This is a genomic window from Flagellimonas oceanensis (assembly GCF_003992595.1).
GTDB lineage: Bacteria > Bacteroidota > Bacteroidia > Flavobacteriales > Flavobacteriaceae > Flagellimonas > Flagellimonas oceanensis.
In genome coordinates, this window is sequence record NZ_RZNA01000019.1 from 1 (window position 1) to 57,671 (window position 57,671).

General features: G+C 45.4%; 50 protein-coding genes (1 of these 50 running past the window's edge). 20 read left to right on the top strand and 30 right to left on the bottom strand.

Going from position 1 to position 57,671, the window contains the following annotated elements:
* Positions 1–7 precede the first annotated feature (7 nt).
* From EO132_RS06090 to EO132_RS06105, 4 genes are all read right to left on the bottom strand, one after another.
* Complete coding sequence (locus EO132_RS06090; RefSeq protein ID WP_127137033.1) at positions 8–259, bottom strand: DUF6520 family protein; 252 nt, start codon at positions 257–259, stop codon at positions 8–10.
* A 52-nt stretch (positions 260–311) separates the two neighbouring features.
* Entirely contained in the window at positions 312–764 is a 453-nt protein-coding gene (locus EO132_RS06095) for a MauE/DoxX family redox-associated membrane protein (protein WP_127137034.1), read from the bottom strand.
* A 96-nt stretch (positions 765–860) separates the two neighbouring features.
* On the bottom strand, positions 861–1,787 hold the full coding sequence (locus tag EO132_RS06100; RefSeq protein WP_127137035.1) for a helix-turn-helix domain-containing protein: 927 nt from the start codon (positions 1,785–1,787) through the stop codon (positions 861–863).
* Positions 1,788–1,805: 18 nt separating this feature from the next.
* Positions 1,806–2,192 carry a DUF7793 family protein gene (locus EO132_RS06105; protein WP_127137036.1) on the bottom strand — a complete coding sequence of 129 codons (387 nt, stop codon included), beginning with the start codon at positions 2,190–2,192 and terminating at the stop codon, positions 1,806–1,808.
* Between the two features lie 197 nt (positions 2,193–2,389).
* Between EO132_RS06105 and EO132_RS06110 the strand changes: the two genes are divergently transcribed.
* The 16 genes from EO132_RS06110 to EO132_RS06185 all read left to right on the top strand — a co-directional run bounded on the left by EO132_RS06110 (position 2,390) and on the right by EO132_RS06185 (position 19,062).
* Positions 2,390–4,795 carry an aminotransferase class I/II-fold pyridoxal phosphate-dependent enzyme gene (locus EO132_RS06110; protein WP_127137037.1) on the top strand — a complete coding sequence of 802 codons (2,406 nt, stop codon included), beginning with the start codon at positions 2,390–2,392 and terminating at the stop codon, positions 4,793–4,795.
* Positions 4,796–4,807: 12 nt separating this feature from the next.
* On the top strand, positions 4,808–5,647 hold the full coding sequence (locus EO132_RS06115) for an RteC domain-containing protein (RefSeq protein ID WP_127137038.1): 840 nt from the start codon (positions 4,808–4,810) through the stop codon (positions 5,645–5,647).
* Positions 5,648–5,840: 193 nt separating this feature from the next.
* Entirely contained in the window at positions 5,841–6,839 is a 999-nt protein-coding gene (locus tag EO132_RS06120; RefSeq protein ID WP_127137039.1) for an SDR family NAD(P)-dependent oxidoreductase, read from the top strand.
* Positions 6,840–6,866: 27 nt separating this feature from the next.
* Complete coding sequence (locus EO132_RS06125; protein ID WP_127137040.1) at positions 6,867–7,685, top strand: AraC family transcriptional regulator; 819 nt, start codon at positions 6,867–6,869, stop codon at positions 7,683–7,685.
* A gap of 415 nt (positions 7,686–8,100) precedes the next feature.
* Positions 8,101–8,379, top strand: coding sequence for a helix-turn-helix domain-containing protein (locus EO132_RS06130; RefSeq protein ID WP_127137041.1), 279 nt, complete (start codon positions 8,101–8,103; stop codon positions 8,377–8,379).
* Positions 8,380–8,914: 535 nt separating this feature from the next.
* A complete protein-coding gene (locus EO132_RS06135; RefSeq protein ID WP_205780323.1) occupies positions 8,915–9,577 on the top strand; it encodes an ATPase in 663 nt (220 codons plus the stop codon).
* Between the two features lie 601 nt (positions 9,578–10,178).
* Positions 10,179–10,466: a hypothetical protein gene (locus tag EO132_RS06140; RefSeq protein WP_127137042.1), complete on the top strand. Its 288-nt coding sequence runs from the start codon at positions 10,179–10,181 to the stop codon at positions 10,464–10,466.
* Position 10,467: 1 nt separating this feature from the next.
* A complete protein-coding gene (locus EO132_RS06145) occupies positions 10,468–10,746 on the top strand; it encodes a hypothetical protein (RefSeq protein ID WP_127137043.1) in 279 nt (92 codons plus the stop codon).
* Positions 10,739–13,159, top strand: a complete 2,421-nt coding sequence (locus EO132_RS06150; protein WP_127137044.1) for a TraG family conjugative transposon ATPase — start codon at positions 10,739–10,741, stop codon at positions 13,157–13,159. Before EO132_RS06145 ends, EO132_RS06150 begins: the two co-directional genes overlap by 8 nt.
* Positions 13,146–13,751, top strand: a complete 606-nt coding sequence (locus EO132_RS06155; RefSeq protein WP_127137045.1) for a conjugal transfer protein — start codon at positions 13,146–13,148, stop codon at positions 13,749–13,751. The genes EO132_RS06150 and EO132_RS06155 overlap by 14 nt, the downstream gene beginning before the upstream one ends.
* Positions 13,751–14,590: a hypothetical protein gene (locus EO132_RS06160; RefSeq protein ID WP_127137046.1), complete on the top strand. Its 840-nt coding sequence runs from the start codon at positions 13,751–13,753 to the stop codon at positions 14,588–14,590. The genes EO132_RS06155 and EO132_RS06160 overlap by 1 nt, the downstream gene beginning before the upstream one ends.
* Before the next feature lie 12 nt (positions 14,591–14,602).
* A complete protein-coding gene (locus tag EO132_RS06165) occupies positions 14,603–15,229 on the top strand; it encodes a conjugal transfer protein TraK (RefSeq protein ID WP_127137047.1) in 627 nt (208 codons plus the stop codon).
* Positions 15,210–16,127 carry a conjugative transposon protein TraM gene (gene traM, locus EO132_RS06170; protein ID WP_127137048.1) on the top strand — a complete coding sequence of 306 codons (918 nt, stop codon included), beginning with the start codon at positions 15,210–15,212 and terminating at the stop codon, positions 16,125–16,127. The genes EO132_RS06165 and traM overlap by 20 nt, the downstream gene beginning before the upstream one ends.
* 16 nt (positions 16,128–16,143) lie before the next feature.
* Positions 16,144–16,944 (top strand): DUF4138 domain-containing protein, encoded by an 801-nt coding sequence (locus EO132_RS06175; protein WP_164732283.1) that lies wholly within the window; start codon positions 16,144–16,146, stop codon positions 16,942–16,944.
* 271 nt (positions 16,945–17,215) lie between these two features.
* Positions 17,216–17,785, top strand: coding sequence for an AAA family ATPase (locus EO132_RS06180; RefSeq protein ID WP_127137050.1), 570 nt, complete (start codon positions 17,216–17,218; stop codon positions 17,783–17,785).
* Between the two features lie 173 nt (positions 17,786–17,958).
* On the top strand, positions 17,959–19,062 hold the full coding sequence (locus EO132_RS06185) for a sensor histidine kinase (RefSeq protein ID WP_235856389.1): 1,104 nt from the start codon (positions 17,959–17,961) through the stop codon (positions 19,060–19,062).
* A 6-nt stretch (positions 19,063–19,068) separates the two neighbouring features.
* On the opposite strand, the gene EO132_RS06190 is transcribed toward EO132_RS06185, so the two are convergent.
* The 8 genes from EO132_RS06190 to dinB all read right to left on the bottom strand — a co-directional run bounded on the left by EO132_RS06190 (position 19,069) and on the right by dinB (position 27,623).
* A complete protein-coding gene (locus EO132_RS06190) occupies positions 19,069–20,655 on the bottom strand; it encodes a type IV secretory system conjugative DNA transfer family protein (RefSeq protein ID WP_127137051.1) in 1,587 nt (528 codons plus the stop codon).
* An 11-nt stretch (positions 20,656–20,666) separates the two neighbouring features.
* On the bottom strand, positions 20,667–21,686 hold the full coding sequence (gene mobB, locus EO132_RS06195) for a MobB family relaxase (protein ID WP_127137052.1): 1,020 nt from the start codon (positions 21,684–21,686) through the stop codon (positions 20,667–20,669).
* 64 nt (positions 21,687–21,750) lie between these two features.
* Entirely contained in the window at positions 21,751–21,882 is a 132-nt protein-coding gene (locus EO132_RS19665; protein ID WP_262707581.1) for a hypothetical protein, read from the bottom strand.
* A 424-nt stretch (positions 21,883–22,306) separates the two neighbouring features.
* On the bottom strand, positions 22,307–22,504 hold the full coding sequence (locus EO132_RS06200; RefSeq protein WP_235856390.1) for a JAB domain-containing protein: 198 nt from the start codon (positions 22,502–22,504) through the stop codon (positions 22,307–22,309).
* On the bottom strand, positions 22,489–22,662 hold the full coding sequence (locus EO132_RS19535; RefSeq protein ID WP_235856391.1) for a hypothetical protein: 174 nt from the start codon (positions 22,660–22,662) through the stop codon (positions 22,489–22,491). Before EO132_RS19535 ends, EO132_RS06200 begins: the two co-directional genes overlap by 16 nt.
* A 32-nt stretch (positions 22,663–22,694) precedes the next feature.
* Entirely contained in the window at positions 22,695–23,135 is a 441-nt protein-coding gene (locus EO132_RS06210; RefSeq protein ID WP_127137053.1) for a hypothetical protein, read from the bottom strand.
* Positions 23,136–23,430: 295 nt separating this feature from the next.
* Positions 23,431–26,409 (bottom strand): DNA polymerase III subunit alpha, encoded by a 2,979-nt coding sequence (locus tag EO132_RS06215; RefSeq protein ID WP_127137054.1) that lies wholly within the window; start codon positions 26,407–26,409, stop codon positions 23,431–23,433.
* The gene (gene dinB, locus EO132_RS06220; protein WP_127137055.1) at positions 26,409–27,623 is read right to left on the bottom strand and encodes a DNA polymerase IV; all 1,215 of its coding nucleotides are present in this window, start codon (positions 27,621–27,623) and stop codon (positions 26,409–26,411) included. The genes EO132_RS06215 and dinB overlap by 1 nt, the downstream gene beginning before the upstream one ends.
* Before the next feature lie 83 nt (positions 27,624–27,706).
* On the opposite strand from dinB, the gene EO132_RS06225 reads away from it, so the two are divergent.
* Positions 27,707–28,510 (top strand): SOS response-associated peptidase, encoded by an 804-nt coding sequence (locus EO132_RS06225; RefSeq protein ID WP_127137056.1) that lies wholly within the window; start codon positions 27,707–27,709, stop codon positions 28,508–28,510.
* Between the two features lie 192 nt (positions 28,511–28,702).
* On the opposite strand, the gene EO132_RS06230 is transcribed toward EO132_RS06225, so the two are convergent.
* The 11 genes from EO132_RS06230 to EO132_RS06280 form a co-directional block, all read right to left on the bottom strand.
* Positions 28,703–29,650 carry a metallophosphoesterase family protein gene (locus EO132_RS06230; RefSeq protein ID WP_164732285.1) on the bottom strand — a complete coding sequence of 316 codons (948 nt, stop codon included), beginning with the start codon at positions 29,648–29,650 and terminating at the stop codon, positions 28,703–28,705.
* A gap of 4 nt (positions 29,651–29,654) precedes the next feature.
* A complete protein-coding gene (locus EO132_RS06235; protein WP_127137058.1) occupies positions 29,655–31,010 on the bottom strand; it encodes a purple acid phosphatase family protein in 1,356 nt (451 codons plus the stop codon).
* Between the two features lie 53 nt (positions 31,011–31,063).
* Positions 31,064–32,725 (bottom strand): RagB/SusD family nutrient uptake outer membrane protein, encoded by a 1,662-nt coding sequence (locus tag EO132_RS06240; protein WP_127137059.1) that lies wholly within the window; start codon positions 32,723–32,725, stop codon positions 31,064–31,066.
* Positions 32,726–32,741: 16 nt separating this feature from the next.
* Complete coding sequence (locus tag EO132_RS06245) at positions 32,742–35,951, bottom strand: TonB-dependent receptor (protein ID WP_205780324.1); 3,210 nt, start codon at positions 35,949–35,951, stop codon at positions 32,742–32,744.
* 228 nt (positions 35,952–36,179) lie between these two features.
* Entirely contained in the window at positions 36,180–37,301 is a 1,122-nt protein-coding gene (locus tag EO132_RS06250) for a FecR family protein (RefSeq protein WP_164732286.1), read from the bottom strand.
* Between the two features lie 152 nt (positions 37,302–37,453).
* The gene (locus tag EO132_RS06255) at positions 37,454–38,038 is read right to left on the bottom strand and encodes an RNA polymerase sigma-70 factor (RefSeq protein ID WP_127137062.1); all 585 of its coding nucleotides are present in this window, start codon (positions 38,036–38,038) and stop codon (positions 37,454–37,456) included.
* A 261-nt stretch (positions 38,039–38,299) separates the two neighbouring features.
* Positions 38,300–39,145, bottom strand: coding sequence for an endonuclease/exonuclease/phosphatase family protein (locus EO132_RS06260; protein ID WP_127137063.1), 846 nt, complete (start codon positions 39,143–39,145; stop codon positions 38,300–38,302).
* 92 nt (positions 39,146–39,237) lie between these two features.
* On the bottom strand, positions 39,238–40,164 hold the full coding sequence (locus EO132_RS06265; protein WP_127137064.1) for a metallophosphoesterase family protein: 927 nt from the start codon (positions 40,162–40,164) through the stop codon (positions 39,238–39,240).
* A gap of 61 nt (positions 40,165–40,225) precedes the next feature.
* Entirely contained in the window at positions 40,226–42,031 is a 1,806-nt protein-coding gene (locus EO132_RS06270; protein ID WP_235856392.1) for a RagB/SusD family nutrient uptake outer membrane protein, read from the bottom strand.
* A gap of 11 nt (positions 42,032–42,042) precedes the next feature.
* On the bottom strand, positions 42,043–45,288 hold the full coding sequence (locus tag EO132_RS06275; RefSeq protein ID WP_127137065.1) for a SusC/RagA family TonB-linked outer membrane protein: 3,246 nt from the start codon (positions 45,286–45,288) through the stop codon (positions 42,043–42,045).
* 38 nt (positions 45,289–45,326) lie between these two features.
* A complete protein-coding gene (locus EO132_RS06280) occupies positions 45,327–46,574 on the bottom strand; it encodes an alkaline phosphatase family protein (RefSeq protein WP_127137066.1) in 1,248 nt (415 codons plus the stop codon).
* Between the two features lie 185 nt (positions 46,575–46,759).
* Between EO132_RS06280 and EO132_RS06285 the strand changes: the two genes are divergently transcribed.
* The 3 genes from EO132_RS06285 (at position 46,760) to EO132_RS06295 (ending at position 48,531) form a co-directional block, all read left to right on the top strand.
* Positions 46,760–47,362: a TetR family transcriptional regulator gene (locus tag EO132_RS06285; RefSeq protein ID WP_127137067.1), complete on the top strand. Its 603-nt coding sequence runs from the start codon at positions 46,760–46,762 to the stop codon at positions 47,360–47,362.
* The gene (locus EO132_RS06290; RefSeq protein WP_127137068.1) at positions 47,362–47,601 is read left to right on the top strand and encodes a CBU_0592 family membrane protein; all 240 of its coding nucleotides are present in this window, start codon (positions 47,362–47,364) and stop codon (positions 47,599–47,601) included. Before EO132_RS06285 ends, EO132_RS06290 begins: the two co-directional genes overlap by 1 nt.
* 162 nt (positions 47,602–47,763) lie before the next feature.
* Positions 47,764–48,531, top strand: a complete 768-nt coding sequence (locus tag EO132_RS06295) for a hypothetical protein (protein ID WP_127137069.1) — start codon at positions 47,764–47,766, stop codon at positions 48,529–48,531.
* A 44-nt stretch (positions 48,532–48,575) separates the two neighbouring features.
* On the opposite strand, the gene EO132_RS06300 is transcribed toward EO132_RS06295, so the two are convergent.
* The 7 genes from EO132_RS06300 to EO132_RS06330 all read right to left on the bottom strand — a co-directional run.
* Positions 48,576–51,779 carry a CHAT domain-containing protein gene (locus EO132_RS06300; protein ID WP_127137070.1) on the bottom strand — a complete coding sequence of 1,068 codons (3,204 nt, stop codon included), beginning with the start codon at positions 51,777–51,779 and terminating at the stop codon, positions 48,576–48,578.
* A gap of 6 nt (positions 51,780–51,785) precedes the next feature.
* Complete coding sequence (locus EO132_RS06305; protein ID WP_127137071.1) at positions 51,786–52,523, bottom strand: tetratricopeptide repeat protein; 738 nt, start codon at positions 52,521–52,523, stop codon at positions 51,786–51,788.
* The gene (locus tag EO132_RS06310) at positions 52,516–53,070 is read right to left on the bottom strand and encodes an RNA polymerase sigma factor (RefSeq protein ID WP_164732287.1); all 555 of its coding nucleotides are present in this window, start codon (positions 53,068–53,070) and stop codon (positions 52,516–52,518) included. Before EO132_RS06310 ends, EO132_RS06305 begins: the two co-directional genes overlap by 8 nt.
* 104 nt (positions 53,071–53,174) lie before the next feature.
* Complete coding sequence (locus EO132_RS06315; protein WP_127137073.1) at positions 53,175–55,424, bottom strand: hypothetical protein; 2,250 nt, start codon at positions 55,422–55,424, stop codon at positions 53,175–53,177.
* Positions 55,425–55,455: 31 nt separating this feature from the next.
* Positions 55,456–55,833 carry a hypothetical protein gene (locus EO132_RS06320; protein ID WP_127137074.1) on the bottom strand — a complete coding sequence of 126 codons (378 nt, stop codon included), beginning with the start codon at positions 55,831–55,833 and terminating at the stop codon, positions 55,456–55,458.
* A gap of 51 nt (positions 55,834–55,884) precedes the next feature.
* Positions 55,885–57,108, bottom strand: a complete 1,224-nt coding sequence (locus EO132_RS06325; protein WP_127137075.1) for a hypothetical protein — start codon at positions 57,106–57,108, stop codon at positions 55,885–55,887.
* A gap of 60 nt (positions 57,109–57,168) precedes the next feature.
* Positions 57,169–57,671, bottom strand: partial view of a serine hydrolase domain-containing protein gene (locus EO132_RS06330; protein ID WP_127137076.1) — the end only. 724 nt of this gene lie beyond the right edge of the window; only the last 503 of its 1,227 coding nucleotides appear in the window; the start codon falls outside the window, past its right edge — the gene reads right to left on this strand; its stop codon occupies positions 57,169–57,171.

Genomic DNA, 57,671 nt, shown 5'->3' on the forward strand with positions numbered 1-57,671 from the left:
TCAAGTTCTAAGGCTTGCTTAATTGCGTACTTGTGATATCATCAGATTCATACAACTGGTAACCCAAGTATTCACAATTTTCATTGCCCCCTTGAAAACAGGCTTCCTCAACCATGATAGTTTGCCAAGGCTCGTTGAGCGGTTTGTAATAGGCCACTCTATCAGCATCAGCTGATGGAGCCTCTGTGGCAAATGCCAAGCCGACCGCCAACAAAATGGCAAAGGCCGGTAAAACAAGTTTTAAAAAATTAGATTTCATAATACTAAGTATAAAAGTTAATGCCTACTCTTTTCTAGGTTTTCGGCATCCCCTACTGCACAGTATTTTGATGTGTTTGCATATTATATTGTTTCTTGGACCAAAGGATTCCCAATAAGGCAAGGAACATAAAAGAGATATTCAATAGGATATGGTCCTTCCATCCCAAGGCCGATATGACCCCGCCACAGGAACAGGGGATGGATTCGCTGTACCTAAGAACTATAATGATATAGATGGTGAATACCCCCAAAAGAATAAAACTGGCGTAAAATGCTATGATTTGATATCTACGAAACCACAATAGACCAGCAATGACCAATTCCAGAAAAGGCACGACCCATGAGATCAAAGAAGCATAGGGGGATATATAGGGCATCCGTTCCAACCGCATTTCAAAGATGTCCAAGTGCATCAGTTTGCTCACCGCTGTATAAACAAAAAGAATGGTCAGCAAAAGGCTGAACAGCGTAATAAGTTTAGGGTAGATTCCTTTGTACGACATATCTTTTGATTTGATATGACAAAGTTCGGGAGTCTGATTTATCTCTAAGGGAGCAATTGTTATCTGAAACGGATTAATTGCATGATTTTAAGGATTTTATGCCCTTAAATCAGAGGGAGACATTCCATATTTTTCCTTGAATGCCCTTGAAAAATGGGTCTTGCTCTTAAAACCGGTCATTTGGATGATTTGCTTTATCGTTAAGGTGCTGTGCTGGATCAGGGTCTTAGCCATTCTGAGACGTTCCCTGATCAGAAATCTAAAAATGGTCGTACCATAAATTTGTTTGAAGCCATATTTCAGTTTGTACTCATTGGTGCCTTTCTGACGTGCAAGATCCTTCAGAGTGGGGAGATCCTTGTCCAGATTGTTGGTAATCATATCATGGACATCCCGGATGATTTGGATATCATCAGGGGTCAAAGTGACCTTGTGCTCCTTAATGCCTTTGGTCACTTTGAGTTTCTTTTTGGGAAGGCTTGTTTCAAAAGGCTCCCCTTTGGAAAAGAAGACGGAGTTTAAATGAATTTTCTGACCGCTGCCGTCCAAGGCTTGGTAGACCGAGATTTGACAATCCTTGGCCAAAAGAAGACCATCATTCGTAACGAATTCCAGGAACAATACCGTTTCAGACCGCTCCCTTTTCAAATATTTGGTCATCTTCTTGGTCCATCTTTCCACGGACTTTTCAGTCATAAATGCAGTGATATGTTTTCCGATAAGGTCTTTGGGGAGATAGGACATTAAGGAGCAGGTTCCGTTGGTAAGCAATTCAATTTGACCGTTCCCATCTAGGATAAAGGACAGTTGGACGACACACTGTGGGGTATTATGCGCATTGGCAAAGCCCTGATGGATAAAGGCCGCCCCTATTTCCTCATTGACCATGTTCAGCATGACCACCAATGAAGCAATATTATCATTCTTATCCGATGGTTCAATGGTATAGAAGAAATTGCCCTTGGCCATCTCCAAGAGCATTTTTTGTATTCGTTTTACCCTAAAGTCATCACTGTTCGGCATTTGCTTTCATTTTATTGATCAGTTATTATCTTTTTCTTTCACACCCAAATAGTCCATGGCTTCCGGTTTATTGGTAAAGGATTGTGTAGGTACCTTTTGGGCATGGGTGTCCAGATAAATGGAGCTGATCATGTCCGTAACCGGCGGATCGATTAAAAAAGCCAGTTTCTCGACCCAAAGGGAACCATCCAAAGCCAAATAGTCCCTGGCGGCCTTGTCTATATTCCTTACCTCCCGTATATCGCAAAGCACGGGCATTGGCTTTCCTTCTTGTAGTTCCATCCGATCCTTGACAATTAGTTGTGCCGCCTTAAGATTGATACAAGGCACTTTCTTATAAATGATATGTAACAAATCATCGGTCAATAGATATATGGCATAGTTATTTTCATGTGATTTCTTCATTCTGTAAAACTGGTTAGCAAGATCAATTTACAAAATTAGTCCAATTGAATTGTCCACAGGGGAGTTATTGACCTTAATAAAAGGATTTCTGTTATCTGAAAGGGAGTATCTGTTATCTGAAAAGGATTTAATCATCTATATATAATTTATTAGCTGACAAAATCCGTTTCTTTTTATCACAAATTAAATCAAATAAAATGGCCAAGATCAAACACCACAATTTTTTGAACACCGTACATGAAGTATTCACCGATGCAAAACAGGCTGGGGTATTGCACCTTTACGCCGGGGGAAGCTCTTTCTCTGGAAGGACCATAGAAGTCGACGGCAGGGAACTGTACCATTTCGGCACCACAGGCTATTTGGGCTTGGAACAGGACTCCCGGTTAAAGGAGGCCGCGATAAATGCCATAGAAAAATACGGCACCCAATTTCCCCTCTCGAAGTCCTATATCTCCAATCCGCTTTACAAGGAACTTGAGGATTGCATTCAGGAGTTGTACGGTCAGCCGATAGTCATAACCAAGAACAGTACCCTGGGACATTTGGGCGTCATTCCCAGTGCCGTGGATGATAATGATGTGATCATTTTGGACCATCAGGTGCATTGGAGCGTACAGAATGCCGCAAAAATGCTCAAAACAAGAAGTGTTCCCATCGAAATGATACGCCACAATAATTTGGAGATGCTGGAGGACAAGATCAAGAAGTACCAACATTCCAAAAGGCGTATTTGGTATATGGCCGATGGCATCTATTCCATGTACGGGGACTACGCCCCTGTCAAGGAACTGATGGCACTATCCAAAAAATACCCACAACTCCATTTTTATTTTGATGATGTGCACGGGATGAGCTGGGTCGGGAAAAATGGTACGGGCTATGTGCTGGATCAGTTGGGGGAATTACCGGAAAATGTACTCCTTTTTGGTACGCTGAGCAAAACCTTTGGAGCTAGTGGTGCCGTACTGGCCTGTTCCAACCCAGAACTATACGATAAAATCAAGACCTTCGGGGGGCCTTTGACCTTTTCGGCCCAATTGGAACCAGCTTCAGTAGCCGCAGCTATGGCCTCGGCACAAATCCACCTTTCTCCCGAAATCTACGATCTTCAGCAAGAATTAAGGGAACGCATCAACTACTTCAATACATGCCTGTCCCCTACCGATCTACCATTGATAGATCAGAACAAATCACCTGTATTTTACATCGGGACGGGAATGCCCAAGACGGGTTATAATTTTGTGAACCGATTGATGCGTGAGGGTTTCTACGTCAATCTGGGCATTTTTCCTGCAGTACCAGTAAAAAACACCGGGGTACGGATTACCATCTCCAGACATAACCAAAAGGAAGAGATCAAAGGATTGGTAGAAGCCATGGAATATCATTTCCCTCTTGCGTTGGAAGACACCCAAACGAATTCAGAAAGGGTCTTTCATGCCTTTAAATTGGAGCATAAATCCAAAAGCAAACCACAGCTCTCCTCCAAACTCAACATAGAAATTCTAAATACCATCGATCAGGTCGATAAAAAACAATGGAACCGATATATGGGAGGACAAGGCGTCTACGATTGGGAAGGACTGCAATTTTTGGAGGAGGTTTTTCATGAAAACACACAAAAAGAACACAACTGGTTGTTCCGATATGTGATTATTAAGGACTCCAACGGTATTCCGATATTGATGACCTTTGTGACCCTTTCCCTATGGAAGGATGACATGCTCGCCCAAGCATCCATATCATCTGCCATTGAACAAGAGCGAAAAGAGAATCCTTATCATTTGTCATCTTTTGTACTGTCGTTAGGCTGCTTGTTTACCGAAGGCAACCATCTTTATTGGGACGAATCACATCATTCCAGTAAAGAAGCTAGGGATGGACTATTGGAACTCCTTGAAAAAATGGAACACCAGTTAGGGGCAAAAATGACCGTCTTACGCGACTTTGGAGCAAACACCCCCTGGAATGACACACTTTACGGTCATGGGTTTTTTCGGGTGCAGATGCCCAACTCCTGCACCGTTGACCTCAAAGAGGTCGATTCAATGACTGGGTATATCGAACAATTATCATCCAGAAACAGAAGGCATTTTCGGAAGGACATCCAACCCTTTTTGGAATTGACACAATTCGATATTATATCGAAAGCGAATACTGCCCAAATTCAGGGGTTCAAACGCCTTTTTAGCGAGGTACAAAAGCAGAATCATGGCCTCAACACCTTTTCATTTCCGGACAAGCTGTTTGAACGAATGAATCAGAATGACCTTTGGGAATTTATCGTTCTTAACCCAAAAGGGCAACCCAATACCATTCTCGGGGTGATGTTCTGTTATTCCAATCAGAGAGATGTCTATGTTCCTGCATTTGTAGGCATGGATTACAATCTATTGGAAACCTATTCGACCTATCGTCAATTGCTATATCGAACCATTGAACGGACACTAGCCATCAAAATCCCCAAAATCGATTTTGGGATGACCGCTTCCTTTGAAAAAAGAAAACTGGGAGCCAAGGTGCATGAAAAATATGCCTATCTCCAGACCAATGATAATTTCATTTTGGAAATGATCGGGGTCATGGAAGGACAGAAGTGATAGCCAGTTGTCATGAAATACCAAAAGCTATTATCTGAATTTGAAGGTCAATTGGATACCTTGGAAAGTGGAAACGGAGATGTTTTGTTCAAGGCCGAAAAAGGGATTGTGCTCGTTGAAAAGTGCATTCGCAAGCTCCAAAAACAAATCACAGGAAAAACCTTCGCCACACAATCCGATGAGATATACTTTTTCAAGCATGTAAAACCGCAGATTTTCAGCAAGCTGATCTATTATATCAAACTCTTCAATATCGAAAGTAAGCGTCCAAGGGGGAACAATGCCGCCCAAATCAAATACCTGCAACACCAAATCGATAAATTACAGACATTTTTCAATGACAATCTGGAATTCTATAACTACTACCGCCGCGGTGCGATGTCCTTGGATGAGCAATATTTTGTGAGGGGCAACCGTGATCTACGACTTCCCTTGGAATCCTTTCATTTTTTGATAGATGACCAATTCTCCACCTGTCAGGATGGGACCGTGGCCACGATCATGGCCTATGATATGCTCATTGTATACCTCAGAAAGCAGGTGGAGGATATACAAAACAATTTAGAACCCCAAAAGAACACACTTATGGAAAAACCCTCGAAATTATTCTGGACAGGAAGCAAGACCGACTTGATTGAACTATTATATGCATTGCATGCCAGTGAATCCATCAATGGTGGCACCGTGGACATCAAGGAAATGGCCTCCCATTTTGAACACTTTTACAATATTGATCTTGGCAACTACTATCATACATTTATAGAGATACGGTCACGAAAGACAAGTAGGACCCGTTTTTTGGAAAAGCTCATTGAACTGCTCCACCAACGAATGGAAAGTTTGGACGAATAATGGAGCATCCTTTTATCTGCCCTGACCATCGCCTACACCAATCCAACAGCCTAAATACCATCAGTACTTCATGCACAAGAGGGTGACCGTTTAAAACACGGCCTTTTGAACAAAGTTTATTGGGACGTTTGAACAAAGTTCCATCAAAACATCCGCCATAGTTTTGCTCCATTAAACAATTTAAACATTACGTATGGAACAAAACAATTATCACGGTGCCTTACAAAAGCCCATTGAATCGGGCTTTAATGCAAAATCAACTACCTGTGAGGTAATCAAAGGCATTGACCTAAGTGGAAAGACCGCTATTGTTACAGGAGGAAATACCGGCATTGGACTTGAAACGGTAAAAACTTTGACCGATGCGGGTGCCAAAGTCATTGTACCGGCAAGGGATATGGAAAAGGCCAGAAAGAACCTCCAGGGCATTGCCCATGTGGAAATCAGGGCCATGGATCTGATGGACCCGTTGTCGATGGACACATTTGCCCAAACCTTCTTGGATTCGGGAAGCCCCCTGCACCTACTGATCAACAATGCCGGGATCATGTGGGTGCCTTTACGTAGGGACGCCCGTGGAATCGAATCCCAACTGGCAACAAATCACCTGGCCCATTTCCAGTTGACGGCCACACTTTGGCCGGCACTGAAAAAGACCAAAGGGGCCAGGGTCGTACATGTTTCTTCCAGTGGGCACCAATTCTCTGATTTTGATTTTGACGACCCCAATTTTCTCAATAGGGAGTATGAGACCTTGAAGGGCTATGGACAGTCCAAGACGGCTGTGAACCTCTTCTCCATGGAATTGGACAAGCGAGCAAAGGCATTCGGTGTGAGGAGCTATGCGCTCTGTCCAGGTGCGGTCGGAGGGACCGAACTCTCAAGGGAAGCCCCCCTGGAGCTATTCCAAAAGTTGGGCTATTGTGATGCGGAAGGAAACATTCTCCCGGAGGTGGCCTCCTCCCTGAAATCCATACCCCAAGGTGCTGCAACCACGGTCTGGTGTGCCACGAGTCCCTTGCTCAATGATATGGGTGGGGTATACTGTGAAGATGTGGATGTGGCCCCTTTGGTATCCGATGTGTCCATGATTGGAGGTGTAAAACCCTATTCACTGGACCCCGATAGCGCAAAGAGATTGTGGGAATGGAGTGAGGAAATGATCGGGAGGCCATTTCCAATTGAGCGATAGTGGTTATCTTTAAACCATACACACCCAATGGAATATCAAGCGACATACATTACCCCTGAAATCAAACTGTCCGAATACCATGGAAAGTTGTTCAAAACAGAAGCGGCCTTTGATAACCATTTGCTCGTATGGTTGATCTCCGGGGAAACAAAGATGGTGCAGGCCGACCAAAAGGTGTTGTTCGGTCCAGGGGACACCTTTTTGATTCCCCGGTACCTGTTGGCGACCATCATCAACTATCCCAAGGATGGGTTGCCCCATAAAGCCGTTGCCATGCACCTATCAAGCGATAGGCTCCAAGAGGTTTACAGGGTCTGCGATTCAATCCCGAAACCCATGAACACCCAAAAGGTCATCCGCTTTCACAAACATCCTTTACTGGACAGTTGCCTTGCTTCGCTCATACCCTATTTTGATATCCAGAATGATTTTCCCCAGCACATTGCATCCCTGAAGATCAATGAGGCCATCAGTATCCTTAGGACAATTGACCCTTCCGTGGATATGATCCTGGCCAATTTTGAAACCCCGGGCAAAATAGATTTGGTCCATTTCATGGAAAAGAACTTTATGTCCAACCTCCCCTTGGAAAAATTCAGCTATTTGACAGGACGCAGCCTAACCACCTTTAAGCGTGATTTTGGCAAGGCCTTCGACACTACCCCGCAACGATGGCTTACCCGTAAACGCTTGGAACTGGCATACCACGAGTTGGTGGAAAAAGGGAAAAGACCTGTGGAGATATGCTATGAAACAGGTTTTGAAAACCTATCCCATTTTTCGTTTGCCTTCAAAAAACAATTCGGGGCTTCACCATCCCAACTTTTGGGAAAATCGAACCATTGAGGAGCATGTGTCATATGGCATCGATAGTTATCATTCTGTTGGCTTTCCCATTGAGCCCATATCAATAAAGGGACCGTGAAGAAGTCTTGGGACAATCCGTCAATCGACTGTTTTTTGTACACATCTATTTGGTCTAGAAATTCTCCCAAGGTGGGACCCACCTTGGGAGTTTTGGTTTTGGACCTGTTTCTAGTTCCTTTCTCCGCCTTATCCAACCGTAGTATTGGAAGCAATGTGACAAATCACTTCAATTGAGACCAAATTTTATGGATCAAAAATCTTTCCCAAGTTGGTACCCACCTTGGGAAGTTATTCCAAAAACCTTCTTCAGTTTTGCATTTAAAGTCAAATCAATGGAAGGGCCATCAAATTGCATGAACCCAAGGCGATGGTCCTTTTTCAAAACACAAAATGTATGGGGACTACCATTATCACAACAAAACATCTTATGGAGTTCAAAGTTGAACTTCTTGAGGACATTAAAGAACTACTGGAGAACAACAATGGCAGATCGGGCAAGAAATGGCTCAGGTCCAATGAGGTCAGGGAACTACTGGACATATCCCGGGGCACCTTGCAGAACCTTCGCATCAACGGGACCTTGCCCTATACCCGGATAGGTGGGGTACTGTACTATGACCATAACGAGATCATAGAGGTATTGGAACGCAACAAGGTGAATCCAATATTCTGATCTGATTTTAAGGATGTAATCTATATCTGGAATTTGAACGGATTCCTTGATCAGGTATCAATGGATGGCCGTATGAGCCCCAGTCATGTCAGTATGTACCTAACCTTGTTCCTTTGTTGGAACAGGGGTTATCTTAAATCTGAATTTCACATCAATCGGGAAGCGCTAATGAAATTGTCCAAGATCAGTCCCACCGCCACGTATGATCGTTGTATCAAACAATTGGACCACTGGGGCCACATTGTGATCAACCTTCCCATAATCCCAGCAAAGAGAGCAAAATCAAGATGTTCAATTTTGGAACAAGTACCGAATAGGCCCTGAACAGCTACTGTGATAAAGATCGAACAAGGGGCATACAAGTTTTGATACGTAATAATAAACAATCCTTAAAAGAAACAGAAAACCATGGCGAACCTGAAAATTTTAAAAATGAAATCCCGTTAGCCATGCAAAGAAAGTACAAGCTTTCCAAAGCTGTTCAATTCCAGGATAACCTGCAAACAGCTTCCGGAAAGGATTATGGGGAACCGTTATGAAATTGGATCATCCACATATCATTGACGAGGGTGGCCTTGCCTTTCACATAGGGGAACTTAAAGGGTCGCGGATCACCTACAATTTCCAAAAAATGCTTGTATACTTGGAGGCCAAAGGGAAGCTGATGTTTGGGAAAAAATTCAAAATCCATGAAGATGATCATGATGTTCTATCGGCATTGTGCAATTACATCGTTCGGGATTACCAGGGCTGTAAAAAACATGGCTTAGACCCCAACAAGGGCTTGATGCTTACTGGCCCTGTGGGTTGCGGTAAGACAAGCCTGATAAGGCTATTGAGGTTCCTGGTTCCCTATCAGCGGCCCTATTCCGTCATACCAAGCCGAAACCTCGTGTTTGGTTTCAACCATATCGGCTTTAAGACCATTGAGGACTATGGCAGCAGCGACTATTTTTGCTTTGATGATATTGGTGTGGAACCGATGGGAAGGTATTTTGGGAAAGACTGTAATGTGATGGGTGAAATACTTTTGTCCAGGTATGAATTGTTTGTTGGTTCCAAGGTTCGTACACATTGTACCACCAATTTGAACGCCGGTGAACTGGAGGCATATTATGGGAAAAGGGTGAGGAGGCGAATGCGGCAAATGTTCAATTTGGTGGCCTTTGACAAAAAAAGTAAGGATAAAAGATCTTGAACCATTTACCATCAAGGTTATTGGGATATCCATCACAATCAATAATGGTTTTTAAGTTAGCCCCTTCATTGCTTCCTGCTCTTCCCGGAAACTGGGAAAGCGGTATTGAACTTGAGCGATTCCGACCATACGGGGAATATCTTCGGAAAGATATGACTGTACCACCGCAGAAATAAACATGCCCTGGGCATGGTATGAAAAAATCCTTTACCCTTAAGCCATCCATTACCTTGGATGTAATCCATTTTGGAAAGACCATGTTTCAAGGTGTTATTCGTGGTCCACTTGTTTTATGCCATCAATAAACGGATTTCCGATATCCAACCCTTTTTCAATATGAAATCTAAACAAATATCGCCCAAACTTTCAAGCAGTGGTGGTCCAAATTGACGTTTTGAGCCTTTTCGTTAGACCTTCATTTTCATGTTATCAACATGTCTTCTGGGTTTTCAACTTCATATTGGTGCCATTTGTATGCAAATGGGCACATTTTGCACCAATTTATATGTTATCAACAAGATGCTGGTAATCAGTGTTTTGACCTGTTATTTCCAGTACTTTTCACATATCAATAATCGTCTAATTCCAAAGCGTTCACGATATGCGAAAATCACTGTTCATCACCATCCTATTCTTATTTGTTTCCAGTTCCATTTTGGCCCAGATCGGGGGCATTGAGGATTCCGTCAATGACATTTCCGACACCATCCGGACCATCTTCCCCATCATATTGGGGGTCATCTTTTTGGTGGGCTTCCTGTTCAATGCCGGCCACTTCTTTGGCGAGAACGCCGACCTGAAGAAAGGCATTACCCGGGTATTGGTCTTTGTACTTATTGCCGGGGCCGTCGTTGGCATCTTTACCTATCTCATCGGAATCGTGGTGTAAGATGAAAAAGTACGAGGTCTACCGAAATATCCGCAAGCGGGCCATGATCATGGGACTCCCCATCTCCCTGTTTGCCTTGATGATGGTATCCGTTATCGGTTCCATGTTGGTCATCCTATTTTCCTTCAGTTTTGGTGTCATCGTAGCCCTGCTGTTGTTCAATGCCCTATTGTTCGGGGCATTGGCCCAGTGGGTTAAAAACCCTCAATTACTTTCCGTTCAAAAGATCTTCCCCCACACCATCAGCAACAAAAAACTAAGCCTTTTTTTATATGAGTAAAATCAACCTCCAATCACATCACCCTATCCTGGACATCCAGAACCATGTGGTCTTCGCCAACAATGGCAATGTCGTGCTATGCTATGGGGCAGTCCTTCCCGAGATCCATTCCCTTTCTGAACAAGATTTTGAAGAACTGCACAGGATGTGGTTCCAAGCCTTCAAATCCTTGCCCACAAATACGGTCATCCATAAACAGGACATTTACCAAAAAGCGGGATATGATGCCCTACAATTGCCCAACCGGACCTTTTTGGAAAAGGCCACCCATAATTACTTCAAGGGACGAGAGCATTTAAGCCATCAAAGCAATCTGTTCTTTGTACTGCCCTTGGACAAGGCCCTCAACGCCGCCAAATATGTCAACCCGTTCCGTAAGGCCGAAAAGGGCCTCCACCGAAAACTGGATGTGCAGGTGGCAGGGTTCATCACAGCGATCAGTGATGCCGTCTCCTTTATCAATAACAGCCAACGCGTTTCATTGGTCCCAATGGAGCCCGCAGACATTCTCACCCATTCGAACAACTACTATAATGGCTTCAATCAAGATTTCGATACCGATATATTATTGGATAAAGAACAAATAGAGATCGGTGACCATTATTTTGATGTGATGGCGGTCAACAATGAAGCTTGTTTTGGAGGACCTGTCCAGAGCAGCAAGACCCATGAAAAATTCACTTCGGATGATTTTAGCTTTCACCAAGGATTTATCGATGGGCTGGGATTGGACCTTGACCAGAACCATATTGTGAACCACATCCTCTATCTCGATGACAAAAACAAATGGCGCAAGCTCTTGGACAAAAAAGTGGAGGAGCTCGGCAAAAGCTCCAATTTCGGTTCCCAGAACAAGGTGGTCCTCAAAAAGGTCCAACATATCCTGGACCAAATCAACCATGATGATTCGTCACGCATCACCCGGGGACATCTCAATATCATTTTTTGGCATTCGGAAGCCGAACAAGTCAAACGAACAGCCTCCCAAATCAAGGCGGTTCTCAAGGAACTGGACATTATGCCCTACCATCCCAATGGGGAGGAACGCAAGCATTACTTTTTGAATTCCCATCCCTGCCATGCCTCCAATTTCTCCAATGAAGATCTGTATGTAACAGATTTGAAGCATGCCCTCTGCCTGTCTATCAACAACACCAACTATAGGTCTGATGCCACAGGTATCATCTTCAATGAGCGTCAACACAACATCCCGGTGCTGAAAGATGTATGGGACGAACGAAAGAAACGTATCAAGGCCCGGAACTTTGCCATTTTCGCCCCAACTGGGGAAGGAAAGTCTTTTTTGGCCAACAATATTCTACGGCAGTATTTTGAGCAAGGTGTCCGCCTTGTCCTTATCGATCTGGGAGGCTCCTATGCCAAATTTGCAAAACTCTATCCCCACCAGCATATCATCCTACGTTACGAACAGGGCAAGAATCTGGGCATTAACCCCTTTTATGTTTCTGAGGAAGCCGATCTGACCCCAGAGCTTTTGGAGGACCTTACCCTATTTCTCTTGGAACTCCTTGCAGCGAACAATCCTTCCAAATCCCAACAAGTGGCCATCAAAAAAGTCCTGCTCCTCTATTACCAAACCATTCGGCAAGACCACTCCTTAGCTTCGCTCTACCAGTTTGTCGACGACCAAAAAGATACGCTTATCCAAGAACTACAGATCAAGGAAGCGGACTTCAGTACCTATGACTTTTTACATATCCTCTCTGAATATGTGGAAGACGGTCTTTATAGCTTTCTGTTCCATACGGATGCCGACCGGACCTATACCATTGAGGACAAACGCCTGATCATCTTTGAACTGGACGAGGTCAGGGACAACAAGGAAATCCTCTCGGTAATGCTCAAGCTCATTAAATCGGCGATTCAACGGACCGTCTGGCGAAACCGCTTAGAGCGGGGCATTATCCTATTTGATGAATTTGCCAAGCAGCTCAAGTTCCCCAACGTCCTGGAAAGTGTGGAGTTCTATTACCAGGCCATCCGAAAACAGAACGGGGCCATTGGCATCATCCTGCAATCCATCAACCAACTGCCCCAGAATCCCACTTCGGCCAGTATACTGGAGAACACCCAGATCATATACAGTCTTCGCAACGAGAAAGGTTATGATGTACTACAGAAGCGGCTCAACCTCTCCGGCCATGACCTGAACCAACTCAAATCCATCCGTAACAACCTGACCGGGGAACGGAAGTATACCGAGATCTTTATCAAGATCGGGAAGGAGAGCAACATCTTTCGCCTGGAAGTCCCTCCCGAAGTCTATGCCGCCTATCTCACCGATGGCAGCGAAAGCACCGAGATCATGCAGTTTTATGAAGAAACCCAGGATATGGAGCAAGCCATCAAAGCATTTATTCACCTCAAAAAGAACTCTTATGAAAACAAATAAGAATGTGTCCATCAGGAAAAACGCCCTAATCTTACTATTGGCCCTAACCACTACCCTATTACTGCCAGCAGGCGCTGCCTGCCAGGGGATGCCAGTGTATGACAATACGAACTTTATAAGTCTGACCAAGTCGTTGGTCGAATCCGCCAAACAGACTTCGGAACTGTTAAAGACCGTAGCTTTTCTAAAAGAACAAAAGGACAACATTGTCAAGGTCAGCAATACGATCAAGCAATTGAAGGCCCTACAGGAGCTGACCAAGAACAATGAGATATTATTTCAGACCGTACAAAACGATTTGAGGGACATCTTGAATTCCCCTTATATCAAAGCGGGGGAAGTTGAACAGGTGTCCCATTCCTTTCAGTTGATCATGGATACCGCCATCGATGACCTGGACTTTGTCAACCAGATCCTGTCGAGTGATTTCCTGAAGATGACCGATGCGGAACGCACGACCATTTTGATGGAAAAGAAAAAGCAGTCCCAAGAAATGGTGGCCGAACTGGAGGGCAAGACCAGGCGTTACCGGGAGATCATCTCCTTTCGCAAGATGCAAGATGTTATCAATAAGCGCGAAACGAACTACTAATGGCAGGTATATTCTTAGGTATCGGATTGGAATATGTGGATGCGGTCTTCCAGACCATCAAGGACAGCGATTTTTCACAGTACACCATTGTGGGGATGAAGGCCTTGGCCGTATTATTCTTTCTGATCAACATCCTCAAAAAATACAATGAGGGCATCGCAACCACGGATGGCCACACCTGGGGCCTTACCCCCACGGAACTGGCCAAAAACTTTGCCATTGTGCTCATCGTCATCTTTTCCACAGAGGTATTGGAAGTCTTTGACGGCTTTTTGGTCGCCATTGAATCCCGGTACCGGGACACGGCTCCGGCACTCCTCCCCCTACAGCTCCAGGATGTGGACCTGGAACGGGACGTGGGTGCCTTGGAAGCCGCCAAAAAGGCCATGGCCATCCTCTATGAGGCCCTTGTTACTCCCTTGTACGGTTTAAAGATGTTGGCCTTTATCATAGGGGTCATCCTATGGCTGTTGGATATTTTCATCTATCCCCTGTTCTTGGCCGAACGGTATTTCCTATTGGGGATCATGCAGGCCTTTTTCCCTTTGGTCATCAGTTTGGCCGTATTCGAGAAGTTCCGCAATCTGGCCTATACCTATTTCAAGCTCTATGCCGGGGTCTATATGTTGGTACCGGCCTTTTTCTTGGTCAATGTCTTTGTGAACAACCTCTATACGGAGATCAACACCAACTTTTGGGGCAGCCTGTTCGGAACGGATTGGGGCAGTGAGTTTTTTGCCCCGGTCATTGAGCTGGGCTCCATTGGATTTATCGTTTTGCTCAAATTCAAACTATACCGGAAGGCCACGAGTTTTACGTTGCGCCTGTTCACCGGATAAACACCCATCAAAATGAAAACACCTTTTACAAACATCCAACAGGTTTTACGGCTGAACCGATTTGTGGTCATGGGCCTGATCCTCATGACCGGTTTGGTCTGCATCATCTCGGTCACCCTAGTGGTCATAGTTCACAAAGAAAGCCTGAACAAGGCCTTTATGGTCAGTTCCGAAGGAGCCGTCATCCCACTTCAACTGGCTTCCCAACGGGAAAACCTGGAAGTGGAGGCTTTGGCCCATCTGGAACAGTTCCACGGCTGGTTCTATGGGGTAGAGGCCAACAGCTATGAAAAGAACATGGAAAAGGCCCTGTGGTTGGGCAATGCCTCGGTGGATGCCATCTATCGGCAAAAGAAGGCCGATGGCTTCTACAACCGTTTGCTGCAATACTCTCTGGTCCAACGAGTGGTACGCATCGATTCCCAAATCGATATGGCCCAGGAACCTTATGCCTTTCAGGTCCGGACAGTGATCCGCATCAACCGAGGTGTCGTTACCGACACCTATGAGTTGATCACTACGGGTAAACTTATCATAGTGGAGCGTCATTTCCCCCACAACCCACATGGGTTGTTGATCACAGATTTTTTTGAAAACTCCCTCCGTAAAATAGAAGATCATGAAACAAGAGAAGAATAAGATTGTATTTGTATTGATCCTGGTGTGCGTGGTGCTCTTTATCGTGGCCTACTCCGTTCTCACCTTTGGCAAGGACAAGAAAACCGAACTCAAACCGGACCGCATCCCGATGCCCGATCTGGAGGAAAGCCAAAATGTGTATGAATCCAAGATGGAGGCCTTGGACGCCCTCAAAGAACAGCGCGAGACCACCGCTCCCCAAATCTATCCCGACCATATGGTCGATGACAAGGGTTATTTCAATCCCGATTATATGGAGTACGAGAAACAACGTATCATCGATAGTGTCTATAACACGGGCAATTTGGCCCCGCACCGAAAACCCGCCCCAGCTTTGGACCTACCACCGACAAAGGATCCGCAAACCGAACCGACCCCAATCAAAGAGCCCCTACCGGAGAGCTCCTTAACCGCTGCCGAAATGACTTTGGAACAGCAATTGTTCTTTGCCTCCCGACCCAAGGTTCCGGAACAAAAAACCAATAATGGCATTTTGGTCGAAGTGGACGGCGAACAGGTCTTGCGCAAAAATAGCCGCATCCGGTTGCGATTGGTGGAGGCCGCCTCGATCAGCGGCCATCATTTCCAAAAATACACCACTTTGTTCGGTACCGTGCGTTTCCGACCCAATAGGACCCTCTTGAACATCACCCAAATCGACCATACTCCCCTGCAATGGGAAGCCTTTGACCTCCAGGATGGCCTTGCAGGGCTCTATCTGGAAAACTCCCTTAGGGAGGAAGCCACCCAAGAAGTGGTGGATGATATGGTACAGGACATCAATATTGCGGGTCTGCCCCAAGCCAGGGGTCTAAAGAGCGTATTCCAACGCAGCCAGCGCAAGCAGAAAGTGACCGTCCTGGATGGCCATCGCTTGCTGCTCAAACCAAAACAGTAACATAAAAAACAGAACCATGAAAAATCACACCCTTTATCCAGTTATCCTATTCCTCTTATACACCGTCCATGCCCCAAGCCAAACCTTGGATACCATCTATGCCAACGACCACCAGGTCGTTTCCCTTTCCTTTACGAATCCTATCCAAAAGGGCATGACCGGCTCCCCTGACTTTGCCTTCAATTTCAATAGGGAGCAAGCGGAAAACCTGGGGTTGCTACAAGGGGAAAAAGACCAGGAGAGCAATCTCTTGGTACGCACCACCACTGGCAACCTCTATTCCTTCATTCTCGCCTATCGCGAAAATCTCCCCCAGTTGCATCATTTCATAAACCCCGACCAACGCTTGAAAAATCCTTTTCAACAACCTTCCCATAGCCCTGCAGATTCCATTCAGAAAATCCATATCGGGCAAGAAGAACAATTTACCTTACTATGCACCCAATTGCTACAAAGCAAGTCATCCTCCCACCGAAGCAAACACCAAAAAGGCATCAAGGTCAAACTCATGGACCAAGAATATCATGGTGATCATGTCTACATGGTCTATGAACTTAAGAATAGTTCCACTATTCCCTATAAAATTGGTCAGTTCCAATTATCAAAGGTCTTGGGCAGCCCGAAACGTAAAGCCTCATATCAGGAATTGCCCATCACTCCCCTATTCGAGTTCCAAATGCCCCATCAAATCGGTTCGGGCACTTCCGTCCGCTTTGTGGTGGTGTACCCCAAGTTTACCTTGAACGCAGGGCAGCACTTACAGGTAAAGGTGTTGGAAGCTCAGGGAAGTCGTAATCTTACCTTAAAATTACGCTGATCGCTATAGGATAGGTCCCTTGGATTCCCTTGAGTATTGGTTATGGAACCTGTGAACCGATCTCCTCTCTTCACTATCATACTTACGATGGTCATAATCCATAAAACATTCCCAAAGGCCGATTTTCATCCAATCAAAGGCTATAATGTTCAGCTTGCGATACCTATTGATGGAACCCTTGTTGCCCAATATCCCTTATCAACCCATTTACTAAAAGTTCGTAATATTGCCGACCATCAAAAAAAGGCAAAACCAAACCAAATCCCCTTTAGTGAAACAAAACAGAAAACATAATTTCCTTTACGTGATTACCGGCGGTCCTGGAGTGGGCAAGACCACCCTGCTTCAGGAACTACAGCAAAGGGGCATGCACGTCATCCCGGAGATCGCCCGTCAGCTCATCAAGGAACAACAGGCCATCAATGGGGATGCCCTGCCATGGAAGAACAAAAGATTGTATAGGGATCTGATGTTCCAACGCTCCTTTGAAAGTTTCGAGAAGGTCATAGAAGAACACCAAGGGGATGCCCCCATCTTCTTCGACCGTGGTTTTTTGGATGCCATCTGCTATGCCAGTCTTACCGGTATTCCGATAGAGAACGATATGAAAATACTGGCCCAGACCTGTCGTTACAACGACCATGTTTTCATTCTACCACCATGGAAAGCTATCTATGAAACCGATGCAGAACGGAAACAGGACTGGAACGAAGCGGTGTTCACCTATAACAAAATGATCCAGACCTACCGAAGCTACCAATACAACCTGGTGGAGATTCCCAAGGCCCCCATTACAGAAAGGGCAGATTTTATCCTGGAATTCTTGACACAGAATAAATAGACCCTTGTGACATTGGATCAGCGCTCCAATACCACCCATGCATCCAATCCGTAATGAAATATACTCCAATAGGTTACACGTATATTCCTACAACATAATTTCGATACGGTTCTTATATTTGTGAATCCCCTACCTTGTTGGAAGGAGGACCAAAACAACCAGCAACCATACAAATGACCACCCCATCCAAAACAGGCCTGACCGAGACCTTGGCCCCATTTTTCAACCAGTCGATCGATTGTTTGTGCATCGCAAACTTCGAAGGATATTTTGTGGACATCAATCCAGGTTTCCTAGAAATGTTGGGATACTCCAAAGAGGAACTGATGTCAAAAAAGATCTCGGAGTTCATTTATGCCGAGGATCGCGAACTAACGAACCAGAAAAGGCAAAAACTCTTGGAAAATGTTCCTTTGGTCAATTTTGAAAATAGGTATGTCAGTAAATCCGGGAAATTGGTCTGGTTGCACTGGACATCGATTCCCCTGCCAGAACAAGGCTTGATCTATGCCATTGCAAAGGACATTACCCATAAAAAGCAACTACAAAAGGTGCAGCTCTCCCATTTGAACGATCTTTCCATGGCCAATAGGGAGCTGAAACTATTGAATTACACCACCGCGCACGATTTAAGGTCCCCGATCAACAACCTCATCTCATTGGTCAACCTGATCGATCTGGATAAGGTAATTGACCCTGAGACCCAAGACATATTGGCTATGATCAAAGTATCCACTAATAGTTTGATAGATACGATGAACTCCCAAATAGACTCTTTCAAGGAAATTGATACCGCACAAAGACAACTTTCCAGAACCGGCCTGATGGAAGTAATCAATAAGGTACAACACTCCATTGGAAGTTTGATCAAGCAATCGGGAACGCGGTTCCATATAAACTTTTCCGCACTTTCCATCGTATGGTTCAACCCCCAAGCATTGGAGAGTGTCTTTCTCAACTTGATCACCAATTCCATCAAGTACTCCAAGACCGGGATTTCTCCCATAATAACCATCCATAGTGCGATAGAGGACGGAAAACACCTCTTAAGATATAGGGACAACGGAATCGGTATTGATATGTCAAAGGTGGGCCACCAACTTTTCAAATTGAACCAGGGCCACCATGGTGGGAGCAATAGTAAAGGAGTGGGCCTGTATTTAGTACATCAAAAAGTGACCGATAATGGCGGGAGTATCGAAGTGGACAGTAAAGCAAACCATGGAACTACCTTTACGATCACTTTCAAGGAAGATCCCAATCCAAATATCCGGTAAATATACCTACCGGAACAATGAAGCCACTTCTTGGTGCACCTTCAAATAATGCTGTTCCAACGCTTCCTCGGTCACCTCCATCGGTCCCGGTAATCCTTTAGTTATCTCTGGCCTTGGGAACCGCACCTTACGGTCCTTCCCATCCGCAAAGACCACAAACTCCCCTTGTTTTAACCGAAAGAATACTTCTGCCCTGCGTTTGGAGACCTCCTTCTCCCCTTCTGTGATCCGACGTTCCAGATTCAACCCGGAACTCTTGCTCACACTTCGGGTCGGTATTTTGACCAATTCAAAGAAACGCTCATAGTACCTTGCCGTGTCCGGGTCGTTCACCTTCCCAAAAAACTGATAGGATAGATTGGAGAGTATCGCCTTGCTCGCCTTCTCCCCGTACATCATGTCATTTTGGATCTTGTCCTGCAACACATAGACCGTCACAATATCATAGCTCCGCAAAGTCGCCGGTATCCGGTGCATGTTCAATAATCGCAGTGTGGATGCCTCTTCCAACAACATAAAGGAGTGCTTGCGATTGCGTTGGCTCATCTGCTTCGAAATCGTATGGATGATCGTGGCGATCACGGGAGAAAGGGAAGCATCCTTTTGCGGGTTGTTGACCAAGGCTATTACCGATGGGTTGTTTTTGGTATTGATGTCCAAGGGGATCTCATCCTTGGAAAGCACCATGAATATTTTTCGGGTACTGATCTTTTTAAACCCGTTGGCCAAGGTACTGAGCACCCCGGCCGTCTGCCGGTCCGACCCCATCCCACTGATAAAGGCATCCGCCATCCCCCGCGAGATCACGTTCCCACGTAAAAAATTTATCAAGCTTTTGGTGCTCAATTGTTGGTACAGGGCCATCAAATGGGGCAAAGTACAGTATTGAGGGTAGTCTGTCCTTAACCGCCATATGAGCCCACTGATCAGCCCTTCTGCCGCATCCTTAAAGAAACGGGAGGTGTTGTTCCCATCAGAACCCCGATGTTCCATAAGGTTTTCCAAGAGTACCCGGGACACCTCGTGCACACTTTCCTCATCGGGCAGGTACTTGGGGGCAATGGGATTGACCCGATGGTATAGGGGCCCGAAGGAGACCACACGAAAAGGCACCTTTTTGTCCTTCCAGAGCGGATAGGCCATTTCGGTGATCTCAAAATCCTTGTAATCGTGTATGACCCCAGAAAACCGTTCTTTTTGGAAATGCTGCAACAACCCATAGATGACACTTTCGGTCTTTCCACTTCCCGCCGAGGCCAACACGGAGATGCCCCTTCGGATATTCTCCAGGACCAACGTCCTTCCACGAACCTTTAGTTTTACCTCAAAGACCCTGGATGGTTTGTGCACGTCCTTATGGTAATCCACTAAACCAAAGCTTAGGGTGTGCACAAAAAACAAGGGGAGCCAAAGCATTAAAGCCCCTTCTAAAAAATCATTCCAAGGCCTTAACCAAGCTGTGATCACAGCCAATAAGGTCACGGACAAAGCCCCCAATACATAGCCATACTTGAGATACCTAATGACCACAAAAGATATCCCTCCCCCGACCATCCATACAAGCATTACCCCGATCCATCCCAATTCTTCCATATCCCTTACATTTAAATTCCAATGGACCCTGACTCCACGGCCTTTCCGATACCTTTTTTCAGCTTCATCATGGCCTTGTAGGCCAATTGCACCTTGTTGGTGGGTATGCTCGGCAGCTTGGCCCCTGCCTTGGACAAAAACTTTTTGGCGGCCTGCTTTTCATTTGCGGGGAGTCCCAAAAGGGTTGCGAAAAACCGTTTGGGATCCTTGTCCAAAAGGTTACGGGCATGGTAGGTCTCCACAAAGTTCCTGCGATAGCCAAATTGTTTGTCAAAACTCCTTTCCGCTGCCCTATAGAATTTATCCCGATCAAAGCCCTGCTTGACTTTCTTCCCATTGAGAACGGTCTCTGAGGTGCGGAACCTGGAGCCCGGGGACAGGCTATGGGAATTGGTCACATCCTTTCGGCTCACGATGATATGGATATGGCCCTGGTTTCCTTCCTTGGCCATTCCTGGAACGATGCGTTTACCATTCTGTCTATAGGGTGCTTCCCCTTCCAATTTTTGAATCCTTTCCTGCAGTTTCCCCATATCGCCTTGTTCCCTACCTTCCTCAATGGCCCTGACCTTATGTTGCAGTTCCAATATCCTATTGGCATAGGCCTGATTTTCTTGGACAGCCTTATCCTTTTGGGAATAGGTCCGCTCGCGCTCCAGTTTCGCGAAATACAATACATCCTTGACCGTCACTTCCTTGCCCCTATAAAAAGAGGCGGCATAACTCTTCATGAGTTCCCTGGTGTATTGTTTGAGTTTTTCGGGACTGTCCCCGATATGTTCCAGTTCCCCTTGTGAGGGACTGACCATGATCGAATAGAACTTGGGATCCCGTTTGGAGAGCTTCGAGGTGTTGGCATCGATCTCGGCGATGACCCTGTCGGCCTCAATATCGTTTTCCGTTTGATTGAAGAACAGTTCCTGCTCTTCCTTGGCCTTGCCCTTGTTTTCCTTTTCGAGATAATTCACGAAATCCCGGGCACTGCCACTATAATTACTGCCCAATTCTTGGCGCGTGATGGCTATATACATATTACAGATTTTTAACCTTTTGTCGGTAACACTCTAGGGCCTCATGGTCGAGGTCCAACTTGAGCTAATCCTTCCCCGATCGATTTTTGATCAGGGACAAATGGTCCAGCACATACCCAAAGGCCCCCTTCAATATTTCCATTTTCTCCTTGAGGTGTTCGTGCACGATCTTGGGCACATGGAACTCCGTATCCAACAGTTCGGGATTGGAGGTGCTTTCTTTTCGGTCAACTGTTGCTCAAAAAAATCAAACTCCCCCTTCCCATCCACCCTCTGCTTGAGGTTCAGGTTCCTGCTGAAAAACTGACGGTCTGGAGGGTCTGTGCCGTAATAAAAAGGCAAAGACCTTTTCAAAAAAAATTGACTTAATGGTCCTGTTTTTTCTTTTTTGAACTTTTTCATTTTTTGCTTGTTCTCATTATGGATATCCTTTTTGCGCAGCGGCCCAAAATGGCATCGCACAACATGGTCCAAAAACCAGTTGCATGGTATCTAAATAAAAGTCAAATCGAATGGTACGGACCTAAGGAAAGTCAAATCGAATCACCGCACCAATTAATTGCCGTACAACAATAGGTTAAATATATGAAAATCAATCTATTGAACACAACAAAACCCAATCATAATGATTGGGCCGTTTTGGTTCCGATTGATCCCTTGGGACACCTTGCCATCCATTTAAAATAGGTTTTCTTTACCAGACCATTGTCCGTGAAACTGTAATACCGTCCATCGGGTGCCAAGATGATATGGTCCAGTACCTTGACATCGAACAATTGTGCCGCTTGTAGGACCTTTTGGGTCAGCTGTCTGTCCATTTCACTGGCCTTGAGTTGTCCTTATTGATGGTTGTGCGCCAGAATGATACCCAAGGACAGTGGCAAAAAGGATGCGCATATCCACCATCTAGGTAAGTGATCACGGGGTCCTGCCCCACATTTCCGATAAGTTGCACTTTGTTTCTCAATCTACTCATGATAAAAAGTTTTAAATGTCTGCCATCTTTCACTATGGGATAAATCGGCTAACGGGGTTAAAAATTCCCCCCTCTATTTTTTTGTAGATATCATAACAACCTTCATCGCAAGTGCTCGGAAATTCCGCCAAGATCAGATTGTTCTCTTCAAAACTGAAAACATATTGGATAGGCCCATCCTTACACGGCATATCAATTGTGATCGTGTTGTCATCCATGGAAAATGTACCCTGGCAGGCAGTCAAGAAACTATCGATAAAAACATTTTCTTCCGTAAACGTCAGTGTTTTACCATTGTCAACAGGATCAATACCATCTCCGTCGAAGCGTTGAAATAGAAGCCATTGGCCCGTAATATCATTTTCATGGCCTTTACCGTCATCATCATTGTTGCAGGATTGGATGATCAAGACCATTATCAATCCCAAAAAAAAGTTCAGTTCCAAAACTTTAATAGATTTATTATTTTTCATGATTTGAAATTATTAGATTCCTTATTGTCAAGTGTTAAGCATATATCACTATAAGATTAATCTTACATTTTTTATCTTACCTGTAACATACAGATGTGCTTTTTCTTCGCGGGTTGCCCTTCTGGACATCATCTTATTGTTACCATTAAACCTTATGGATTTGTGGTATTATAAGAGACCGATTTGTCCTTTGACTTATGACCTTTGATCTTAGGGTCAAGGTTTATGGATGGAATTTGGTTTTCTTTTATGTAAATAATCCCCACCTTTTATTTCCTTTGATAATCTTGCAAGCCTAAATACCCATGGATATGGATTTCACCTGCCTTGGGTCGGGCTTCAAGGGCTGTTTGATAGCCCTGCCAACTTCTAGGCTGTAGTGCCCGAACTCTTCGGTCACCGTTCCGTGGCATAGATATACACCTTTTCCATGAATGGGGGTGGATGCCATTGTTTGGGGAAAGTGGACGCAATCAAAAAAGTGCCCTTCCAGATCGAGCATGGTGGTAAAGCGCATGGTATCCCCTTTGGACGTGGTATTCAAACGGGTATGCACCAGGGAACCATAGATCCATACCTTTTGGTTGACTTGGGCCTCAAAATCACTCGCGGTCAACCGGCTCTTTATCTCACTGTCCATGAGCTCATAATAGCCACATAACGGAAATCCCAAAAGCTCCAATTGGTCATAGGCGTCCTCTACGGGGTGGGAAGGCAAATGTGGCAGTTCAAAATGCCTGTGATGGGGCTTGAACAATAGTTTCTGAACTGTATCCTTGCGATGGGCCCTGGTCTTGAACACGGCCTGCCAAAGCACTTGCTTCTTCGGCACCCCAAAGACACGAAAGGCATCGATACGCACCAAGATGGTCAACTGTTCGATGGCAATGGGGACACGGTCTATAAAATCATCAAAATCCCTGAATTTGCCATGGAGCTGCCTTTCGTTGAGAATGCGTTGGATGACCAAACGTTCCAAGCTCCGAAGCTGCCCCAGTCCCAAATAGATGTGCTTGCCATAGATGACATTGACATGGTCACTGCGGTTGATACAGGGCGGATGGATGACCCCGCCCCACATCTTGGTCTCATGGACATAGAGTTCCGTATCGTAGAACCCGCCCCCGTTATTGAGCACCGCCACCATGAACTCCAAAGGGAAATAGCATTTCAGGTACAGGCTCTGATAGCTTTCCACGGCATAGGAAGCGGAATGCCCCTTGGCAAAGGCATAGCCTGCAAAACTCTCGATCTGTTCCCAGACCATTTGGGTCAGGGCGGCATCATGCCCCCTTTGCTTGCAGTTTTCAAAAAACTTCAATTTGACCGCTTGGAATTCCTCTCGGGAACGGAATTTCCCACTCATCCCCCGCCGCAGCACATCGGCCTCCCCAAGGTCCAGTCCTGCAAAGAGATGGGCCACCTTGAGCACATCCTCTTGATAGACCATGATCCCATGGGTATCTGGCATGATCTCCAGTAAAGCGGGATTGGCGGCCTTCCTTCGTTCCGGTTCCCGTTCCCTACGGATGTATTCATCCTTCATCCCCGAAGAGGACACCCCTGGACGGATCACGGAACTGGCCGCCACCAGTCCAAGATAGTCATGGGTCCGCAGTTTCTTCATCAGCCCCCGCATGGCCGGGGATTCCACATAATAGGCCCCTATCGCCCTCCCCTGGCTCAACAGTCGGTTGATATGGACATCTTGTTTCATGGCCTCCACGCTCTTCATATCCAAAAGTACGGCATCCGTTCGGTTGCCCTTGATGATCTCCACCGCCTCCTTGATCTTGGCCAATCCCCGCTGTCCCAGAATATCGAACTTGAACAGGCCCACATCCTCTGCAATGATCATATCGAACTGCACCGTCGGGAATCCTTTGGGTGGCAGGGTCGTGGCCGAATAGTAATGCTCGGAACGGTCCAGGATCAGGATTCCCGAGGAATGCACACTGATGTAATTGGGCATCCCATGGATATAGGTGGCATATTTCAGCACCAATCGGGCCAGTTCGTCCAAAGAACCTTGCTCGTACCTTCCAGCACTGAGCTTATCGATTTCCTCGGTGGGCAGACCGAACACCTTGCCCAGTTCCCGAACGGCGGCCCGGTACTTAAAGGTATTGTAGGTGCCCAATAGGGCCACATGCTCGAAGCGCTGGAAAATATAGGCCGTGACATCGTCCCGGTCCCAAGTGGAAAAATCAATATCGAAATCAGGGGGCGAGGCCCGAAAGGGATTGATGAACCGCTCGAAATATAAATCCAGTTCAATGGGATCCACATCGGTGATCCCGATCAGGTAGGCCACCAGACTGTTGGCCCCGCTCCCCCTGCCCACATAGGGATAACCCTTGGACCTGGCATAGGAGACAATATCATGGTTGATCAAAAAATAGGACACAAAATCCAGTTCTTGGATGGTACGTAGTTCCCGGAACATACGTTCTTTGACCTTATCCGTAGGTCGGGCATAGCGTCGGGGCAGTCCCTCCAAGGCGAGTTCCCGCAACCGTTCCACATCCGCTTGTTTGGATTCCAAAAAACGGGACTGGTTTTGGGAAACCCTATCACTTCCAAACCCAAAGCCAATGGCACAGGAATCCATGAGCTTTTGTGTATTCTCCCAGATATGCGGGTAATCGGCCAAGTCCTTTTTCAGTTCCGCTATGGACCGAAGGGTATCGGTGGGCCTGGCCTCCTCGGACTGGGGCAATTTGCTCAACAGTGTGTTCAAGCCTATGGCCCGGAGCAAGCGATGTGTATTGAAGTCCCTTTTGCCGCGAAAGCTCACGGGCTGTAACAGTACCAATCTATCCTTGTATTCCCGATATAGCGAGAATCGTAACTTACGCAGCTCTTCCACCGAGACCCCGATGTATTCATAGGACTTGAAATCCGTCCGTTCCTCTTCCTGTATCTTCTCAAAGGGATAGATCACATGGACATGTTCAAAGATCGGTGCCACAGTGGGAATGGGTATTCCCTTGTGCAGGTGTTCGGATAGAAAGGCATTGATTTCCCGAAACCCCTCATTGTTTTGGGCCAAGCCCACGAACTCCTGCAGGTTCCCATTGCGAAAATCGATGCCCAGGATGGGGCGTATGCCCTGCTCATGGGCCAAGCGCACAAAGTTCATCCCCGCCGAACTGTTGTTGATATCGGTCAGGGCCAGTACTTCCATCCCATGGGAACGGGCCAGTTCCAAAAGCTCCGTTTCGGAGAGGACCCCGTAGTTCAAGGAGTAATATGTATGGCAGTTCAGGTACATTATTGCTGTCTATGGGCCAATAGGATGGGCGGTTGTCCGTCAAAGGGATTACCTCCCCTTCCTATACTGTGAGCGCCCATGGCCGAGGCCCGCATCAGACTGGACTCCCCAAAACGACTGCGCACCCGGTCCATGGCCTGGTAGAGGTTCAATAGTTTTTCATCATCGGCAAAGAGGTCGATCTGATAGTGCCCCCCTACGATATGGCTGTAGTTGACCCCAACAAGTCTGATCAACATCCTCCTATCGTACAAAGAGGCAAAAAGATCTTGTACCAAGGGCACCAGCACATGGTCCGCGGAGGTGTAGGGAATCCGTTTCTGCTTCGTATACGTCTTAAAGTCGCTGTATCGGATCTTTACACTCACACAGCCCGTCATCTTGTTTGCCCTTCGGAGTTGATAGGCCAGGTTCTCCGCCATGGCGAATAAGGTGGTCTCCAATTTGACCATATCGGTGGTATCCTTTCCATAAGTCCGTTCCGTGGATATGGACTTACGTTCGTGGAAAGGGACCAAGGGGGAATTGTCCAATCCCTGGGCCCGCATCCAGATGGTCCGTCCGTGCTTTCCAAAGCCACTTTCGAGCATTTCCAAGGGCAGTTCCTGTACGGTCTTTATCGTGGACACCCCCATATTGGACAGGAGCCCATAGGTCTTCTCCCCCACCGAGGGCAGTTTACGGATATGCAGTGGCGCTAGGAACTCCTTTTCCAATCCAAGGTCGATCTTCATTTGGTTGTTGGGCTTGGCTTCCCCTGTGGCCACTTTGGAGACCACCTTGTTCTGGGACAGCCCAAAGGAAATGGGCAATCCTGTCTCCTTCAGGATGCGTTGTCGCATTTCCGAGGCATACTTATAACAGCCAAAAAAGCGGTCCATCCCCGAAAGGTCAGCATAGAACTCGTCCACACTCGCCTTCTCGAAGACCGGGACACTCTCCCTGATGATCTCGGTCACATTATCGGAAAACTTCATATAGGTCCCCGCATTGCCCTTGATGACCGTGGCCTCGGGACACAACCGTCGTGCCACCTTCATGGACATCCCGGAATGTACCCCAAAACGACGGGTCTCATAGCTGCAGGCCGCCACGACCCCTCTGTCCCCCAACCCTCCAACCAGCAGGGGTCGCTTCATCAGACGGCTGTCCAGCAGCCGCTCACAGGAGACGAAGAAGGTGTCCAGATCGAGATGGAGAATGGTGGGCTTCATAAGATGTATTGGATTTATTCCTACTTTTTGGAAAATATCCAAATGTAAGCAAAGCGATAAACTGTTTCAAAATTTTAACAATTATGGTTATCTTAATGCTATATAAAAGCAACCTCAAAATGTGCTACTCGACCAGACAGACCCGCGAGCGGAAGGAACTGGAGAAATTGCTCTCCGTCAAGGCCATGTACGGCGATCTCGACACCGACCTGGAACTCATTTACTTCCATGCCAACGGTTGGAGCCACCCGGTCATGTGGACCTTGGGCCAAGAGGAGCCGGACAATCTCCTCCCTGCCATGTGGGGCATCATGCCATCAAGGGAGAAACAGGAGGGTTACAAGGAATATTTCAAGAACCCCAGGACCTTTGGTGGCCTCAATGCCAAGTCCGAAAAAATCTTCGATCATTTCATTTATCGATACACTTGGGAGCACCAACGCTGCATCATACCCGTGGACGGTTTCTTCGAACCCCACAACACCAAGGTAAAGGTCAAGGGCAAGGATTTCAAAGTGCCTTTCTACTTCCACAGAAAGAATGGGGACCCCATTTACCTAGCGGGTATTTACACCAACACTTCCGACGGACGCAGAACCTTTGCCGTATTGACCAAGGAGGCCACTCCCATGTTCGCCGATATCCACAATGAAAAGAAACGACGTCCGGTCATCATCGATGATGAAAACCTGGATGCTTGGCTACATAACGGCAACAACGAATCAGATGTTCAAGATCTCATCGATGACGATCTTTGGGAAGGGGAACTGGAAGCTTATCCCGTTACCAAGGATTTGTACAGTAGGAGCGTGGATTCCAATTATCCCGGTATCATCGACAAAGTGGACTACGAAGAGGTATCGATTTCCCATGGGATTAGAGATTGATACTGGTAGTTATTGGATAAGAACACAAACGGAATACATGAAAAACAGTAACACAACGGACCGCTGATCTGAAACCATACCCCATGGAACTTTTTAATAGCAGGGGTTCCTTTCAGAAAAGAGCGCAGCCTTACCTGAGTACTGCGCCCTCATCAAATTAAACCAACTCAAACAAACTTCTGGACCAAACATCTACTTCTTGCTGGGCAAGGGTCGACTCTCCCAATCAATATCAACATACTTCCAAGAAATACTATCATTTTTCACCTGTATAAGTGCAAAACCCTCTTCATCATAATGGATGCCATCCCCCCTGTCATCCCTCCTCCTCCAACTGGGCCTGCCAGCAACCGAACCTCCCGTAATGAACCGAGTCCTATTTTGAACATTGATGTCCTCAATCCAATGCATATGCCCTTGCAGGACCAATCTGAGATCGAGATTGTTGAAAAGTTGCAGAATTTCATTTCTATTGAAAATCCAAAGTTCATTGGGCACTTCTCGAATCTTGTTTTTTGGGTATCGTTGATTATACGTTGAAATGAACGGGATATGGGTGGACAACACAATTGGGGTATTGGCATCCAATCTAGCGATGTCCTTTTTCAACCATTCCAGTTGTTGATCATCAATCACACCAATATATTTTTGGTTTCTTTCGTCAATGGAGCACAATGAGATAAAATGCCATCCTTTATGATTGAAGGAGTAATATCTTTTTCCCAGATAACGCTCGTACATTCCATATTTATAATCTGGATGATCCGCTTGGATGTCACTTTCCTTATAGATTCCAAATAGCTCATGATTGCCAATGGTATTGTAAACGGGCACATTGAACTTTTTAATGGTATTGCTATAGGTACGGAACAATGAATCTGACCTGTTAAAATTGCCCCTTAGTACATCGTACACCAAATCACCGCCGGTAATCACAAAATCGACATTGAGTTTATTTACCTTATCAATTACATTTTGAAATGCTTCTTGGGCCCCATGTTCGGGTTGTAGATGGATATCGGTCATGAAGACAAAAGAAAAATCTTCCTGAACGCCTTGGCCGATAGGTACAGTAGCTTTTTTTTGTCCATCAACTCCTATTGAAATACTTAAAAATGCTACTGCAATTATTCTTTTCATCGATCTACTGCTTTTTTCTTTGGAGATATTTGATCTTATCTGATTCATAGCTTTTGACCAGTTCCTTATCATAACGTTTTTCAAAATCCTTGGTAGGAATTAGGGATTCAACCGGTAGGTCTGGAGCTTCTTCAAACTGCAATTCACCATTTGATTTTTTGGTAATGGTAAAGGCATCGTACACCTCGCCCAGAACCGTCTTTGCCACGTAATCCAACTGGTTTTCGGAAACATATATTTCCTGATAGAGTTGCATCGTGGTCCCTGCACGCTCGATCCAGTCACTGAACTGTATCGCATTTTGGTAAGGACCGGCAACGGACACGGCATAGATTGGAAAATCCGCCTCCATCCTACCCCTGGCATAGAGGTGCTCATGCCCTGTCAAGACCATCGGGACCTTATATTTCTCCAATAATGCCTTGATTTCAGGAAAACGGATATGGGGATTACGGTTCCTGGCCAATCCGGCCATGGCATGGTGAAAGGCTACAAATACCCAATCCCCATTAAAATTCTTTAGGGCTTCCTCCAACCAGACATAGGTCTCTTTCCGTTGCTCGGACGTGATTTTTGCCGAGGTATCCAATGATATGACCCTGATATTATTGTAATCCATATAATAGGTCTGCTCTTCTTGTCCCTTGGGACCATTTTTGGGAAAACAAAAGTTAAGGTCCCATAGCGGTACAATTTCCCTGGTCTCTTTGACCGCCCATTTGTGTTCATGGTTCCCTGGGGTTGCCACTATGGGGATATTTTGAAAGATCCATCCGCCAGCCGGGAAAAATTCATTCCAATTTTCGGTGTTCAGCCCCCCTCTGTGGATCAAATCCCCCGCAAACAGCATAAACTTGGCATCTGGGTTGGCCAAAACTGCCTGTCTTAAGGTCCTACTTCCCAAAGAGTGGATGTATCGCTGTACATCGCCAAAATACAAGAACTTGAACGGTTCCTTTTGGCCTGTAGCTGTACTAAACTCCGACCATTCGGACCATTTTCCCTTATCCCCTACACGGTAGGAATATCGGGTACCTGGCTTTAAATTTTGGAGGTTGACCGAATGATAGTACCATAGTCCATCCTCCATTGTATATGATTGAGAGGTGGCCCGTACCTTTTTTATGTGCTCTTCAAAAAAAGGAGAGGCCGTGGCCTCCACATATTCCACAAAACCTTTTGGTTCCGAAGCCCTGGTTCTCCAAGTGATCGCTTGACTGTTTTCCGGAGCGGTCTCCCATGATAACTTAATATGATGGGGCAACTGTTCCAAAAGACTGTTGTTTTGCTCTTTTTCCTGTCCTCGACAATGCAAGGAAAGTATCGATAACGTAATAAATAGACTTATTGTTTTTTTCATTCTTTAGGAAAATAAAGGCCCCTACCGCTATGGGCAAGCAGGGGCATTTTTATTTAAAAGCCAGGATTTTGGCGCATTTCTTTCTCCAAGTTCGAATCGATGACCGATTGCGGTATGGGCAGTAATATATCGCGCTGCGGGTCGATTGTATTAGAGCCTCGGTTATTGTACATCATGGTCCGTTCGGCCCATTTACCGGTTCGCAAAAGCGTATACCGTCGAGGCTCTTCCGCCATGAGTTCCCTGGCACGTTCATCCAAAATGAAATCAATGTCAATATCGCTCTCTGATATATTGGAGGCATGGCTCCTTGCCCTGAGGATGTTTATGGTATTGGCGGCCGCTCCAACATCCCCCATTTTGAACTCTGCTTCGGCCTTCAATAGATAGGTGTCCGCAGCCCGAAGATAAATTTGATCGTAGAACGATTCCCTGTTCCCTATGGGATCCACTGGGTCGGCCCAGTCATATTTCCTACTGAAAGGCCATTCCTCGATGCCATTATGGTCATCGGTAATGTCCTCACTCCAATCCAAGTAGATTTTGTCCCCATAATTTGCACCTTCAGGGAGGTTGTCAGCCGGGTAGGGTGCGTTCCCTGTTGCATCTCGGTATGTGAAGGATTTTCTAATGGCATATTCCGAAAATCTGTCGTCATTGGGGTCATCAAAATTATCCAATGCCCATTTGGTCAATGAAGATCGACCGTTTCCATAGCCACCTCTGTCAGCGGTAACGGTCAAATCCAGGTCACCACTTCTATACCTAGAGGTATGGTGCATGGCCATAATGGGGTATTCCCCACCCCCCAGCACGTTGTTTTTAAATTGGAAAACCCACAATGCCTCCGAATTTCCTTCTTCACGATTGGTATTCCCGGCCTTGAACATATCCATAAAGGCAATACCGTCTTGATCCACCTGCACACCGTAGCGTTCGGTAATAAGTGCATAGGCCGGATTGTTGACCACTTTGTTTGCCCAGAACAGTGTACTGTCCGGTCGGTCCAAGGTCAAGTACATTTCTGCCAAATAGTGTTGTACCGCTCCTTTGGTCATTCTTCCTGTAAGGGTGGCCTCCTCGGGTATGATGGGCTCCGCAAAACGAAGGTCCCGGATTACTTGCTGCCTTACCTGGTCTACAGGCGTCCTTTCCCAATCGGTCTTGATCAGACCATCACTTGAGGGGTTCAGGTTTAAGGGAACATCGCCCCACAGATAGGTTAGGTGTCGATAGGCAAATGCCCGTGCCACTTTTGCTTCGGCCAATATCAGGTTTTTGTTTTCCATCTCGCTCCTTTCATTGCCGCTCCAGTCGATATCTTCCCTTTCCTCCACATTTTTTATAATCTCATTGGACGAGTTCACGATTTCGTAGAGCCAAAGAAAGACACCCTCATAAACGCCATAATCGGGCCTGTTTCTGGCGGTCCAATCAATGGATACCCGCGAAACCCCATTCCCACTATGATTGGCGGCAAACATATCGGTACCTGACATGGTAACATCGGTGATTAGGGAAGAGCTTGCATTTAAGCCTTCCCGTTCGTAGCGCATCAGGGAATATAGGCCATTGATTCCCGCTTCCAGCCCGGATAGGTCGGAGTATAGGTTTTCCGCATAGATGACATTGGGCGGATTTTCATTCAACAGATCATCACTGCAACTAAGCACAAGCAGCACGATACCGGTAAGGTATATTATTGTTTTCTTCATGTTATTTTCTTTTTTCTTAAAATCCTAATGTTAATCCAAAAATAAGCTCTCGTTGGAGCGGCAGAATACCGGCCTGATCACTGGGAAGATTCAATTCCGGGTCACCAGCGGTCCAATCGGTTATCGTCAGCAAATTTCGCCCGGAGGCGAACAATTGAAGCTTGTCCAATCCCATTGTGGACAAGACATTTTGGGAAAAATTATAGGAAAAGGTAATGTCTTTCATTCGTATGAAACTGGCATCCTCGTAAATGGTTGCCCCCCTGACCTGATCATTGTTCCTAAAATATTCATTCGTTGGATTGTCGGGGGTCCACCAGTTCTTCTTCATTACATTTCTCCTAATCTCGGCAGCTGTGTTGTCCCTTAATAAGTTGTTGTGCCTTGTGGCCCCGTGGGCACCTATGAAGAATACTTCCAGGCCAAAGTCCTTGTATCGTAAGGAATTGCTCAGACCCCAAGTATACTTTGGATCACGTTGTCCAATGATCTGACGGTCTTCGTCGTCCAACACCCCATTGTTGTCCACATCCTCTATCTTGGCATCACCTGGAACCCTGTCATAAACAGCGGCTTCCTCTTCTTCCCCCAATTGCCAGACCCCAATCATTTTCTGGTTAAAATTGACCCGGATAGGTTGTCCGACAAACCAAGCATTGGCCAGATCATTTACTTCTTCCCCATTCTCCTGAAGATAGCCATATAAGGATACGATCTTATTTTTATTGGTGGCAAAGTTCCCGGTTAACTTCCAATTAAAGTTCTTCGTGGCGACGGGCACAACGGATAATGATAGTTCCAGTCCACGGCTTTGGGTTTCCCCGATATTCTGCGTTACCTGATTGATTCCATGGACCGAAGATATGGTCCTGTTCAATAATAGGTCGGAAGTATTGGTTTCATATAGGTTGATATCCCCAAGGATCCTGTTGTTGAAGAAACCAAAGTCCAATCCCAAATTGTAGGTTTCACTGGACTCCCACCCCAAATCTCTGTCCCCGATAACACTTGGGACATAGCCGACCAGGGATTCGTCCCCTGAAAGGGTATTTCTATCCCGTAAACGCGTAATGGAGGAATATGGATTTACCGCTTGGTTCCCGTTCACCCCCCATGACAATCTTAGTTTTAATTGGTTTACGGCAGTCGAGTTCTTAAGAAAGGGTTCCCTTGAAAGGTTCCATCCCAGGGCAACGGATGGAAAGACCCCCCATTTGTTGTTCGGCCCAAACCCTGAAAACCCATCCCGTCTGCCGGTCAGGGTCAGTAGATAGGTGTTGTCGAACGAATAGTTCAAGCGCAGCATTTGTGAAATAAGGGCGGTCCGCTGATAATCGTTCTCCGTCTCTAGCGAAGAGGCTTGGGATATGCCAAAAAAAGAAAATTCATCATTGGGGAAATTTACCGCGGTAAGCTCTTCGAAATATTGCTCGTTCTCCTCATAACTGAAAACCCCTGTAAAGAACACATTGTGCTTCCCAAATTCCCCATTATAGGTAATAATGTTCTCTACCACATTGTTTTTAAATTCAGTACTGGAGAGGTATGCTTGTCCCGAATTGGCTATACCCAAAACCGTGTTATTCCCAGCATACGTTTTCCGCTCCGACCACCTTCGGCGTATTCCTGAGTTCAATCGATAACTTAGACCTTTTAAAAAGGGGAAGGAAACTCGGATATAATTGTTCGAAACGATTTGGTTGGAATAATCCTCATCCTTATAGTTCTCGGCTTCCAGTGGGTTCTCATCGGGAAACTCCGGCCATGGAAACAGATTAATATCCCCATTTTCATCAAACGGATTGGCCAGTAGGGGATTGATCTCAAAAACAGCTTCGTAGTCGATATCGTATCCTCCTCTGTCATCATAGGTGAATTGACTTCTGGTCCCAAATTCCAACCAATCCGTAATTTTGGTATCCAGATTGACCCGACCTGAAATCCGCTGGTATTTGTCCGTTACCGACAAGCCCTTTACATCCAAGAAATTACCGGCAACATAGTATTTGATATTTTCGCTTCCCCCGGTAATGGAAACATTATGGTTTTCAGAATATCCAGTCCTCAGGGACAGATCGATCCAATCCGTCCACAATCCCGCCTCATAATTGGCAATCTCCGTATCGGTCAATAAATCCGGATTGCGTATGGATTTGAATTCATAAAACTCCTCACCGGTCAAGAAATTGGGCAGGTTGATGGGTTCCTGGACACCGAACTTTCCTTGATAACTTATTTTGGCCTTTCCTGAGGAACCTTCCTTTGTTGTGACCAAAACAACCCCATTGGAGCCTCTTGACCCATAGATGGCGGAGGCAGACGCATCCTTTAAAACCTCCATGGAGGCAATATCGTTAACACTTATATCATTCAGGTCGCCATAATAGGGCACTCCATCAAGTACAATAAGTGGTTCGTTACTTGCCAATATGGAATTACGCCCCCTTACAATAATGGTCTGTTCCCCAACGGCCCCTGCCGATGTTTGTCGTATGGTGACCCCTGGTAGGGCACCTTGCAGTACCTGTGCAATATTCCTGTTGGGAACAAGGTCCATCCGTTCGGAGGAAACAGAGGTCACCGACCCTGTGACGTCACTCTTTTTCTGTGAACCATACCCCACTACTACTACCTCATCCAATTTGGCGTTATCCGGCAATAGCTTAACATTGATGGTGGTTTGCGCTCCCACTTCAATTTCCTGGGGCACATACCCCACATAAGAAAATTGCAATACCGCACTGCGATCGGGAATCGTCAAGGCATAGTTTCCGTCAAAATCCGTCGAAGTTCCCTGGGCAGTACCCTTCACTGCCACCGTTGTACCCAAAAGGGGGGTTCCAAACTCATCAACGACCTTACCGGTAACAGTAAGTTGCAGGGGCTCGGATTTGATCTCCGGTTTACGGATAACAGGGCCATCCTTTTTCTCGGTCAGGAATATCTGTCGGTCGACTACGTTATAGGTAGTCGATGTATTCCCAAACACCTTGTCCAGTACCTTTTCAATACGTTCTCCATTCACTTTGACCGTTACTTGGCGTTCCAAGTCCACGGCCCTAATCATATAGACAAACTTAAATTCGGTGGTGGATTCAATGTTGTCGATCAGCTGTTCAACCGAAACATGCTTCAGGTCAAGTGTAAGTTTTGTCCGCTGCCCATATGTAGTGTTCGCTTGCACGGTCAACAAGGTAACGAACATGAACAGTGCACTAAGTCTCATTTTTAAATCAAATTTCAATAAGGGGTAAGGGCTTCTTGTATGGGTAAGAAGTTTTTTCATACTTTTATAGTGTTAAATTGTGGTTATTCTCTTTATAATCACTGCAACCCAATCGGAAAATGGTCGCACATTTTCCGATTTTTTTATTTCACTGTTCGAGGAAATAAAAGCGTGATCTATGGTGTCGGTAAAGGTTGGCTTATCTCATTGGCAGAACATTTTCAGGGGTTAATAAATCGTTATATGGTCTTTATCTATTTCAAAGCCGATATGGTACGTGGCTTTTAAATTTTCCAAGACCTTGATCAAGGGTTCATTTCCAAAACTGGCATTGAATTTTTCAGATGACAGCCTTTTGTTGTTGTTGATAATGACCACATCATAATGTCTTTCCAACTTTTTGAGAATATTTTGGAATGTCATGTTTCTAAACACCAAATCACCTTGCATCCAAGAGGTATAAACATCAGTGATCACTTCTTGTGTATCAAAATCCTGGTTCTTTTTATCGAAACTCCCTTTGAAGCCTGGCTTTAACACTAAAGGATTCAGCTTATCAGCATGGCCCATCAATTGCACAGAACCTTCCACCAATACCACATCGGCCGTTTCATCTTCAGGATAGGCATTGACATTGAATTTCGTCCCGAGCACCTTTATATTTAATTGATCGGCATTTACAATAAAGGGGTGTGCCGTATCCTTTTGAACCTCCAAGAAGACCTCACCGTTCAGAAAGACACGTCGGTCCATACCTTCCAAAAAACGAACCGGATATTTTAGGGATGAACCCGCATTCAAATACGCTTTTGTACCATCGGACAATTGCAGGTTAAACTTTTTGCCATAGGGCACTCTAAGGGTATTGTAGATTAATTCTTTCGGACCGGTATCAGTATCGTAGACCAATTGATCACCATTTTGATTCGCTATGATACTTCCCTTGGAATCCACAACATGGTCATGGCCATCTTCAGTAATGATTTTTGTACTCCCGTTTTCCATTTCAAGGGTAATGGAATTTCCTTTTTGGATAGATAGTGCGTCATCACTTGTGTTCAGTACCCAAGTCTTGAAGAAATATCCCGAACCCAGGAGCAAAATGGCAATGGCAGCATATTTAAGTACCTCCTTGGTCCACAAAATTGCTGTGTGCTCTTTTTGAATTTCCTTATGGATCTTTCCAAAAATGGCCTTTTTTCGATCATCGGACACAACAGAACCCCCCATTTCATCCAGGCCACTTTCCTGAAAGCTATTATAATATCGTAAAAGAGTTCGCTCTTCTTCAGGTGTGGCTTTACCCGAGAGGTACTTTTCCACAAGATATAAGAATTGATCTTTATCCATTTTTTTTATGATCCACACTTTTCTTGTGTGCTTCATTAGTATAGTGTCCTAAAACTGAAGTACCCCCTAGTTAAAAGTGCATTTTTTTCAAAAAGTGCATTTGAAAACGCCTGACTTGAAAAAATACCGTGATACCCTTTAGTGGAAAATGGCTAATGGAATAGGATTAAAAACGGAAGCCAGCTTAAGAAGCCGCCCAATGATGCCCTCAGCACAAAAAGGGCCTTGGTGATATGGTTCTCCACCGTTTTTGGTGAGATGTTCAATCTATTGGAAATTTCCTTGTGGCTCAATTGTTCTTCACGACTCATTTTGTAGACCAAACGGCATTTTTCCGGCAACTTATCCACTATGGAATCCACTTTTTGAACAAGTTCCTTATAAAGTACTTCGCTTTCCGGATTATCGTAGGTACAACGCTCTTCTAAATTTTCAAACAGTTCTGCCCTCAAATTTTGCTGATTTTTCCGAAATTGATTGAAGACTTGGTACCTTACACAGGAATAGAGGTATTTTTCCAACGAAACCTTGATTTCAAGGTTTTGCCTATTTTTCCATATTCCGATAAAAATATCCTGGATAATCTCCTCGCATATTTTTTTGTCCCTTAAAACGTTGAAGGCCGATAGGAAAAGGGGTTTCCAATACAAGTTGAACAATCTATTGAATGCATGCCTGTCACCTTGCTTAAGTTGCAGTACAAACCATGTATCGTTTTCAAGATTGGAATGGGTCACCTTGGTTTAAATTGGTATCCAAAGCTATCCAAACAACATGTCGTTATCTGGACTTAATTTTTAAGTAATTGTTAAGAATTGGTCCTTTTCCTTAAATAGTTATAAATAGCATGTTGGGACCGAATCGGCTCGGTTCCCTTATAATGATGATTCCAATTTTGACAGTAGTTTTGTAGGTATTGGATAAAAAAAGGAGACCCATAAACTACTTTTATTTTCTGTTTCTCAATAGCGAGAAAACCAAAAGACAAAATCCCGCACTTACTCCAACACAAATGTGGTCACTATGAACCCGTGGTCTGAAGGATATATAAATTGCTTGCTCCTGATTGCCAATGGGTCGCCAATAAAAGTCATAAAGGTCTCCGATTTTACAGGTCTTATACTCCCTTTATAAAAAATATAGTCGATTCTATGTGAGTCCATTTTCTCCTTGGTATTCCAGGTTATGCCGGGATCTATTCGCGGATTTGAATGAACCTCCCTATAAGAATCCTTTAATCCCATTTCTTTCAAAACTTTGGTAGCGTACCATGGCACTACCAGCCCATTATGAAATGCCTTGGTGTTTTCATCCCAGTCCAAATGTGAAGGTGTATTGAAATCACCTCCAATAACCATAGGAACTTTGTCGGTTTTTGCTATATACTTTTTGATATAAGGCAATACATTTTGTACCATCGCATACTTTTTACCTGATTTCTCCCATTTGAGCAATTCCTCAACAGATTTACCCAACTGCTCTGGCCTATCTGCCCAAGGTTCATAATGGAACCAATTGGCAAAAACATTTACTTTTTGATTATAGATAAAAACCTCAACTCCCCCTAAATAAAAAGAATATGGTGTTGTTAATCTCTCTCCCAAGGGATATTTGGAAAAAATAGAAAGATTGGTGGATTTATCATCCAATGGCGTACCCTCAGCAGCACATAAGTGAAAATTGTATCCGAGGTTCTCCGCGATTTGTTTTCCGGAACCATAGGTCTCTACCATTAAAACAATATCCGGATCTATCTCTCTTATTATGTCAATGACATGCTGTAATCCATTCTCAATGTCGTTGCCCCCATGAAGAATGTTCCAGGCCATCACCTTTATCTGCATTTTCCCACTTTGTGCAAAACACGGACCTACCGTACCAAAAAAAACAAGGAATACAACTAGGAGAATCTGTTTTCTCTTTAAAATCAAAACTTTCAAATTTGATGTGGATGATAATGGTTCTCCATGGAGCCATCTTCAAAAAGCTCTATAATGGTATAGCCTGGTGGTGTTTCATGATACCAATACTTTTGGGCTGAATCCTCATCGCCTTTTCCCCACCAATACCCGCTCATTGCGCCATTACAATAATAATGCACATTGTTATAGATAACAGTATCAAATAGATGCACATGCCCCCCGATACAATGTATCCTTTTATCGGGATGCTTGTAAAGAATCTTTGTGATTTGCAGCGAATCTTTATGATTCCCACCCACGGTATGGGTTGAGGCCGATAAAATGGGATAATGTGACATGATCAAAACAGGAGTTCCCTTTGGGAGTTTTGCCAAATCATCGGAAAGCCATTGCATTTGTTTCAGTCCCAATGCTCCACCCCCATCCACATTACTATCCAAAACGATAAAATGCCAATCATTTTTATCAAAGCTGTAAAAAGTCGAAGGCATTCCCAATTGTTGCATGGCATACCCTTTACCATACATGGGGTCATCTTTATCCGGGGCCGCCCACCACATATCGTGATTGCCCAAACAACTGTACATCTCATATTCGGAAAAGCGTTTTCTGGACGTGTTCCATAAATCCCACATTTCACTTACTTGCTCTCGGCCAATGTCCTTACCATCCGCAGCCATAATACTATCCCCTCCATTCAAGAAAAAATCGATTTTTCTTTCTTTGATTTTGTCAATACATGCATTAAATCGAGCGGGAGCATTGTTGTCCGAACTAAGGTGAACGTCTGTAATGTGTGCAATTCTGAGTGATTTTTTTGGACGCCGACCACCATCACTTGCTTGCGCCTTTACCAAACCCGGAAGCATACTGCTACAACCAGCCAAAACCGCTCCTTTAACAAATGTCCTCCGTTTGTTATGATTTTTTTTCTTTTCCATAGTTAAAAGTCAAAAGGAGGCTTTTACCCCTCCTTTTTAAATAAAAAATTAAACATCTGAATTATTCCCAACCGAACACTTGCTCCAAATTTGGGTTAAGTGCCATTTCAGGTGCTGGGATAGGTCTGTAATAATGTTTGGGTTCTTGGAATGTTCCTCGTTCCGGTGTTCCCACAACATGGCCACTGGTTCCCTCTGTCAGGTAAACATCAGCATTGCTGCCCACACTTCCAGTCCTATAATAAATTAGTGCAACACCATCTTCATTGAGTTCTTTTGGTTCAGGAATAGCCTCCTCGATTCCTATAAGCTGAATATCCGCTACACCATCCCCTGTAAGGTCATACTTGCCCAATCCCGGAAAATACATGCCCACGGGTTCCTTTTCCAAAAGTTTGCCAGCATTCCAACGATTCAAATCGTCCAGCCTTCTTCCTTCCATGGCAAATTCCACCCTGCGCTCTCTTCGTATTTCCAACAAAACGGGATCTGTGACTTGTGGGTAACGTTGGGCCTGCACCGGGTCCGATGAAACGGCCATGTTCAATGGGGGCATTCCTGCACGACTTCTGATTTGGTTTACCGTAGCATCAAGCACGCCTTGGTTCAAAGTGCCAAGTTCTGCCCTCGCCTCTGCCAAGTTCAATAACACCTCCGCGTAGCGCAAGACGGGGATATCAATACCTCGCCGAACGTCTATGGAGGGGTCGTTGGCAAAACCTTTGATTTGATGATAGCCTGTGAAGTTTTTCTTGAGTTCCTGCACATAATTGGTGGCTCCGGGACTGTAGGTAGCTGTATAGTATAGTTCCCAACCCGGGTAAGCAAAGGTTTGGGAGAGTCTTGGGTCTCTATCCTGAAACTCTTCCACAAATTCCATGCTCTCAATTCCCACCTGTTGGCTGAAATACGTACCGTCATCCATAAGATATGTTTCCAATAGGTCCCTGCTCATTGACATTTCATAACTACCGAACAAGTACTGGGGGTCGTCAGTGTTTTTAACATCAGCTTCATAAATGTTCGTGAAAATCACCTCTGGGTTCGCGGTTAGATCTTGACTCCCAAAAAGGGTCAAGTAATCTTGGGCAGGATTTCCTGTATTATAGATTGAGAAGGGTCCTTGGTCTACGATATCCTGGGATACTTTTGCTGCCAGTTCCAAGAAACTGTTCGCCGTTCCCTCCAGTCCCAATTCACTGTGATATTTTCTGAAGGTCCCTTCATACAATGCATTACGGCTATAATATGCCATTACGGTCCATTTATCAACGGCTCCGGTCGGCTCACTTTCCCTAACGTGCTCCATGGCAAATTGATAATCCTCAAAAATATGATCTACAACGCTCTCTCTTGAATCGCTTGTTTTGAACAGATCTTCAGAGTCTGTTTCAAGTACTTGGTCATACCATGGTACGTTGGAATATCGCTTTACTTTTTCCATATAGAACTGTGCTCTGAAAAACCGGGCCACACCTATATAGTGATTCTTTACATCCGCGCCGATATCGGCCTTTTCTGCATTTTCCAAAAACAGGTTGATGCTCCTCAAGGCGCCCCAGTGCCAGCCCGAAGTAATCGTCTGGGAGTTGGCATCGGTGGTCATAATGGTCTTTATTTCACGATTACCCGTGGTACCTGCATTATCCGTGGCATCATCGTAGTATATCCCTAGGCCGGGAAAATTATACAATCCATTTACATAGATGGATAAGTCCTCTTCTGTATTGAAGAAGTTGTCGACCCCGATCTCGGTTTCTGGCAAGCGATCCAGAAAGTCATCGTTACAGGCAGACATCAAAAATACCAGTGAACCGGCAAAACCGCCCATTAAAACCCTTTTTATATATTTTCTTGTAAGTTTCATTTGAATGATTTTTAAAATGTAACATTAATACCAAAAGCGTACTTCCGTTGATAGGGATATTGATAACCACTGGTCTCGTTACGTCCAGCACTATGGGCCGGATTAACCCTGTTGTCAACATCAGAGATGGATTCGGGATCAAAGAAACTCGCCACTTCCGACCATTCAAATAGATTGTCCCCGGAAAAATATATCCTTAGGGAAGTAATCCCCATTTTTTTGGTATAGGAAGAAGGTATGGTATACCCCAAGGTAATGTTCTTTAGCCTTAGATACGCCGCACTCAACATATACCCGGTCTGCGGTATGGCCAACCCTTGGGCCTGATCGATACGCTCCCCTAGGTTACGATCGGCCAACCATGATTGAAACACAGGAAAACGTGCATCTGTATTGGCACTTGCGTATCCGGCATCGATATAGGCCTGTGAATGTTGCGCCATTAAATCAGCGGGATCATCAGAGCCTCTGTAAAAATCCTTCAAGTGGGCATAACCCCCTGCATACGGTTGTTGATAAAAGCCCCAATAGATATAATCCTTCGGATAGAAATCCCTCTTTCCTACACCTTGCAGAAAAACACCGAGGTCAAAATTATTCCAATCCATGTTCAGGTTAAGTCCGAAACGATATCTCGGCAACATGTTGCCTATAACACTTAGGTCTTTAGGATCATCCGCAGTCATACCTTTCTCTATTTTTTGGTTTCCGTCCAAGTCCACGTATTTTGGCCAACCCTCAACAATTTCCAAGGCTCCCCACGGAATAATGGCCGACTCGTCCAAAGCGTCGATTTCAGCTTGGGATTGAAACAACCCGTCTGAAGTCAATCCCCATATTTCCCCTAGTTCCATGCCCTCACGATATTGTGTAAGACTATTGTTCGGGTTCTCAAAACTGGTAATGTAGGAACGGCTGTCACTTAGAACAAGCCTTGCGTTGAGATTAAAGGGATTATCGGGGTTTCCAAAACTGTCCTTATAGGAAAGGGAAAGCTCCCAACCCTCCGTTTTAAGGTCGGCTGCATTTTCATTGGGTTCGGAGGCTCCCAATACACCGGGCAAATCAGTTCCCACTGTCAACATGTCCTTGGTATCCCTACGATAAACGTCCAATGTTGCATTGAATTTATTGTTGAAAAGACCTATATCCACACCAATGTTTTTAGTGGTCACCGTTTCCCATGAGTAATTGGACGATACCAGTCCGGGAGCACCAACTTGTGTGGGCAGTTCCCCGCCAATTATATAATTCCCCTGCCCTGCGCTCATCGAAGGAATATACCCAAAAGAACTCACGTCTTGATTGCCCAAGGACCCATAGGAAGCCCTAAACTTCAATAGACTCACTGTTGGTTCCAAAGCTTCCATAAAAGGCTCGCGGGATACATTCCAGGCACCGGAAACAGAAGGGAAGAATCCGAAACGCTTATCCTTTGGAAAACGAGAGGACCCATCATACCTTCCATTAAGTTCTAATATGTAACGATCCTTGAATATGTAATTGGCCCTGTAGAATGCACCTCTAAGGGCCCAACTGTATATGGCAGAATCCGACTCATCTAAAAGTATAGGGCCTGTGGCCAAGTTCAATGTTGGAAGTGAAGATGAGATCACACCTGTTCGGCTCAAAGAAACGTATTCGTCCCTGTATTCTTCTTGATTATAACCTGCAAGCAAGGTCAATTGGTGGTCATCCCCAAAACTCTTGTTGAAAGTGGCATAAAGGTTCAATACGTTGTACTGCTCCACTCCGAAATCCTTCCAAACTTGATTGTTGCCTTCTTCCCTGATATCATCAGGACCAAACCCTATCTGGTACTTGGAGTAGAAAGCATCATAATTTTGGTTTTCCTGTTCGTAAGTATACTCTGCGTTCACCTTAAGAATATCCTTGACTAACCAGGCTTGGGCGGTAAAATTGGTACGGAAGGTATGGGTTATATATTCTTCATCGCCACCATCCTGTAACCGCGCGGCCATTCGTCCAACGGGCGTATTGGCCCAACTTCCATCCGGATTCTCCGCGAAGGCATAGCTATTAAAATTGAAAAGGGTGCCGATATCAAAATAAGATGGATTCTTGCGTTTCCCCGTAATGTAAGAGGTATTGTTACCGACGGACAACCAATCGGTCAATTGTGCATTTAATTTGGACCGCATTCCAGTTCTTGCGAAATAGTCTTCTGCCAAGATCAAGGAGCCATTGTCCTTATTATAGGAACCGGACATGAAATAATTTATTTTTTCCGTTCCTCCCGTAGCACTCAAACTATGGTTTTGGGAGTAGGTGGAACTGGACAAAAAGTAATCGGTCCAATCCCTGTTCCCCATGTATTCCCACAAACCTGGGTTTGTTGTGCTTTCACGTACACCAACAGTACCGAAAGGATCATCGCTACGCTCCCTGGCCCATTGCAATTGTTCGGTCGTGAAATATTGGTTGTGCCATGGTGTATTTTTTGATGCTGTTTCCTGAAGCCTCATATAAATGTAGGGATCGGAAATTTTCTCGGGCAACACGGTAGGTGTGCCCACCGTAACATTGGTATTATAGTTGATTCGCATCTTGCCATCCGAACCGCTCTTGGTGGTTACCAAAACAACCCCAAAAGCTGCCCTTGCACCATAAATGGCAGCAGAGGATGCATCTTTTAGCACGGAAATACTTTCGATATCCTCGGGAGCAAGTTGATTGAGGTATGAAACATCAGAAGGTATATTATCTATGAGTACCAAAGGGTCACCACCATTGATGGAGGTGAATCCCCTAATATTGATCTTTGGGTTTGCACCGGGTGCCCCACTGGAAAAATCGATGTTAAGACCAGGGGAAATACCTTGTAGCCCTTGGGTCACGTTGTTTATCGGTCTTGTAGATAATTGCGCTACCGAGACATTGTTGACAGCTCCGGAAAGGTTGACCTTTTTTTGTGTGCCAAAACCTACAACAACAACTTCATTTAAACTTTGGACATCTTCTTCCAAGGTTACATCCATAATGTTTGATGTTCCAACTGTAATCTCCTTCTTGGTAAAACCGATATAGGAAAATACCAGTACTTGACCTTCGGCCACACTTATGGAATAGTTACCGTCAAAATCGGTAGTGGTACCGTTGGCCGTTCCCTGCACCATAACGGTTACCCCTGGTAGAGGGATACCTGAAGCATCTCCGACCGTACCGGACACCTCCTTCTGGGCGAACCCTGAGGTAAAAACGGTCAATAAGAATACGAATAGTAATGTGTTTTTCATTTCATTTATGAATTTTGATTGGTTTAAAAAAAAGGTTTTTATTCTTCTACATACCACGTATTCAATGTGGTGTTTTTGGTTTCCAATATGAGCTTGCAAAACCCTTTGGATAGTTTGCGCAATGGAATTTTCAATTTTCCTTTTTCGAGCTGTACTGTTTCGATGAGCTTATAATCATCCTGCCCTCCATTTTTAAACGCATTGGTGGAACTCATATAGAGATTTCCACTGCCCTCCGATAGAGCTTCCCAGGATACCTCAAGGTGGCTACCCTTTTTGGTTGCCCTCAAATCGACAGCATCTACGGGTTGAATAAGGGAAACTCCATCCCACTCGCGGCGTACCGATTGTGGTACTTCGATGTTCAGAAAGTCCACAATGGTTGGAAGTATATCCACCACCCCGGGAGTTTTCGAATTGAAGTAACCATTGGTATCCTTCGAATTGGTTACTATCCAAGTACTTCGCTCACGGTCCGATTGTCCGCCGTGATGCTTACCGTCTTCTTCTGTTCTACCATGATCAGTGGTGACCACGAACAACCATTCCTCTTTATGTTCGGTTCGACGCTCTTCAACAGCCTTCCATATTTTTCCCACCAAGTAATCTTCAAACTCAACGGCAGCGGTAAAACGGTCGCTATCTCCATAACCATGGCCCATATCATCCGAGAATTCCAAATAGACCCAGGACAAATCAGGACCTTCACGCAGTATGGTCTCAGCAGCATGATCGGCCACTGTATAATCAATGAGCTTCATAAAATTTCGACGGATATCGTGCGGGAAATTGATGGTATCGTATTCCAGACCATCAAAATGATGATTCACCTCTATTTGCCCGGTAGCGTCCAGACCCTCACCCACCAATTTTGTTCTATTGTCAAGCCAAGAGGAGAATACACCAATAGTACCACTTGGATTCTGATCTTTATACAATCTAAAAATGGTTGGGTAGTTATAATTTGGGGCCTTGATGCCATTGCCCCAAACATTGTGTTTATTGGCCCATGTCCCCGTGATCAAACTATTGTATCCCACAGCAGAAATGGTCGGGGTTTCAGAATAAGTCCCCTTTCCCCCACCGACATATGCATCCGTGTAGGCACCCACCCTGCCAATTTGATCTAAATAGGGAGTGTTAGCTGTCTTTAGTTGATCCGCAGAGATTCCATCAACAATGATGAAGACCACTTTCTTATCCAGCAAATCAGATTGCACATTTTGCGCTCTGGATATTCCAATGGCCAGTATTCCAAGTATTACAGTAAGCTTTCTTAAATACATTTGTTTGTGTTTACAAAGCCCAAAGGAATATAAATTGAACGACTGTTCAATTAAAGAATATTTAAGTCATTGTTATGGAATCGTAAAATAGATTGAATGACTGTTCAGTTCATCTATTTTACAAAAAAAGAGTATTATTGTTGCATTGATTTGAAACAACAAAGACAATTACCAATTCATAGAACATGGGAAGAAAAAGCTTGGGAGCCACAAGAAAACTGGAAATTATCCAAGCCTTTTATGAGGTAGCAAAAGATATAGGCCTTGAGAACGCCTCCATTGCCAAAGTGGCCGAGTCCATGGGGATAAGCAATGGATTGGTAATGCATTATTTTAATACCAAACAAGAGTTGTTATTGGGCTTGGTGGAGTATATCCTGCAGCAGCATATGAATGTACTCGTGGAAGAAAACCTATCCGAACTCAAGACCCGAGAAGATCTTGAAAATCTGATTCAAAACCTATTCTCCCGAAAATGGAACCAGTATTTTGACGACGGGGTATTCTATAGCTGTTACGCCCTGATTTATAGGAACGAAATGTTCAATGATAGTTTCAAGCAATATCTTTTACAGTTGCACGAGGTATTGCGGGGCGAATTGGACCAAGCTTGCACCAATGGTATTATACAAAATACCAACATTGATGAATTGACAGAGATCATATTCGCCCTAGTGGATGGTTCCTACTATTATATGGGCATGTTCCCAACCGGGGATGACAACCATCGGAAACAACAGGACATCTATATAAATCATTGTTTAAGCCTTTTTAAGTATGAAGATTGATGGGCCATTTCTTTGAATTACTGGGCTGGGTGGGCTCCTTTTGTTTTCTTTTTTCCTATTACAACCTGATCAAGGGGGAATGGAATGCTAACCAACCTGTGTATCATTGGTACAATATTGCAGGGAGCGCCCTCTTTGTAGCAAATGCTTCCTATTATGCGGCTTGGGCCGTACTATTCATCAACTTGGCTTGGGGAATAATTGCATGTTTTGGACTTTATAAATCCCTGAAGCGTTAAAACGAATCTGTCAATATTGGGAACCATCTTTATGACTTTATGTTTTAAAAATCAAATATATACACTGTAAACCGTACACCTTTCCCGGGTTTCATTGATAGGTTCCAGGGCCTCCGTGATGACATTTGACAGGTAATCCGATATACCATAAAAGAAGTCAACATGAAATACACACCAACCATTTTACTATTTCTAGGAATCACATTCCTTTCCGGTTGTAGCTCCGATTCCGGAAATGAACCGGGAACCCCAGAGCCCCAGGGACTTTGTCAAAATATCAACGGCTTGACCGGAATCTACTGGGAGTTTGCGCATTCCATTCCGGCCCCGCTGTCCCAGGTACCGACCATCAACAATCCTGGTGGACAGTTTGTCCATAGCCAACATCCTTTAATTGGTTTCATTTATCCCCAGGGGTTCTCGGCCATTGAAATAACCGATGCACAGACCGCCACCCTTGGGGTCAATCTGGTAAGAAACGATGATGCCGTGGTCTTCCGATGGATCCCGAACACACAGTTACCTGGACAGGTGACCGCCAGGGCAATCATCGCCAATGAAATCAATGGGGTTTTCGCCCATTACGGTTTCAGTGGCACGCCCGATGTTGCTTGCCAGACCTCGGTCAACAATTCCTTTGAGGGCATACCCTCCCAATTCGAGGCGCGACTGCTCCGCTTCAATGGAATCACCGCCCAGGTCTGGGTCAGGTCGACCTATCTTGCAGGGGGAACGTTCTCTGCCATTTCAGTGACCTCTGCCCCTTCCAATGAATATGAAGACCAGGTCATGGATACGTTCCTTCCCATCAATTTCCAATTGTTCGTGGGAAGGGACGGGACTTTTGTGGATAATGATGGGGACGGCGTACCGGCCAATGAGGATCCGGATGACAATAACCCCGATGTACCCAACAACAATGGGGGCTGATGGAGCTACCCCACAAGTTTTTCATGCTTAGAGCTCCTTTACAATCAGGGAGCTTTTCTTTTTAAGAAAATGGCCGTAACCATAATCAAAAACAAGCCCGCCATCATAGCCAGTATCCACGTCCGATAGTTGTTTTCAGCGGAAAGTTCCACGGGCGAAACATCGCCCATCAGTACCAGACCGGCCCAATATTGGGGATGCAGCACCCTGCCCTCGGATGACCTTAGATAATCGAGTTTGGCCAAACGTAGTGCCTCGTTCTTGGGTTTACCCATCAAAAGATACTCATAAAACCCATCAAGTAGCTCATTACTGGACTTTTCGTCGATCTGCCACAGACTGGTCAATACACTTGCGCTTCCCGCATAATTAAAGGCATGGGCCAATGAAATCATACCTTCACCAGGTTGGTAGGAGGGCCTTCCGGTCTCACAGGCGGTCAAGATGGCCAATTCGGAACTCAGGTTCTGATCATAGATCTCATAGGTGTACAGATAGTTATTGTCCATATCCAGGGAATCGGAAACATTTTTGGCGAACACCAAACGGGAGAGCTCCGGACTGAGATTGTTGGATTCCGCATGTGTTCCGATATGGATGATCTTATGCTCACGGGCATGGGCCTTGAAAAGTTGTTTGGACGCCCTTTCGTTCAAAAAGGATCGACCGTCCAATCTACCACTGAACTTCTTTACCAGTTCGGTACTGAAGGGTTGTGGCAACAGGGTAAGATAGGTCCTGTCCAAAAATACCGAATCCCTAACGGCCAGTCGATATTCGTTTTTCATATCCTCATCGAACTCTGGGACAAAGGCCACGAAATCCTCTTCGATACCAAGAATCTCTTCCTTTCCCTGTAGATTAAACAGGCTATAATTATAGGACAGGTTATGCTTTGTCAAAAGGCTTCCCGTGGCCAACTGCGAAAGGGACCCGATACGTTCGGGCGTCAACAGCTCAAAACTGAGGTTAAAGAGATCCCCATCGGGCACAACAACAATATCAAGTGTAGAGACCAAGTCCTCAATGGGAGCCCACAGTTCCCGGTACAACTGGTACAGGCAATCAAACAGTTCATCCTCAGCCCCTTTGAAATCCGAAATCCGGGATATACAATCAGAAACATCGGTTCCCACGGGTAACAAATGCCTCTTTCCCCCAGTAACCACATATACATACCGATCTTCCCCTACGGTAAGGTATCGAACCACTGCGGTCTGTTTCGGTATGTCCTTATAAAGATTTTTTAAGGGTTCCACTATGGAGGCATACCTCATCCTATAGTATGCCGGATGTCTTTTCCGTACATCCTCCAAATGGTCCTGCCATGAGGTCATCAAGGAGTCCCATGTTGAGATGTTTATCACGTTTTCCCCTGGATCAAAAAAGGTATTGATCTCCCTGCGGAGTTCACGTTCCCTCTTCAATATATCCTTGGGCACAATACTGTTGTCCGTCAAATTCAGCCTTGCGCGTATCCGGTTGTAGATCGATGATTCGTGAAGTTCGACCACCTTTTCCAGGTATTCCTTATTTTCAGTTTTTTGGTATAGGGCAAGGTATATTTGTTTAGCCAGATCAAAGGTCGCCCTATTGCTCTCGATAAGGTCACTGACCCCTTGTTGGGAAGTGACCAAGGATTTTCTACGCTCTACCAATGTTGTGGCATTGTCAATGATATCAGCTGCTTCTTGCAGATATTGTTCATGTTGTGCCCTACGTGCAAATTTTGCCTTGGCCAAGTATGTCAAAAGCTCCGTCTGTTCGCCCCACAAGTAAGCTGCATTACTTGATTCGGGTGCATCGGTATATGCCTGTAGCAACATTTGACACAACTTCCCCACCTCTTCGTCATCGCCTTTTAGGTCATATATCCTGATTTGGGTGATCTGGGCCATCTTACCCAAATAGCTGTCCTTACCCTGTGTTGATTCGATCCTGGACAGTGTATCTTCCAATAAGGCCAATCCCTTGTCGAACTGTCTATCGGAGGCATAGGTCTGCGCCAAGTTCAAGCGGGCGAAGACAACGTTCTGGCTGAATTCATCGGGGTTGCTCTTGGTATAGGCATTAAGGCAATGGCGGTAGTGATCGATGGCCAAGGCAAAGTTGCCTTCCATTTTTTCGAGATCGCCCATGGTGGAATACAGATTGGCCGTATAGGACCAGTTCTCTCCCGGTATGGAAATCAATGAGGTTTCGGCCTCTTCCAGGTATTTTCTTGCTTTGTCCCTATAGGCTGCGTACAGATGCGCCTCACCCATCATCAATATTGCGCTAAAGTACTGAACGGTATTGGGAAGAAAATTTTCCTTGGCATGATGATAACCCATGGTGGCCACTTGCACGGCACGCTCCTTATTTCCCAAATCATTGTAAAGACTACCTAGGTTCCTATAGGCAATGGACAGGTTGCCATGTACCTTTTCGGTCAAGGGGTGGTTGTTGGTCCCTTTGAGAAATGCATTGAAACTGGCAATGCTCTTTAAGGTCAGTTGCATGGCCGCATCATATGCCCCGGCACTTTGCTTTACCATGGTCCAATTACCATAAATGGTTCCTGGTAGATAGTATAGATGTTCAGGATCCGTATTGACTGGGTCGATATTCCGAATCGCCCTATCAAAAAAATAGTTGGCACTGTCCGGTTTTCCCATAAAGTGCATAAGTGACCCTTTGTAATTTAAAATTCTGGGAGCCATACGGAACGTGACCTCTGGATGTTCCTGCATCAGGCCAAGCGCCCTATCCGTTCGATCTATTAATCTGCCGATATCCCCCAATTTGAGGCCCAGCTCACCCAGATGGAACTCCGAGGCCACCATCCTTTTAATGTCCTCCATGCTATTTGCCAATTCGTTGGCTTGGAGCAGATACTTCTCCGACCGTGCAACATTACCTTGGTCAACAAGGCCAAGCCCAAGCCCAAGATAGGCCTCATACTTAACGGAATCGGGTTGATTTTCAGCCGAAGTAACATCGTCCATCAACGCCATTGCCAAGGGGAATGGCGTGTTTTTGTCACTTAAGTATTCCGATTTGGCCAAGGGATAGACCAATCGACCGATATTGAGTCCCATAGGTGCTCTGGCCTGGCCGTTTTTCCTTATCACATCCTGTGCGATTTTGAAATCATCGGTTGCAATCAGGCTATCGATGGTTTTCAGCAATGGGTACTGTTGGCCATGGATTCCCAAGGACACGAGAAAGATAAGCCCGGGCAATACATATCTGAGCGCTTTTTTCATAAGGGATCAGTCCTTGATTTTTTCCACCAACACCTTGGCTTTTTCCAGATCACTCTCTTTAAGGTATTTCCTGGCTTGCTGTGCCTCATCTTTTTTGAGGTACGCCAGACCGAGATAGAAGAACGCTTCATCCGTAAATGCCGGGTTCTCCTTGTCAAGTATTCCTTCAAAGTATTCAATACCCTTGTCCGGTTGGTCATTGGCCAAATGGGCAGAACCCAGAAAATAGTCCAGGGTATCGTTGGCCACACCCTTTGACCGAAGCTTTTCCCATGCCTCAATGGCGAAGGGGTAATCCCCCTGTTTATAAGCCACCATGGCCCGATAAAAATCGTAGTTATCACTATTGCCCATTACGGTTGGCAATCCTGGATCGGGCACATAATACGCTTCGAAGAGCCTTTCATTGGCATTGGGCGTGTAAAAATACCAGACCCCTCCCAAGGCCATCAGCAGGGCAATGGTAGCAGCCATACGAAATACCGCTCTAGAGGTTTTCACAAGTCGCCTTTCTTTCCCATCTTTTTGAACTCCCTTGTGGAAATCCTCCATGGCATGGCGGAGTCCAGCCTCCTCTATAGCTCTGAAAAGGGCTTTAAATTCCAAAAACTTGGCGTTGAGGGTCGGGTTCGAGATGATGCTTGACTCAAATCCGGCCTTTTCCCCAGGTTCCATTTGGTCCATAAGATACCTTTCGAACAGTCCCTGCTCCTCCTTTGTCCAATATGCTTCTTCCCTATCCATTTTTTGTTAAATCTTCCGCAAGCGAACGCAAACGTTCCATGCACCTGTATTTTTTATTTCTGGCAGATGCGGCCGCAATTCCAAGGTCCTTGGCCACTTGTTTCATTGTCTTTCTCTCATAATAAAAAAGACCCAAAAGCTGTTGACAGGCATCGCCGAGTTGATCCAATGCCCTGAGCATGGTCTGCCTTTTAGTGTCCAGGTCCGCACCGAGATCGTCGCCTTCTTCTTGTACCACTTTGGAAAGTCCCTCAGGCCCTACGGTTTTTCTGAACCGCGCGGAACGCAAGTGGTCGGTCCACTTATTCCTGGCTATGGTATAGAGATAGGCCTCAATGCTTCCTGTGCCATCAAACTTGTCATCCTTGATATTCCTCCAGCAGGCAACAAAGGCATCTTGGAATATATCCTTGGCCTCCGCCTCGTTCCCACTGTTCTTGAAGACATGGTTCCTAAATTTTGAATACGTATGTTCATATACCTTTTGCATGGCCTGCCGATCATTGTTTTTAAATGCGGTGACCTGTGGGTTATCTATTTTCTGCAAGGTTTTCCCCATACTTCATTTGAAAGTATGGGGAATTTACAAAAATTCATCTTTCTGGATAATTTAAAAGGCTGGTGCACAGTTTCATCGACAAAGTACATGTTCTAATTAAAGATCGCCGTGATCTCCACGGTCGTAGGTACCACGTTGATATTGTCGACCAATTCCTTTGCATAGGCCTCGGCCTCGGCCTCATCACAGGTGTTATACACAATGATGCTTCCCACAGCTGTATGATAGCGTAACATTCCACCCCCAAGATCCTCCAGTTGATCTTCGTCCAACTCGATCTCTTGGTTTACAACACCATTACTTCTGGTTATAACTGCTTTGTAGCCACTAGCGCCGTCTACCTTGGCAAAATCCGCGACATAGGGCACAGGGCTGAATGCCTGGTACTCGGGACCACCCGAACAAAGTAGGCTTGAGCTTGAGGTTTCCCTGAAATTGGGCTGTCTTTGAAAGGAAACCGTAAAGGATTCGCAGCCCTTTTTGTTGTTCACGATCATGGTATCCTGACCTGCCTTGGTCCGTTCGCCCGTTGTCTTGTTACGGAAGTACAGCTCGACGGTCACCGTCTCTTCGTTATTACCGCCCCCCAGTTCCGACTCCAGGGCAGCACTGATATAGGACACATAATTATTGGTCGTGACAATGGATGCCCCAAAATTTCCGGAATCGCCTCCGATATCCTGTACCCTACCTTTGAATTCATTGGACGTGCTCCAATGGAACTCAAATTCCTCGACTTCTGGATCATAATCCGTAAGTGCCGATACCCGAAGTTCAGTGGCCTGGCCCAGACAGAGTTCGACCCTATCCTGCTGTAGTTCCACAACGGCGTCGATGGACTTGACCTCCCAACTTTCAAAATTGAAGGCTCTTGTGCGAAGACCGCTGAAATTGGAGTAATAATTGGTTGCCTTGATATTCCTATCGATCGTGGCCAGGATAAATTTTGTCCTGTCATAGCCAGTTTCGATCAACTCTTGGGTCTTTATGAACCTATTTGGAAAGTCCCCGTTCCCGGACAGTATGGCATACACATCCGTTAATATGCCCCTAAGGGCATTGCTCAAACGGACATCTTCATATAAAGCGGGAAGAAAGATCTCCGTGGCTGCCTTGAACTCGTTCCCAACCACCTCATCGATCACATCGGGATATTGTTCAAGAACGGGAAGCACCGCATTGTAAAGTGCATTTTCCTTATCACTGCCAAAGGGGGGCAACAATGATTTGTTTCCACCCACATCAAGTAGGGTGGGCAAAAAATAATCAATGATATAGGTCTCCTTATTGATCTGGGCATAGATGTCCAGCTCCTCGGCGGTCATATCCCGCGCTTCAGTATTGCGCTGGCCTGAACCGATGATGACCACTTCATACTCCGCCACCAGTTCAGTGGCACTGTCCACCGGTAATAGGATGGGATCCGTTTCCATCGCATTGTCTATGGATGCCTGCTGGGCATTGATCTGCTGAAGCGAGTTCCCGACCTCCAGTTCCTGTATGGTGTTGGAACCTCCCGACTCCAATTTAAAATTGGCAAAGGTACTTGAGGTATAGTTCGGAATTTCAAAAGGATCTCCGTTTCTATTGGAATAGCTCTTCTTGTAAATGACGACCCTGGACCTTCTTGGCAGGGAATTTTGCAACTTTATCCTAGTGGAGTCCACACTTGACAAGGTCACTCCGCTTTTGGTGTTTTCCTCATTGTTGAAAATCCTGTTTTCGCTCCCCACGGAATGTTTGGACGTTATTTGGTCCAAAAAGTCCTGCAGTGGGGTTTCATAACCACCTTCGCTGTAGATCAGGGGATTGCTTTCGAACAAAGTTTGAACCTCTCCCACAAAATTTGGGAATCCGGGAACTTGCCCTATACTTTTCAAAAAGGCACTTTTTGCACTTTCGGGCAATAAGTGATAACCCAGTGCATAGTAGACCATCAGTTCGGCGGTGGTCTCGATGGACAGTTCCTTTCTGTCCCCTGAAATCAGACCTGCCAGTAAAACGTGATTTTCGGCATCCAATAGATAGGCTGATTCAACAGTCCCACTGTTCATGGGCAATTGGCCCCTCCCATTGCCATCCACATCGGAATCGGCCCCCAGTGACACCAATTTGGCACTGGTAAGGTCCACATTCCCATTGTCGGGCAACAAAACTTGAACATCCGCCATTTGATAATCTTCCCCATTGCCTGGATCATCGTCTGTAGGTGTAGGGTCGTCATCGGTCTGTGAAAAATCATCATCGGTCATTGGGCCATTCCCATTGTCATTGGAGCTACAAGAAATGTTCAGCGCCAAAACAAATAATGCAATTACAGCTTTCTTATATGGTATTTTCATGTTTGGTATAGTATAGGGTTATTTTCTTCAATTAATCTTTGGATCCTGTCCAAGTACCTGAAACTTGGTCCGTGCTGTTCTCCCAGGTGCCACTGCCCTGATCTGAGGCAAAGGCCCCTTCAAAGGTTGCGCCGTTGGTGGCCGTACCCACTGTCGCCCTGAAATCCCCAGAGGTATCAACGCTGCCGTTCAAGGGAAGGGATTGTTGGAGATTGTTGGAATAGGCCTCACCTTCTACGGTACCGGATGCGTCTATAATGGCATTCCAAGTACCATTGTCGCCCCCGGTAAAGGTTCCGGACCAATTTCCCGCAAAATCGATTGGTCGTGAATCGCCGTCATCGTTATTGGAGCATGATATACCAACAATTAGGACAAGGATGAAGTAAACTATTTGAAAATGTTTCATTGCTTAAAGTTTAATGGTTTATATGGATATCGTGTATATTAAAAAATGTCATCAATAGGCCCCCTCCACCTTGACCCATTCGCGATTATTAAGATTGATGTCTCCATTAGGGGTATAGAAAAGATCATCGTTCCTGATGTGATTTCCATCGCTGTCCATCCAATATTCCGTGGAGCCGGCATCCACTTGATAGTTGTTACCAGTAAGTGGGTTATGGACCGTTTCCTCTTCATTTATCATATTGATGAACTGTCTTTGACCGGTTCCACTGCCCGCTCCAAAGTTCCTGTTCATAAAAGAGGCGTGATTGGCATCCTGGGCCGCCCAGATACCTTTCATTTTTTCTTGATGCGCATTAAAGGCGGCCCATCGGGCCTGCATCCTATTTTGATGCTGGGCGGCGGCCATTTGGGCTCTTCGTTGGTTCTCCTCTGCCCGTTGTTGCCCCAATTGAGCCACATAGCGCTCCCATTGCGGGTTTTCCTTATAGCTGAAAATGGCCTCTTTCATATGCTCAAGTGTGGATTCATACGCCTTACCGTCCACAAAAATGTAATCCACGGAATAGAACCAGACCATCATACTGCCGGATATGGTGGGTTGTTGCATGCTTATCAGGGACACGCTTGCCATTGCCTTTTGCCCGGAACTGTTTTCCCACTCCGTATCATACATGGACAAGGAAGTGTCCATTTGTGATTTGGAGCTAAGTTTGTTCCTGAGGTACCGGGTCAGATCGGGCCGCTTTCGCTCTCCCAGAAAGTTGAAACCACTGTTCACCATACGCGTCTTTACCTCTTCGTTAAAAATCTGTTCAGGGTCGACCAGTGGCCTTATCAATTGTCCATATGGGGTGTTCCGCATCATTTGGGCCATCTGGGAATCTTGGTAATACACATGGTAACGTATCGGGGTATTAAAGCTTTTTAGCCCATTTGGCCCTGTTATCTGTATCAAAAAAGTGGGCAATTTTTGGTCAATGGTATACGATGGTTTGGAAATGACCTTCCAATTGGCCGGATACTCGGTACTGTTCACGGTAAGGCCAGTCCTGGCATCCCTGAGTTCGTGCACTTTGGTAGCACTTGAAGGTATATCCTTTGAAGAAAAATGGTAATCCCGGCCATCTAGCGTATCCCCCTCAAAATCGTCATCCAAGGTGCGATGGGAATATTCGGTTGCTTCGGAATCGAAATCATTCGCATTGGTAGTGGGCCTTCCCCAACAGGAAACAAGGACCAAGCAAGGAAATACCATTAGAATCAATCTTTTCATAAGACTATGTTTAATTTTTATGGTTATCGTGTACATAACTTACGGGTTGTAAGGGATGATCTAGAACTGGTCGAGATCGGTTTGCCAAGGTATATTTCCATCCTTTACGATGTTCAACAATAGGGATTGCAGGTCGTTGTCGAAGGTTGCGGTATCCGTCCTTCTCATATTCAAAAGAATAGTGGCGGTATGCCCATTTTCAGCGATCATCATCCACGAACGATTTCCCGGAAGACTACCTGTAAAATAGGTCAATTGCTGCTCTGGCCATACGGCAAGTCCCCTGCCCATATTGGACAATTCCGTGGTCTGGGACAATAGTGCAATGGAACCAGGGGTCAATATATCAGCTCTTTCGGAAGCTCCATCAATGGCACAGAGAAAGCGGAGCAGATCGGGCGCACTGATGACCACCCCACCATCACCGTCGCGCCTGGAAGCTATAGTGAATATATAATTGGCATCGGTACCCATTCCGTAATAATACACCTCATCAGCTTCCAGGTCGTCCTCCCGAAATGTCGTTGTTTTGAAGCTGGTGATCCCAATGGGGGCCAATAGGT

Coding starts and splice junctions, on each gene's coding strand:
- EO132_RS06090 (WP_127137033.1), bottom strand. CDS start 259: ATGAAATCTAATTTTTTAAAACTTGTTTTACCGGCCTTTGCCATTTTG.
- EO132_RS06095 (WP_127137034.1), bottom strand. CDS start 764: ATGTCGTACAAAGGAATCTACCCTAAACTTATTACGCTGTTCAGCCTT.
- EO132_RS06100 (WP_127137035.1), bottom strand. CDS start 1,787: ATGCCGAACAGTGATGACTTTAGGGTAAAACGAATACAAAAAATGCTC.
- EO132_RS06105 (WP_127137036.1), bottom strand. CDS start 2,192: ATGAAGAAATCACATGAAAATAACTATGCCATATATCTATTGACCGAT.
- EO132_RS06110 (WP_127137037.1), top strand. CDS start 2,390: ATGGCCAAGATCAAACACCACAATTTTTTGAACACCGTACATGAAGTA.
- EO132_RS06115 (WP_127137038.1), top strand. CDS start 4,808: ATGAAATACCAAAAGCTATTATCTGAATTTGAAGGTCAATTGGATACC.
- EO132_RS06120 (WP_127137039.1), top strand. CDS start 5,841: ATGGAACAAAACAATTATCACGGTGCCTTACAAAAGCCCATTGAATCG.
- EO132_RS06125 (WP_127137040.1), top strand. CDS start 6,867: ATGGAATATCAAGCGACATACATTACCCCTGAAATCAAACTGTCCGAA.
- EO132_RS06130 (WP_127137041.1), top strand. CDS start 8,101: ATGGGGACTACCATTATCACAACAAAACATCTTATGGAGTTCAAAGTT.
- EO132_RS06135 (WP_205780323.1), top strand. CDS start 8,915: ATGAAATTGGATCATCCACATATCATTGACGAGGGTGGCCTTGCCTTT.
- EO132_RS06140 (WP_127137042.1), top strand. CDS start 10,179: ATGCGAAAATCACTGTTCATCACCATCCTATTCTTATTTGTTTCCAGT.
- EO132_RS06145 (WP_127137043.1), top strand. CDS start 10,468: ATGAAAAAGTACGAGGTCTACCGAAATATCCGCAAGCGGGCCATGATC.
- EO132_RS06150 (WP_127137044.1), top strand. CDS start 10,739: ATGAGTAAAATCAACCTCCAATCACATCACCCTATCCTGGACATCCAG.
- EO132_RS06155 (WP_127137045.1), top strand. CDS start 13,146: ATGAAAACAAATAAGAATGTGTCCATCAGGAAAAACGCCCTAATCTTA.
- EO132_RS06160 (WP_127137046.1), top strand. CDS start 13,751: ATGGCAGGTATATTCTTAGGTATCGGATTGGAATATGTGGATGCGGTC.
- EO132_RS06165 (WP_127137047.1), top strand. CDS start 14,603: ATGAAAACACCTTTTACAAACATCCAACAGGTTTTACGGCTGAACCGA.
- traM (WP_127137048.1), top strand. CDS start 15,210: ATGAAACAAGAGAAGAATAAGATTGTATTTGTATTGATCCTGGTGTGC.
- EO132_RS06175 (WP_164732283.1), top strand. CDS start 16,144: ATGAAAAATCACACCCTTTATCCAGTTATCCTATTCCTCTTATACACC.
- EO132_RS06185 (WP_235856389.1), top strand. CDS start 17,959: ATGACCACCCCATCCAAAACAGGCCTGACCGAGACCTTGGCCCCATTT.
- EO132_RS06190 (WP_127137051.1), bottom strand. CDS start 20,655: ATGGAAGAATTGGGATGGATCGGGGTAATGCTTGTATGGATGGTCGGG.
- mobB (WP_127137052.1), bottom strand. CDS start 21,686: ATGTATATAGCCATCACGCGCCAAGAATTGGGCAGTAATTATAGTGGC.
- EO132_RS06200 (WP_235856390.1), bottom strand. CDS start 22,504: ATGGACAGACAGCTGACCCAAAAGGTCCTACAAGCGGCACAATTGTTC.
- EO132_RS19535 (WP_235856391.1), bottom strand. CDS start 22,662: ATGAGTAGATTGAGAAACAAAGTGCAACTTATCGGAAATGTGGGGCAG.
- EO132_RS06210 (WP_127137053.1), bottom strand. CDS start 23,135: ATGAAAAATAATAAATCTATTAAAGTTTTGGAACTGAACTTTTTTTTG.
- EO132_RS06215 (WP_127137054.1), bottom strand. CDS start 26,409: ATGTACCTGAACTGCCATACATATTACTCCTTGAACTACGGGGTCCTC.
- dinB (WP_127137055.1), bottom strand. CDS start 27,623: ATGAAGCCCACCATTCTCCATCTCGATCTGGACACCTTCTTCGTCTCC.
- EO132_RS06225 (WP_127137056.1), top strand. CDS start 27,707: ATGGTTATCTTAATGCTATATAAAAGCAACCTCAAAATGTGCTACTCG.
- EO132_RS06230 (WP_164732285.1), bottom strand. CDS start 29,650: ATGAAAAGAATAATTGCAGTAGCATTTTTAAGTATTTCAATAGGAGTT.
- EO132_RS06235 (WP_127137058.1), bottom strand. CDS start 31,010: ATGAAAAAAACAATAAGTCTATTTATTACGTTATCGATACTTTCCTTG.
- EO132_RS06240 (WP_127137059.1), bottom strand. CDS start 32,725: ATGAAGAAAACAATAATATACCTTACCGGTATCGTGCTGCTTGTGCTT.
- EO132_RS06245 (WP_205780324.1), bottom strand. CDS start 35,951: ATGAGACTTAGTGCACTGTTCATGTTCGTTACCTTGTTGACCGTGCAA.
- EO132_RS06250 (WP_164732286.1), bottom strand. CDS start 37,301: ATGGATAAAGATCAATTCTTATATCTTGTGGAAAAGTACCTCTCGGGT.
- EO132_RS06260 (WP_127137063.1), bottom strand. CDS start 39,145: ATGCAGATAAAGGTGATGGCCTGGAACATTCTTCATGGGGGCAACGAC.
- EO132_RS06265 (WP_127137064.1), bottom strand. CDS start 40,164: ATGGAAAAGAAAAAAAATCATAACAAACGGAGGACATTTGTTAAAGGA.
- EO132_RS06270 (WP_235856392.1), bottom strand. CDS start 42,031: ATGAAACTTACAAGAAAATATATAAAAAGGGTTTTAATGGGCGGTTTT.
- EO132_RS06275 (WP_127137065.1), bottom strand. CDS start 45,288: ATGAAAAACACATTACTATTCGTATTCTTATTGACCGTTTTTACCTCA.
- EO132_RS06280 (WP_127137066.1), bottom strand. CDS start 46,574: ATGTATTTAAGAAAGCTTACTGTAATACTTGGAATACTGGCCATTGGA.
- EO132_RS06285 (WP_127137067.1), top strand. CDS start 46,760: ATGGGAAGAAAAAGCTTGGGAGCCACAAGAAAACTGGAAATTATCCAA.
- EO132_RS06290 (WP_127137068.1), top strand. CDS start 47,362: ATGGGCCATTTCTTTGAATTACTGGGCTGGGTGGGCTCCTTTTGTTTT.
- EO132_RS06295 (WP_127137069.1), top strand. CDS start 47,764: ATGAAATACACACCAACCATTTTACTATTTCTAGGAATCACATTCCTT.
- EO132_RS06300 (WP_127137070.1), bottom strand. CDS start 51,779: ATGAAAAAAGCGCTCAGATATGTATTGCCCGGGCTTATCTTTCTCGTG.
- EO132_RS06305 (WP_127137071.1), bottom strand. CDS start 52,523: ATGGATAGGGAAGAAGCATATTGGACAAAGGAGGAGCAGGGACTGTTC.
- EO132_RS06315 (WP_127137073.1), bottom strand. CDS start 55,424: ATGAAAATACCATATAAGAAAGCTGTAATTGCATTATTTGTTTTGGCG.
- EO132_RS06320 (WP_127137074.1), bottom strand. CDS start 55,833: ATGAAACATTTTCAAATAGTTTACTTCATCCTTGTCCTAATTGTTGGT.
- EO132_RS06325 (WP_127137075.1), bottom strand. CDS start 57,108: ATGAAAAGATTGATTCTAATGGTATTTCCTTGCTTGGTCCTTGTTTCC.